Source organism: Variovorax saccharolyticus, from assembly GCF_030316765.1.
GTDB lineage: Bacteria > Pseudomonadota > Gammaproteobacteria > Burkholderiales > Burkholderiaceae_C > Variovorax > Variovorax saccharolyticus.
Window position 1 is genome coordinate 110,934 of sequence record NZ_JASZYT010000010.1, and the last position, 56,651, is coordinate 167,584.

At 67.5% G+C, this 56,651-nt stretch carries 52 protein-coding genes (1 of these 52 only partly in view); 15 read left to right on the top strand and 37 right to left on the bottom strand.

The window, feature by feature from the left end; all coding sequences use genetic code 11:
- Position 1: 1 nt before the first annotated feature.
- The 18 genes from cheY to fliE form a co-directional block, all read right to left on the bottom strand.
- Positions 2 to 391 carry a chemotaxis response regulator CheY gene (cheY, locus tag QTI45_RS27050; RefSeq protein WP_286371658.1) on the bottom strand — a complete coding sequence of 130 codons (390 nt, stop codon included), beginning with the start codon at positions 389 to 391 and terminating at the stop codon, positions 2 to 4.
- Positions 392 to 421: 30 nt separating this feature from the next.
- Complete coding sequence (locus QTI45_RS27055) at positions 422 to 1,507, bottom strand: protein-glutamate methylesterase/protein-glutamine glutaminase (RefSeq protein WP_444813170.1); 1,086 nt, start codon at positions 1,505 to 1,507, stop codon at positions 422 to 424.
- Positions 1,504 to 2,166 (bottom strand): chemoreceptor glutamine deamidase CheD, encoded by a 663-nt coding sequence (gene cheD, locus QTI45_RS27060; protein ID WP_286371448.1) that lies wholly within the window; start codon positions 2,164 to 2,166, stop codon positions 1,504 to 1,506. The genes QTI45_RS27055 and cheD overlap by 4 nt, the downstream gene beginning before the upstream one ends.
- A complete protein-coding gene (locus QTI45_RS27065; RefSeq protein WP_444813316.1) occupies positions 2,163 to 3,029 on the bottom strand; it encodes a CheR family methyltransferase in 867 nt (288 codons plus the stop codon). Before QTI45_RS27065 ends, cheD begins: the two co-directional genes overlap by 4 nt.
- Before the next feature lie 61 nt (positions 3,030 to 3,090).
- Complete coding sequence (locus QTI45_RS27070; protein WP_286656533.1) at positions 3,091 to 4,446, bottom strand: EAL and HDOD domain-containing protein; 1,356 nt, start codon at positions 4,444 to 4,446, stop codon at positions 3,091 to 3,093.
- A gap of 75 nt (positions 4,447 to 4,521) precedes the next feature.
- Positions 4,522 to 6,564: a chemotaxis protein CheA gene (gene cheA, locus QTI45_RS27075; RefSeq protein ID WP_286656534.1), complete on the bottom strand. Its 2,043-nt coding sequence runs from the start codon at positions 6,562 to 6,564 to the stop codon at positions 4,522 to 4,524.
- A 49-nt stretch (positions 6,565 to 6,613) separates the two neighbouring features.
- A complete protein-coding gene (gene motB / locus QTI45_RS27080) occupies positions 6,614 to 7,540 on the bottom strand; it encodes a flagellar motor protein MotB (protein ID WP_286371452.1) in 927 nt (308 codons plus the stop codon).
- Positions 7,541 to 7,559: 19 nt separating this feature from the next.
- On the bottom strand, positions 7,560 to 8,420 hold the full coding sequence (motA, locus tag QTI45_RS27085) for a flagellar motor stator protein MotA (RefSeq protein WP_286371453.1): 861 nt from the start codon (positions 8,418 to 8,420) through the stop codon (positions 7,560 to 7,562).
- Between the two features lie 65 nt (positions 8,421 to 8,485).
- Entirely contained in the window at positions 8,486 to 9,094 is a 609-nt protein-coding gene (flhC, locus tag QTI45_RS27090; protein ID WP_286371454.1) for a flagellar transcriptional regulator FlhC, read from the bottom strand.
- On the bottom strand, positions 9,091 to 9,444 hold the full coding sequence (gene flhD / locus QTI45_RS27095) for a flagellar transcriptional regulator FlhD (protein WP_286371455.1): 354 nt from the start codon (positions 9,442 to 9,444) through the stop codon (positions 9,091 to 9,093). The genes flhC and flhD overlap by 4 nt, the downstream gene beginning before the upstream one ends.
- 638 nt (positions 9,445 to 10,082) lie before the next feature.
- Positions 10,083 to 10,376 carry an EscU/YscU/HrcU family type III secretion system export apparatus switch protein gene (locus QTI45_RS27100; RefSeq protein ID WP_286371456.1) on the bottom strand — a complete coding sequence of 98 codons (294 nt, stop codon included), beginning with the start codon at positions 10,374 to 10,376 and terminating at the stop codon, positions 10,083 to 10,085.
- Positions 10,373 to 11,665 carry a flagellar hook-length control protein FliK gene (gene fliK / locus QTI45_RS27105; protein ID WP_286656535.1) on the bottom strand — a complete coding sequence of 431 codons (1,293 nt, stop codon included), beginning with the start codon at positions 11,663 to 11,665 and terminating at the stop codon, positions 10,373 to 10,375. Before fliK ends, QTI45_RS27100 begins: the two co-directional genes overlap by 4 nt.
- 16 nt (positions 11,666 to 11,681) lie before the next feature.
- Entirely contained in the window at positions 11,682 to 12,014 is a 333-nt protein-coding gene (locus QTI45_RS27110) for a flagellar protein FliT (RefSeq protein ID WP_286371458.1), read from the bottom strand.
- Positions 12,015 to 12,052: 38 nt separating this feature from the next.
- The gene (fliS, locus tag QTI45_RS27115) at positions 12,053 to 12,475 is read right to left on the bottom strand and encodes a flagellar export chaperone FliS (RefSeq protein WP_286371459.1); all 423 of its coding nucleotides are present in this window, start codon (positions 12,473 to 12,475) and stop codon (positions 12,053 to 12,055) included.
- 22 nt (positions 12,476 to 12,497) lie between these two features.
- Positions 12,498 to 13,946 carry a flagellar filament capping protein FliD gene (gene fliD, locus QTI45_RS27120; protein ID WP_286656536.1) on the bottom strand — a complete coding sequence of 483 codons (1,449 nt, stop codon included), beginning with the start codon at positions 13,944 to 13,946 and terminating at the stop codon, positions 12,498 to 12,500.
- Between the two features lie 44 nt (positions 13,947 to 13,990).
- The gene (locus QTI45_RS27125; RefSeq protein WP_286371461.1) at positions 13,991 to 14,335 is read right to left on the bottom strand and encodes a flagellar protein FlaG; all 345 of its coding nucleotides are present in this window, start codon (positions 14,333 to 14,335) and stop codon (positions 13,991 to 13,993) included.
- A gap of 161 nt (positions 14,336 to 14,496) precedes the next feature.
- Positions 14,497 to 16,224, bottom strand: coding sequence for a FliC/FljB family flagellin (locus QTI45_RS27130; RefSeq protein ID WP_286371462.1), 1,728 nt, complete (start codon positions 16,222 to 16,224; stop codon positions 14,497 to 14,499).
- Positions 16,225 to 16,415: 191 nt separating this feature from the next.
- On the bottom strand, positions 16,416 to 16,733 hold the full coding sequence (fliE, locus tag QTI45_RS27135) for a flagellar hook-basal body complex protein FliE (RefSeq protein WP_286371463.1): 318 nt from the start codon (positions 16,731 to 16,733) through the stop codon (positions 16,416 to 16,418).
- A 280-nt stretch (positions 16,734 to 17,013) separates the two neighbouring features.
- On the opposite strand from fliE, the gene fliF reads away from it, so the two are divergent.
- From fliF to fliR, 13 genes are all read left to right on the top strand, one after another.
- A complete protein-coding gene (fliF, locus tag QTI45_RS27140; protein WP_286656537.1) occupies positions 17,014 to 18,777 on the top strand; it encodes a flagellar basal-body MS-ring/collar protein FliF in 1,764 nt (587 codons plus the stop codon).
- The gene (gene fliG, locus QTI45_RS27145) at positions 18,774 to 19,772 is read left to right on the top strand and encodes a flagellar motor switch protein FliG (protein WP_286371465.1); all 999 of its coding nucleotides are present in this window, start codon (positions 18,774 to 18,776) and stop codon (positions 19,770 to 19,772) included. The genes fliF and fliG overlap by 4 nt, the downstream gene beginning before the upstream one ends.
- A 40-nt stretch (positions 19,773 to 19,812) precedes the next feature.
- Positions 19,813 to 20,568: a flagellar assembly protein FliH gene (gene fliH, locus QTI45_RS27150; protein WP_286656538.1), complete on the top strand. Its 756-nt coding sequence runs from the start codon at positions 19,813 to 19,815 to the stop codon at positions 20,566 to 20,568.
- 152 nt (positions 20,569 to 20,720) lie between these two features.
- On the top strand, positions 20,721 to 22,151 hold the full coding sequence (gene fliI, locus QTI45_RS27155; RefSeq protein ID WP_286656539.1) for a flagellar protein export ATPase FliI: 1,431 nt from the start codon (positions 20,721 to 20,723) through the stop codon (positions 22,149 to 22,151).
- Positions 22,152 to 22,168: 17 nt separating this feature from the next.
- A complete protein-coding gene (gene fliJ / locus QTI45_RS27160; protein WP_286371468.1) occupies positions 22,169 to 22,624 on the top strand; it encodes a flagellar export protein FliJ in 456 nt (151 codons plus the stop codon).
- Positions 22,625 to 22,644: 20 nt separating this feature from the next.
- Positions 22,645 to 24,000, top strand: a complete 1,356-nt coding sequence (locus QTI45_RS27165) for a flagellar hook-length control protein FliK (protein WP_286656540.1) — start codon at positions 22,645 to 22,647, stop codon at positions 23,998 to 24,000.
- A gap of 138 nt (positions 24,001 to 24,138) precedes the next feature.
- Complete coding sequence (locus QTI45_RS27170) at positions 24,139 to 24,612, top strand: flagellar basal body-associated FliL family protein (RefSeq protein WP_286371470.1); 474 nt, start codon at positions 24,139 to 24,141, stop codon at positions 24,610 to 24,612.
- A 21-nt stretch (positions 24,613 to 24,633) separates the two neighbouring features.
- Positions 24,634 to 25,635 (top strand): flagellar motor switch protein FliM, encoded by a 1,002-nt coding sequence (fliM, locus tag QTI45_RS27175; RefSeq protein WP_286371471.1) that lies wholly within the window; start codon positions 24,634 to 24,636, stop codon positions 25,633 to 25,635.
- Entirely contained in the window at positions 25,628 to 26,062 is a 435-nt protein-coding gene (fliN, locus tag QTI45_RS27180) for a flagellar motor switch protein FliN (protein WP_286371472.1), read from the top strand. The genes fliM and fliN overlap by 8 nt, the downstream gene beginning before the upstream one ends.
- Positions 26,059 to 26,475 carry a flagellar biosynthetic protein FliO gene (gene fliO, locus QTI45_RS27185; protein WP_286371473.1) on the top strand — a complete coding sequence of 139 codons (417 nt, stop codon included), beginning with the start codon at positions 26,059 to 26,061 and terminating at the stop codon, positions 26,473 to 26,475. The genes fliN and fliO overlap by 4 nt, the downstream gene beginning before the upstream one ends.
- Positions 26,469 to 27,227 (top strand): flagellar type III secretion system pore protein FliP, encoded by a 759-nt coding sequence (gene fliP / locus QTI45_RS27190; RefSeq protein ID WP_444813172.1) that lies wholly within the window; start codon positions 26,469 to 26,471, stop codon positions 27,225 to 27,227. Before fliO ends, fliP begins: the two co-directional genes overlap by 7 nt.
- A gap of 10 nt (positions 27,228 to 27,237) precedes the next feature.
- The gene (gene fliQ / locus QTI45_RS27195) at positions 27,238 to 27,507 is read left to right on the top strand and encodes a flagellar biosynthesis protein FliQ (RefSeq protein WP_286656541.1); all 270 of its coding nucleotides are present in this window, start codon (positions 27,238 to 27,240) and stop codon (positions 27,505 to 27,507) included.
- On the top strand, positions 27,507 to 28,301 hold the full coding sequence (gene fliR, locus QTI45_RS27200) for a flagellar biosynthetic protein FliR (RefSeq protein WP_286656542.1): 795 nt from the start codon (positions 27,507 to 27,509) through the stop codon (positions 28,299 to 28,301). Before fliQ ends, fliR begins: the two co-directional genes overlap by 1 nt.
- A gap of 25 nt (positions 28,302 to 28,326) precedes the next feature.
- Here fliR and QTI45_RS27205 read toward each other — a convergent pair whose 3' ends face one another.
- From QTI45_RS27205 to QTI45_RS27230, 6 genes are all read right to left on the bottom strand, one after another.
- On the bottom strand, positions 28,327 to 29,304 hold the full coding sequence (locus QTI45_RS27205) for a Bug family tripartite tricarboxylate transporter substrate binding protein (RefSeq protein ID WP_286656543.1): 978 nt from the start codon (positions 29,302 to 29,304) through the stop codon (positions 28,327 to 28,329).
- Between the two features lie 108 nt (positions 29,305 to 29,412).
- On the bottom strand, positions 29,413 to 30,699 hold the full coding sequence (gene eno / locus QTI45_RS27210; protein WP_286656544.1) for a phosphopyruvate hydratase: 1,287 nt from the start codon (positions 30,697 to 30,699) through the stop codon (positions 29,413 to 29,415).
- 14 nt (positions 30,700 to 30,713) lie between these two features.
- Entirely contained in the window at positions 30,714 to 32,129 is a 1,416-nt protein-coding gene (gene pyk, locus QTI45_RS27215) for a pyruvate kinase (RefSeq protein ID WP_286656545.1), read from the bottom strand.
- 1 nt (position 32,130) lies between these two features.
- On the bottom strand, positions 32,131 to 33,435 hold the full coding sequence (locus QTI45_RS27220) for a glycerate kinase type-2 family protein (RefSeq protein WP_286656546.1): 1,305 nt from the start codon (positions 33,433 to 33,435) through the stop codon (positions 32,131 to 32,133).
- Between the two features lie 17 nt (positions 33,436 to 33,452).
- Positions 33,453 to 34,811, bottom strand: a complete 1,359-nt coding sequence (locus QTI45_RS27225) for a dicarboxylate/amino acid:cation symporter (RefSeq protein ID WP_286656547.1) — start codon at positions 34,809 to 34,811, stop codon at positions 33,453 to 33,455.
- Positions 34,812 to 34,905: 94 nt separating this feature from the next.
- Positions 34,906 to 35,994: a tartrate dehydrogenase gene (locus QTI45_RS27230; protein ID WP_286656548.1), complete on the bottom strand. Its 1,089-nt coding sequence runs from the start codon at positions 35,992 to 35,994 to the stop codon at positions 34,906 to 34,908.
- Between the two features lie 116 nt (positions 35,995 to 36,110).
- On the opposite strand from QTI45_RS27230, the gene QTI45_RS27235 reads away from it, so the two are divergent.
- Positions 36,111 to 37,040, top strand: a complete 930-nt coding sequence (locus QTI45_RS27235) for a LysR family transcriptional regulator (protein WP_286656549.1) — start codon at positions 36,111 to 36,113, stop codon at positions 37,038 to 37,040.
- Positions 37,041 to 37,052: 12 nt separating this feature from the next.
- Here the strand turns inward: QTI45_RS27235 and QTI45_RS27240 are convergent, their stop codons facing one another.
- Positions 37,053 to 37,238, bottom strand: coding sequence for a hypothetical protein (locus QTI45_RS27240; RefSeq protein WP_286371483.1), 186 nt, complete (start codon positions 37,236 to 37,238; stop codon positions 37,053 to 37,055).
- Positions 37,239 to 37,344: 106 nt separating this feature from the next.
- On the bottom strand, positions 37,345 to 38,328 hold the full coding sequence (locus tag QTI45_RS27245) for an AraC family transcriptional regulator (protein WP_286656550.1): 984 nt from the start codon (positions 38,326 to 38,328) through the stop codon (positions 37,345 to 37,347).
- Positions 38,329 to 38,536: 208 nt separating this feature from the next.
- Here QTI45_RS27245 and QTI45_RS27250 point away from each other — a divergent pair, with 208 nt between their 5' ends.
- Positions 38,537 to 39,697: an FAD-dependent monooxygenase gene (locus tag QTI45_RS27250; RefSeq protein ID WP_286656551.1), complete on the top strand. Its 1,161-nt coding sequence runs from the start codon at positions 38,537 to 38,539 to the stop codon at positions 39,695 to 39,697.
- On the opposite strand, the gene flgL is transcribed toward QTI45_RS27250, so the two are convergent.
- From flgL to QTI45_RS27305, 11 genes are all read right to left on the bottom strand, one after another.
- Positions 39,688 to 40,899 (bottom strand): flagellar hook-associated protein FlgL, encoded by a 1,212-nt coding sequence (gene flgL / locus QTI45_RS27255; protein WP_286656552.1) that lies wholly within the window; start codon positions 40,897 to 40,899, stop codon positions 39,688 to 39,690. The genes QTI45_RS27250 and flgL overlap by 10 nt on opposite strands.
- Before the next feature lie 34 nt (positions 40,900 to 40,933).
- On the bottom strand, positions 40,934 to 42,898 hold the full coding sequence (gene flgK, locus QTI45_RS27260) for a flagellar hook-associated protein FlgK (RefSeq protein ID WP_286656553.1): 1,965 nt from the start codon (positions 42,896 to 42,898) through the stop codon (positions 40,934 to 40,936).
- Between the two features lie 81 nt (positions 42,899 to 42,979).
- Entirely contained in the window at positions 42,980 to 44,587 is a 1,608-nt protein-coding gene (locus QTI45_RS27265) for a methyl-accepting chemotaxis protein (RefSeq protein WP_286656554.1), read from the bottom strand.
- Between the two features lie 39 nt (positions 44,588 to 44,626).
- Positions 44,627 to 46,345 (bottom strand): methyl-accepting chemotaxis protein, encoded by a 1,719-nt coding sequence (locus tag QTI45_RS27270; RefSeq protein ID WP_286371489.1) that lies wholly within the window; start codon positions 46,343 to 46,345, stop codon positions 44,627 to 44,629.
- Between the two features lie 59 nt (positions 46,346 to 46,404).
- Positions 46,405 to 48,117 carry a methyl-accepting chemotaxis protein gene (locus tag QTI45_RS27275; RefSeq protein ID WP_286656555.1) on the bottom strand — a complete coding sequence of 571 codons (1,713 nt, stop codon included), beginning with the start codon at positions 48,115 to 48,117 and terminating at the stop codon, positions 46,405 to 46,407.
- 30 nt (positions 48,118 to 48,147) lie between these two features.
- Positions 48,148 to 48,666 carry a chemotaxis protein CheW gene (locus QTI45_RS27280; protein ID WP_286371491.1) on the bottom strand — a complete coding sequence of 173 codons (519 nt, stop codon included), beginning with the start codon at positions 48,664 to 48,666 and terminating at the stop codon, positions 48,148 to 48,150.
- Positions 48,663 to 50,321 (bottom strand): methyl-accepting chemotaxis protein, encoded by a 1,659-nt coding sequence (locus QTI45_RS27285; RefSeq protein WP_286656556.1) that lies wholly within the window; start codon positions 50,319 to 50,321, stop codon positions 48,663 to 48,665. Before QTI45_RS27285 ends, QTI45_RS27280 begins: the two co-directional genes overlap by 4 nt.
- Positions 50,322 to 50,326: 5 nt before the next feature.
- Positions 50,327 to 51,910 carry a methyl-accepting chemotaxis protein gene (locus tag QTI45_RS27290; protein WP_286656699.1) on the bottom strand — a complete coding sequence of 528 codons (1,584 nt, stop codon included), beginning with the start codon at positions 51,908 to 51,910 and terminating at the stop codon, positions 50,327 to 50,329.
- Positions 51,911 to 51,989: 79 nt separating this feature from the next.
- Positions 51,990 to 53,543 (bottom strand): methyl-accepting chemotaxis protein, encoded by a 1,554-nt coding sequence (locus QTI45_RS27295; protein ID WP_286656557.1) that lies wholly within the window; start codon positions 53,541 to 53,543, stop codon positions 51,990 to 51,992.
- 57 nt (positions 53,544 to 53,600) lie between these two features.
- On the bottom strand, positions 53,601 to 55,322 hold the full coding sequence (locus QTI45_RS27300) for a methyl-accepting chemotaxis protein (RefSeq protein WP_286656558.1): 1,722 nt from the start codon (positions 55,320 to 55,322) through the stop codon (positions 53,601 to 53,603).
- Positions 55,323 to 55,357: 35 nt separating this feature from the next.
- Positions 55,358 to 56,651, bottom strand: the 3' portion of a protein-coding gene (locus QTI45_RS27305) for a methyl-accepting chemotaxis protein (protein ID WP_286656559.1). Its footprint extends 281 nt past the window's final position; the window shows 1,294 of its 1,575 coding nt (coding positions 282–1,575); the start codon falls outside the window, past its right edge; the stop codon is at positions 55,358 to 55,360.

The window sequence follows — 56,651 nt, forward strand, 5'->3', positions numbered from 1 at the left end:
TTCACCCCTTCGCGAGTTTCTCGAAGATCTTGGTGATCTTCTCTTCGAGGGTGGCCGCCGTGAAAGGCTTGACCACATAGCCGTTCGCGCCGGCCTGGGCCGCCGCGACGATGTTCTCCTTCTTGGCCTCGGCCGTGACCATCAGCACCGGCAGCTTGCCGAGCTCGGGATCGGCGCGGATGTTCTGCAGCATGGTCAGGCCGTCCATGTTCGGCATGTTCCAGTCCGAGACCACGAAGCCGAAGCTGCCGCCTCGCAACTTCTCGAGGCCGGCCGCACCGTCTTCCGCCTCGTCGACGTTGAGGAACTCGAGCTCCTTCAACAGGTTGCGCACGATGCGGCGCATGGTCGGGAAGTCATCCACGACCAGGATCTTGATGCTCTTGTCAATCACGTTTCTCTCCACTCAAACAGTTCGTTGTCAAACCCGATTCGTGCGCGCACCGAAGGTGCGCAGGTGCGTCAGCACGCGGCGCGCCATCTCTCCGAGCGGCGCCACCTCGTCGGCCGCGCCGATCGCGATGGCTTCCTTCGGCATGCCGAAGACCACGCAGCTCGCCTCGTCCTGGGCCAGGGTGTGGGCGCCGGCGCGCTTCATGCGCAGCAGGCCCTCGGCGCCGTCCTTGCCCATGCCCGTGAGGATCATCCCGATCGCGTTCTTGCCGGCGTGCTTGGCCGCCGAATCGAACAGCACGTCGATCGAGGGGCGGTGCCGGTTCACCGGCGGCTCCTGGTCCAGGTGCGCCACGTAGTTGGCGCCGCTGCGCGCCAGCGACAGGTGGAAGCCGCCCGGCGCGATGTAGGCGTAGCCCGGCAGCACGCGCTCGCCGTGCTCGGCCTCCTTGACCGTGATCCGGCACAGGCCGTCCAGGCGCTGCGCGAAGGAGCGCGTGAAGCCGGCGGGCATGTGCTGCGCGATCATGATTCCCGGCGAGTCCGGCGGCAGCGGCTGCAGCACCTCGCGGATCGCCTCGGTGCCGCCGGTGGAGGCGCCGATGATGATCAGCTTCTCGGTGCTCAGCAGCGGACTGCGCAGCAGCGCCTCCGGTGCGTTCTCACCCGCCGGCCGCGCCGATGCGGCATGGCGCGAGGGCAGCAGCCGGGCGCTGGCGGCAGCGCGGATCTTGTTGGCGATCAGCTCGGTGTAGTTGAGCAGGCCGTCGCGCACGCCGAGCCGCGGTTTGGTCACGAAGTCGATCGCGCCGAGCTCCAGCGCGCGCAGCGCGATCTCCGAGCCGCGCTCGGTCAGCGACGACACCATGACCACCGGCATCGGGCGCAGGCGCATCAGCTTCTCGAGGAACTCGAGGCCGTCCATGCGCGGCATCTCGACATCGAGCGTCAGCACGTCGGGGTTGGTGACCTTGATGAGGTCGCGCCCCACCAGCGGGTCGGCGGCCGTGCCAACGACGGTCATGTCGGGCTGGCTGTTGATGATTTCGGTCATCACGCTGCGAATCAACGCCGAGTCGTCGACGCACAGCACCTTGATCTTGTTTGCGCTCACCAGCTTCCTTTGCTTCTTGCCAGCGGCAGGAGTTCGCCGGCTGGAGTGTTGGTCTTGCGCAGGTCGATCGCCGGTCGCTGGCCGGCCAGCTTGCGCAGCAGCTCGCCCTCTTCGCGCTGGATCGCCTGCACGTCGTTCTGTCCGCGCAGCTTGCGCACCACGGCCTTGCCGCTCGCCGGAATGAAGCAGACGCGGCGCGCGTGCTGGCCGCGCAGGTCCTGGGCGGCGATGCTGATGCGCTCGGCCTTCAGGTAGCGCAGCACGAAATCGGCATTCCGGTCGCCGATGTTGAGGGTGGTCATGTTGGCCAGCACCGCGGCGCCGCCGAACACCTTGGCCTGCAGCCGCTCGCGCCGTGCGCCCGAGCGGATCAGCTCGCGGATCAGCACTTCCATCGCGTAAGCGCCGTAGCGCATCGACTCGGCGGCGTCGCGGCTGACCGAATCGCCCTCCTCCGGCAGCATGAAGTGGTTCATGCCGGCGACGCCGTTGTCGGTGTCGAGGATGCAGGCCGACACGCACGAACCCAGCACCGTGGTCAGCACGGTGTCGGTGGTGGTGACGAAATACTCGGACGGCAGCAGCTTGACTGCCATGCTGCCGACGTCGCGGTCGAAATAGTGATGATTGGCCAGCGACCCCGGCACGACGGCGTTCATGGACTCGCCTTGCCTTTGGCTCGCGCCAGTTCGTACACCGTCTGCCCGAGCGGCTTGAAGGTCTGGTTGACCAGCGAGGCGTTCTCCGAATGGCCGGCGAACAGCAGTCCGTTGGTCTTCAGGAGCGGCGCGAAGCGGTCGAGCACCTTCTTTTGCGTCGGCTTGTCGAAATAGATCATGACGTTGCGGCAGAAGATCGCGTCCACCGGCTCCTTGACCGCCCACGACGGATCGAGCAGGTTCAGGCGCGAGAACTTCACGATCTGCGCGACCTCGGGCCGGATGCGCACCTTGCCGGCATTCGAGCCGGTGCCCTTGTTGAAGAAGCGGCGCAGCCGCTCGGGCGACAGCGCCTTGACCTGCTCGGCGGTGAAGACACCGGCCTGGGCCTTGGCGAGCACCGCGGTGTCGATGTCGGTGGAGATCACGCGGGCCGCGTTGGCCTTGTCGCCGATCGCCTCGAACAGCGTCATCGCGATCGAATAGGGCTCCTCGCCGGTCGAGGCCGCCGAGCACCAGATCGTGACCGGCTCGCGCGCCTTGCGCACATGCTCGGCCAGCACCGGGAAGTGATGGGCCTCGCGGAAGAAGGAGGTCAGGTTGGTGGTCAGCGAGTTGATGAACGACTGCCACTCGTCGCCGTCCTGGCGCGACTCCAGCAGCTCGAGATACGACGAGAACTCCGGCAGCCGCAGCTCGCGCAGGCGGCGCGACAGGCGGCTGTAGACCATCTGCCGTTTCTGCTCGCCCAGCGCGATGCCGGCGCGCCGATGGATCAGCGCGCGGACCTTCGAGAAATCGCTGTCGGTGAATAGGAACTCGGTGCTCACGGCCGGCTTCGGTGCATGCGTTTCAATGTACATAGCGAGCCTCTTTTCCAATGCTTCGATCAACGGGACAATTACCTTGCAGCTCGCGCTTCATTCAGACTCCGCCTTCATGGGCGTCGACTTCCTGCGACCAGGCCATCGCCGCGAGATGCGCCGCATTGACCTGACTCGAACTCACGAACAGCGCCTCCGACAGCCTGGCCGCCTGGGCGCCGTCGGTCTCGCAGGCCTCGGCCAGCGCCAGGAAGGGCGCATACACGCCCTCGCGCGCCAGGATCGCCTGCTGCACCGCGCCCGACAGCTGCACCTTGGCCAGCACCTCGGCCATCGGCACGCCCAGCAGCTGGTCGATCAGGGAGAACATGCCGACCACGAACAGGTTGTCCGCCTCGCCGGCCGGCAGCATCCCCTGGCCCATCAGCTCGACGAAGCGGCCGCGCGTGATCGCCTTCTTGGTCATGAAGGGCGCGCTGGCGCGGTTGCTCGTGGCGAGCAGCACCGACAGCCAGCGGAACAGGGGCGCATAGCCGAGCATCGCCACCGCGTGGCGCAGCGAATGGATCTCGACGCCGGCGCCGATCGCGGGCGAGTTGATGTGGCGCAGCAGCCTGTAGGTCAATGCGGCGTCGCGCTTGAGCGCCGATTCGATACTGCGCACGTTCTCGTTGCGCTGGATCATGTGCATCAGCCGAACGATCATCACCGACTCGGGCTGCAGTGCATCGGCACCCTCCTTCACCGGCGGATGCTTCAGGGCGCCCTCGACGAAGATGTCCACGCGAAGGTCGGCACAGGCCGCGGCCTGCTGCCAGCTCTCGACCCGCGTCGCGACCAGCTGCACCGGTGCGCCGCCGGGCGGCTGGTCCTCGCGCACCCGCGCCACGCGTTCGGCGTCGCCATCGCCGACGTCGAGGTGACTGATGACCTCGCGCAGCTCGGGATCGGCTGGCAGCGCGTCGGCGTCCCGCAGCATGAAGCCGAAACCCTGCTCGCGCAGGAACAGCAGCATCGAGCGCGTGTCGGCGTCGCTGAGATCGGCGATGCCCATGCACAGCACGATGTTCTCCGGCGGCAGCGATTGCAGCTCGGGCAGGAACAGCGCATCGACCGTGACGTCGAGGAACAGCACCAGGCGACCCAGGCGCCAGCCGGTGCGGGCCGGGTTCAGGTGGCGGCAGATGTTGTCGAGCAGTGCAATGAACTGGCTCGACGGATCGGGCATCGGCTCGCTGCCCGGCGTGGCCAGCCACGCCATGCGATAGCCCTTCACGCGTTGCTGGTGGTCGAGCTGCAGCGCGTAGCGCACGTAGCCGCTGGCTTCGTGCATGGCCAGCAGCTCGTCGTCGTGGTCGCCGCCGCCGAGGCCGCCGGCTTGCTTGCCGGCTGCGGGCGCATCGCCCTGGCCGTCTGCGGAACCGGCGCCGGGGAGTCGAAAGAAGTCAAAGCGCATTGCAGATGTCTCCGTCTTTGGCTTGGATCAAGCGTTCCTGGCTGCAGGATGTCCGGGGCATTGCATGGGCGCGGTTCAGGCGGCGATCGTCGCCGGGCGCGAGGCGCCGGCGAGCGCGGCGCTGCTGGCCGCCTGCGCGCGCTGGATCCGCGGCATGGCGGCGACGTCGATGATGAACGCCACGCTGCCGTCGCCGAGGATCGTCGCGGCCGAGATGCCCGGCACCTTGCGGTAGTTGGTCTCGAGGTTCTTCACCACCACCTGGTGCTGGCCCAGCAGCTCGTCGACCAGCAGCGCGAAGCGCGCGTCGTCGGCCTGCACGATCACCAGGATGCCCTGGGTCGGATTGACCTGCGCCCCGGCGACGTCGAACACGCGGTGCAGCTCGATCAGCGGCAGGTACTCGCCGCGCACCTTGATGACGTGGCCGTCGCTGGTGATCGAGTGCAGGTGCTCGCCGAGCGGCTGCAGCGACTCGATCACGTAGCTCAGCGGCAGGATGTAGGCCTCGCTGCCGACCTTGACCGACATGCCGTTGAGGATCGCGAGCGTCAGCGGCAGCACGATGCGGGTGGTGGTGCCGCGGCCGCCGCGCGAATGGATCTCGACATGGCCGCCCATCTCCTGGATGTTGCGCTTGACCACGTCCATGCCGACGCCGCGGCCCGAGATGTCGGTGACCTGGTCGGCGGTCGAGAAGCCGGGCGCGAAGATCAGCTGCCAGACCTCCTCGTCGGGCATGGTCTCGCTCACCGCCAGGCCCTGCTGCAGGGCCTTGGCGAGGATCTTCTCGCGGTTCAGGCCGGCGCCGTCGTCGCTGACCTCGATCACGATGTTGCCGCCGTGGTGCTGTGCCGACAGCAGCAGCTGGCCGGTGGCTTCCTTGCCCTTCGCGAGCCGGATGTCCGGCGTTTCGATGCCGTGGTCGAGGCTGTTGCGCACCAGGTGCGTGAGCGGGTCGATGATGCGTTCGATCAGGCCCTTGTCGAGTTCGGTCTCCTTGCCGAAGGTGTCGAGCCGGACCTGCTTGCCGAGCTTGGCGCTGACGTCGCGGATCACGCGCGGGAAGCGGCTGAACACGTAGTCCATCGGCATCATGCGGATCGACATCACGGACTCCTGCATGTCGCGCGCGTTGCGCTCCAGGTGGCCGAGGCCGCTGAGGAAGCGCTCGTAGATCACCGGGTCGAGCATGGTGGCGGCCTGCGTCAGCATCGATTGGGTGATCACCAGCTCGCCCACCAGGTTGATGAGCTGGTCGACCTTCTCGACGTCGACGCGGATCGAGCTCGATTCCTTGGCGGCGGCGGCGGCCGGCTGGGCGGCGGCCGCCGGTGCCGCGGCCTGCGGCTTGGCGGCGGCTTCGGCGACCGGCGCGGCTGCCGCGACCGGCGCCGGCGCGGCGACGGCCGGTGCCGGTTCCGGCGGCGTCTCGGCGGTCTCGCGCGAGATGTCGATCTGCGACTCGTCGATCACGAAGCAGCACACGGCAATGATGTCGTCCGGGTCGCAGGTGGTCTCCAGCATCACGGTGAACTGGTCGTTGCTGCGCGTGCGCGAGGCGATCTTGCCGAGGTTGCCGAGCTCGCCGGCGAGCAGTTCGCATTCGCTGTCCGACAGGCGGGCGAAGCGGATGCGAAGCGCGCTGGATGGCACGGGCACGGGTGCGGGTGCAGGCGCGGCGGCCGCGACCGGCGCCGGAGCGGGCGCAGGCGACGCGGCGCCCTCGCCTTCGCTCTCGCGCGCCAGTTGCTGCAGCACGGCGCAGATCTGCGCAACGCGTTCGGCTTCAGGCTCTTTGCCCGCCTGGTAGGCAGTGAGTTGTTCTTGCAAGGCGTCCTTCGTTTCCAAAAAGGCATCGATCATCGGACCGCTCAGGCGCAACTGGCCATGGCGTGCCCGGTCCAAAAGAGTCTCCAGCACATGCGTCGTCTCGGTCAGCGCAGTGAAGCCGAAGGTGGCGGCACCGCCCTTGATCGAGTGCGCCGCACGGAAGATCGCGTTGAGCTGCTCGCTGTCCGGCGACTCGACGTCGAGTTCGAGGAGCAGTTGCTCCATCTGAGCCAGAAGCTCGATCGCTTCGACAAAGAAGGCTTGGGAAAACTGGCTGAGGTCCATCTGTGTGTTCCGATACCGGCGCTGAACGCCGGCGCTGGGTCTGTCGTTGTTACTGCGTCGGGGCCGGAGGGGTTGATGAAATCGGCGTGGTCTCGCTGCCGGCGACATGCGCCGCGGTCTTCAGCACGCCCGCGCGCATGGCCGCGCCATCGCCGCTGTTCTCGCGTTCGATACGTTCCTGGGTCTGGCGGTTGAGCAGGATGATGCTGATGCGGCGGTTGATCGGGTTGCGCGGATCGGCGTTGTTCAGGTGCATGCTGTCGGAGAGGCCGACCACGCGCAGCACCTTCGATTCGGACATGCCGCCGATCACGAGCTCGCGCCGCGAGGCATTGGCCCGGTCGGCCGACAGTTCCCAGTTGCCGTAGGCCTTGTCGCCGTTGGTGTAGACGATGGCGTCGGTGTGGCCCGACAAGGTCATCTTGTTCGGCAGCTCGTTGAGCTTCGGTCCGAGCTCGCGCAGGATGGCCCGCATGTGCGGCACCACGCGTGCGCTGGCGAGGTCGAACATCGGCCGGTTCTCGCTGTCGACCAGCTGCAGCCGCAGGCCTTCGGTCGTGATGTCGATCAGGATCTGCGAGCGGAACTGCTTGAAGACCGGGCTGTTCTCGATCAGGGCGTCGAGCTTCTGCTTCATGTCGGCCAGCCGCTGCGCGTCGAGCTCTTCCTCGCTCGGATCGGCCTTCCTGACCTCGCCCTCGCTGGCCATGATGTCGGCGCCGCCGCCCGGGATCATGCTGCTGCTCAGGCTGGTCTTGTCGCCCCCCGAGAGCGCCACCTTGAGCGGCATCCGGAAGTGCTCGGCGATGCCGGCGCGCTGCTTCGGCGTCGAGATCGACAGCAGCCACATGACCAGGAAGAAGGCCATCATCGCGGTCATGAAGTCGGCATAGGCGATCTTCCAGGCGCCGCCATGATGGCCGCCGCCGTGGACGGCCACCTTCTTGATGATGACGCGGTGCTTCTCTGCGCTCATGGTCGCTGCCTCCCCGCCCTCAGCGGGCCTTCACTTCCCGAACGTGGTCATCCAGTTCGGTGAAGGAGGGACGTTCGGTCGAGAACAGCACCTTGCGGCCGAACTCGACCGCGAGCTGTGGCGCGTAGCCGTTCAGGCTGGCCAGCAGGGTCACCTTGGCGCACTGGTAGACCTTCATCGCTTCCTCGACCTTCTGGCCGATCAGCGAAGCCAGCGGTGCCACGAAGCCGTAGGCCAGCAGCACGCCGAGGAAGGTGCCGACCAGCGCGTGGGCGATCAGCGCGCCCATCTCGTCGGGCGGCAGGTTGGCCGAAGCCAGCGCATGGACCACGCCCATCACGGCGGCCACGATGCCCAGCGCCGGCAGCGCGTCGGCGACGCCGGCCAGGCTGTGCTGGGGCACTTCGGCCTCGTGGCGGATGGTCTCGATCTCGTGGTCCATCAGGGCCTCGATCTCGAACGGGTCCGTGTTGCCGCTGATCACCAGGCGCAGGTAGTCGCACAGGAATTCCATCAGCTCGGCGTCCGCCATGAGCGCCGGATAGCGCCCGAAAATCTCGCTCTGCGCCGGGTTCTCGACGTCGGACTCGAGCTTCATCATGCCCTCCTTGCGAGCCTTGGCGAGCAGCTCGTACAGCAGCGCCAGCAGGTCCATGTAGAGCTGGCGGTTGTGCTTGGAGGAGCGCAGCAGCAGCGGCAGCTCCTTCATCGTCGCCTTGATCGTCTTGCCGTTGTTGCCGGCGATGAAGGCGCCCAGCGCGGAGCCGCCGATCATCAGCAACTCGACGGGCTGGAACAGGACGCCGAAATGCCCGCCCATCAGGGCATAGCCGCCGAAAACGGCCCCTATCACTACCAGGTATCCAACCAGCACGAGCACGCGCGTCCCCTTTTGCCCGCAGGCATCAAATCAATAAATTGACGAATTGAGAAAAATTGCCGATTTCAATGCGCTCCATTGGCGCCCAGCGCGGAATGCACGGCCAGAACGGGTGGCTGCGGCAACGGTGCGGCCTTGACGGCCTCGTCGCCACGTTTTGCACCGCGCGCTTTTCCGGCCCGGGACGGCGGGCGGCACAGGACGCAAACGTAGTCATGCTTGTGGTCGTGCGCATGCGCGACAAAACGTCCACCGCAGCGGCCGCAGCTGCTCAACTGCAGCATGTCGCTGTCGAAAAAGCGCACCATCGTGTAGGCGCGCGTGAAATCCAGCACGATTTCGCCGCCGTGAGCCTCGATTTGCTCGGTGTAGAGCCGGTAGGCCTTGATCAGCGCCTGCAATCCGGTCTCGTTGGCCTCGTGCCGCATGAAACGGTACATGTTGTAGAACATCGACGAATGGATGTTCGCCATCCAGGTCATGTACCAATCGGTCGAAAACGGCAGCAGGCCCTTGGGCGGGGAAACGCCCTTCAATTCCTTGTAGAGCCGGATCAGCCGTTCACGGCTCAGGCCGACTTCCGCTTCCAGGAATTGCAGGCGGGCGCCGAGCTCGATCAATTCGACCGCCAGCTGAACCTGCCGGACTTCGCCGAGCACACTTTTCGCAGTCATGACACGGCATCCGTTTCACGGGTCTGGATCTGGCGCGCCGCCATCAGGATCGACATGTGCGCCTGCTGGAGCGAGGTGTCCTTGCCTTCGCCGAACACCGCGAACATGGGATGGTCCTCGAGTCGAAAGCTGCAGAGCAGGAAGTTGGACGTCGCCAGCTTGACGATCTGGGTCAGGGACATGTTCGCCAGCAGGTCGGCCAGCTCGCGGCCGACGCCGAGGCGGTACATCGCCGCCGCACGGTCCTGCTTGGCGAGCTTCTGGGCGAGCAGCATGTAGGCCAGATTGATGTCGCCGATCTCCTTGGAGATGTCGCCACCGCCTGCCGCACCGTCGTTATCGATTTCCACTCTGAACTCCAATCAATAAATGCGCGGTTCGCGCACAAATGAAACACTTGAAAAGTTATTTATGGATTTCATCAACTCTGAGCCCGAGGATTTCGCGCACCCATAAAAAACCAGATCCACTGATCGATGAAGGCAGGCCGGCATTTCACAAAGAACTGACCGGACATGATTCCAACTCTCGACGCAATAAAACAATTGACTCGCAACCACCGTTCTATCGAATTCGCCTTTTCGGCAATCTTGTTTTTTGGGCTCTGCGCGATCATGACAACCAGCGGGATGCGGGGTGTCGAAGAGGCAGATCCGGCAAACATTCTTCGATATCCGATTCAATCAAGACTGCAGTCTATACACATTTTTTAACAAGTTCGACAAGCCTCTTGGCACCGTTGCAGAAAGTGAGACTTATCTGACATCCCCTCGGAAACGGCTGACATTCAATGTGTCATTGCAATGAAAAGTAGTCCAAACTGTTTACCGTTCAAATGCCTGTCGCCGTACAATTTATTTAATATAAAGTACTAAAAACCGGTTGAATTAAAAAGTATTAATCGTTTAGGGCTGCTTGAATTCAATGAAGGTTCATTGAAAAAAGACAAACCAAATAGTTCATTCGTTGTCGGCGGCGGTGACATATGTCACGGCTGCCGCCCCGCGGCTTCGGCCTGGCCCTCCAGGCCGTGGATCCAGGCCATGACTTCGGCCACCGCGCGGTAGAGCTGCGGCGGGATCTGCTGGTCGAGGTCGACCTGCATCAACAGCTTCACCAGTCCGGCCGAGGCATGGACATAGAGCCCGTGCTGCCTGGCTTCGCGCATGATCGATTCGGCCACCACGCCGTAGCCCTTGGCCACCACCACGGGCGCCCGGTTCTTGTCGGCATGCGACAGCGCCACCGCGCTCTGCCGGTCGTCCATCGGCGTCGTGCTCATGGCGCATCCCCTGCTGGCTCGAGCGCGGCCACTTGCAGGTCCTGCAGGCGCAGGCCGGCGGCCTCCATCCGCTGCACCAGAGAACCGCTGTCGCTGCGCAAGGTCGCCGCGGTGCCCGCATCGCTCGCCGCCAGCCGGGCCTGCACGCCGCTGCCCGCGAGGCTCAAGCGCAGATTCACCTCGCCGAGCCGCGGCAGGCTCATCGAGACCGAGGTCGACCAGCGCTGCGGCCTGTCCTCGACCGATTCATCGGTCGACGGGTCGGCGGCTTCCTTCTCGACCGACCAGTTCATCGCCACGCCCGGCCAGGCCTCGCCGTTCCAGCGGAAGACCGCGGTGGCCAGCAGGTCCAGCTGCTGATGCACCAGGTTCACGGCATGGGGGTGGATCACTTCGGCCGGCGGCGTCGCAGCCTTGGCGGCGGCAGCGCTCGCGTGCTGGGCCGATGCGGCTTCTTCGATGCGGCTGGAAACCGGCGCATCCGGGGCCGTCGCCGGACGCACCGCGTCGGCGCTGCCGTAGGCCGCCTGCAGCCGGGCCGCTTCCGGCGCCGGAGGCACGGCGGCATCGGAAGCGGGCGGCGCCCGGCCATCCACCGGGACGGCAGCGGCGCTGCCAGCGGCGGCCGCCGGCAAGGCACTGCGGGCCAGGGAGGCGGGCGCGTCGCCGTCCGGCATCGGCTCGGCGACATCGAGAGTAGCGGCGAGAGTGGCGGCGACGGCTGTGTCCTCAGCCCCCGGTGCCGCCGGGATCGGCGCCGCCGCAGCCTGCGGCTCGGCCGCCCGCTGTGCAGCCAGCGGGGTCGCCCAGCGCGCCTGGGGCTCTTCCAGCAGCTGGGCCAGCGACCGGGTGCCGGCAGCGAACTCGACCAGGTGGGACTCGTAGAACAGGCCGCTGTGGGCCACGGTCTGCGACAGCGCGCTGGCCAGGGCCGGCGCCGAAGGCGGCTGGCGCGAGGGCCAGGCCGGCGCGGTGCCTCGCACCGGAGCGGCATCGGCCTCGAGGTTGGCCAGCACCGCGCTGATGACGCGCGCCGCCACCGAGAGTTCGGCCTCGGGCGCTTGCCGGCCCGCGGCGCCCGCTGCTGCCGGAAGGCCCGAAGGACCACCGGGCAGCACGCGCTCGAGCGCGGCCTTCGAGGGCAGGCGGACGTCGTTCTCGACCTTCAGCACCGGCACGGCCGCGCCGGGCGCGCCGATCTGGGCCTCGCCCTTGATCGCGAGCACGTCAAGCCGCGGCGAAGCCTTGACGGCCAGCAGCGCATCGATCAGTCCGGTGAGTCCGCTCATGTCAGGCTTTCGCGCTTCAGTGCGGGGGGCCGTAGGCCTTGCCCAGGCTGCGCTGCTGCTGCAGGAAGGTCATGCGGGCGATCAGCTGTTCGATCTGCGGCTTGACCAGCCCGCTGACCTCGTCCTGATCGGCGCGGATGCGCTCGATGAGCCGCAGCGCTTCCTCGAACTGGCTCGGGTCGAGCGCCTCCATCGGCGCGAGCACCTTGAGCCGGTCGACGATTGCCGCGCATTTTTCCTCGAGTGCGGGAAGCTGTCCCCACTCCTTGGAGCGGGCCAGTTCCGCCATGAGTGCAACGCCCGAGGCAAGCTGCCCGTAGCAATGCACGACTTCACTCCTGGTTGCCATGGTGATGGTGTCCCCTGTTGGTGTATTTGTCGGACGCGTCAGATATGCGCCGGTCCGGCGTCGATCTCGCGCCAGGCCGATGCGATGTTCTCGAGCAGGCCATCGGCCTCGTCGAGTGCCTGCGCGTCGTTGCGCAGGTTGGCTTGCAAGAGCCGCTGGATGATGTAGCCGTAGAGCGCCGACAGGTTGGCCACCAGGGCCTCCCCTTCGGGGCCCGCGGACTTCGCGTCGAGCGCGGCCTTGAGGCCGTTGTCGACGATGTCGATCGCCTTCGAGATGGCGTTGCCCTTGGGGCCGATGTCGCCGCTGGCCATGTGGTGACGGGCCATGCCGATGGTCGACCTGGCGCCATCGAACAGCATGCAGATCAGCTGGTGCGGCGAGGCGCTCATGGCGCCGGTTTCCACGCCGACGCGCGCATAGGCGCCGGCGCCGGTCCTGAAAGTGTGCGGGGTGTACATCGGCGTCCTTCGGTGCTTGGAACTACTTGCTGCTGGCGCTCATGGCCTCGAACTGCTGCGACAGGTAGGTCATGGTGTTGTTCATGCTGTTGATCAGCACGTCGAGCTGGTTGAACTGCTTGCGATAGCGATCCACCGTGGCCTCGACGCGGGTCTGCATCGCGTCGTACTGCTCGTCGAGCTGCTTGATGGTCGTGGTGATGCCGTCGGTCGCCACCTTGAGGGAACCGCCGGTCTTGGTGAGGTCTTCGACCAGCGCATCCAGCTGCTTGCCGTAGCCCGCCTTGCTTCCGGTCGCGCTGGCGAAGAGCTTCGAGACGCCTTCGAGGTTGGTGCTGAGCGCCTTCTCGAGCTTGGCCGAGTCGACCGCCAGGGTGCCGTCCTTCTGGAAGCCGACACCGATCTCGGTCAGCACCTTCATGTCGTCGGCTCCGCCGGCCTGTGGCGTGGTCAAGGCCTGGCGGATGCGGGTCTGGAGGTTGCGCAGGGTCGTATCGCCCATCAGCGCAGCGCCGGTCTTGGTGTCGGCGTCGTAGGAGGTCAGGCTGCTGGCCGTGCTCTGCAGGCTGTTGTAGGCCTTGACGAAGTCGTTGATCGCGCTCGTCACCGAGCTCGTGTTGGCCTTCATCGCCAGGGTCGTCGTGCCGGTGCCGACCAGCGTCAGCGTGCTGCCCTGGATCGCTTCCTTGACCGAGTTGCTCGCGCTCGTGATCGCGATGCCGTTGACGGTGAGCTTGGCGTTCTGCGCCGCGGCGGTCTGCTGCAGGTTCTGCGTGCCGGCCGGGTCGTTGTTGAGCAGGTTCTGCAGCGCCGCATCGCCGTCGACCGAGATCCGCATGCTCGAGGCCTCGCCGGTCTGGGTGGAGACCAGCACCAGGCGATTGGGCGTGCCGCTGCCGTCGTTGACGATGCTGGCCGTGACGCCGGCATCGGCCGCGTTGATCGCATCGCGGATGCCGCCCAGCGTGTTGTTGGTGGCGTCGATGGTGATCGGCTTGGCCACTCGGGTCGTGTCCTTGGAGAAGGCCGCGCCGCTGTACTTTCCGGTGGCGGCGTCCAGCGTGCCGCCCGTGATGGTGCCGAAATCGATCGTGATCTTGCCGCTGCCGATGGCGGTGGTCGTGTTCAGTTGCCCCGCCGTGATGGCCGACTGCGATTGCGCCAGCTGCGAGACGTTGATGCTGTAGTTTCCGGCCGAGCTCGGGTCGGTGGACGCTGCGGCGAGGATGCCGCTCACCGAGGGCGTGCCCGTGACGGTGGAGAACAGCGCCGGGTCGGAGAGCTTCTTGGCGGCGGTCTGAAGAACGCCGAGCGCACTCTGCAGCGTGCCGTAGGCCGACAGCTTGCTGGTATAGCTCTTCGCCTTGGCCTGCAGGGCCACCAGCGGCTGGCTCTCCGCCGTCTGCAGCTGCGTGAGCAGCGTGCCCAGTTCGAGGTTGGAGCCCACGCCCAGGCTGGTGATCGTTGCCATCTTCGAGTTTCCTAGATTTCGTGTGAAAGAGAGAGCCGCGTGCCTCAGGCCTGCTGGCTCATCAGCAGGCCGGGCGCCTTGCCCATGACCTTCGCGATGCGAACCACTTCCTCGGTCGGGATCTGCCGGATCACCACGCCGTTGGTCTGGTCGACCACCTTGACGATGACCTTGTCGGTCTCCTGGTCGATCTCGAACTGGAGGCTGATCGAACGGCTTTCGAGGCCTGCGTTGACTTCGCGCACCGCGGTCTCGATCTGCGCCGGCGTCGCCTCTTCGACCGCTGCCGCCGCCTCGCCGGCGCCGACACCCGCGGCCGCCGGCGCACCCGCGGCGCGGCCGACGAGCAGCTGCGTCCATGGGCTGTCCTTCGCGGGAATGGCTGGCATCGGGTTCGACATGATTTCCACCTTGGTTGCGGGATTCGCTGTGCTCTGCGGCCTTGTCTTTGCCATGGCCGCAGGGCATAGCGCAGGCCGCGAGGCCTGACGCCGCCAGGGCCTTCCCTTGCGGGAGGGACCTGGCATTCCTTTCGTTATCTGCTAGTTGATCAACGCAGGAGGGACAGCACGCCTTGCGTGGTCTGGTTGGCCTGCGACAGCACCGAGGTACCGGCTTGCTGCAGGATCTGGGCGCGCGTCATGTTCGACACTTCCACCGCGTAGTCCGCGTCTTCGATGCGCGAGCGCGACGACGACAGGTTGGTGATGGTGGTGCCGAGGTTGGCGATCGTCGAGTCGAAACGGTTCTGCACCGCACCCAGCGAGGAGCGCAGCTTGTCGACCTTCGACAGTGCTTCGTCGAGTGCCGCCAGCGGATCGGCGGTCGACGTGCTGCCGCTGCGAGCGTTCAGCGTGAATGCACCAGCCTTGGCCGAGTCGGCGTAGACCGTGTTGCCTGCGCCGTCCGTCACTGCGCCATTGCTTTGCTCGTAGTACGAGGTCGTGGTGGTCGTTGCCGTGGTCAAAGCGCCCGCTGCATCGACGAAGGCCGCTGCGCCACCGATCGTGACGGCGCCATTGGCAGCCACTGCGTAGGTGGTCGGACCGGCTGCAACGGTAGCGGAATAGCCGCCCGCATTGCCGAGGTTCGTGAGTGCTGCGGCCGAGATCGACGCACCGGTCACATCGAAGACATCGCCAGCAACCGCGTCGGCAGTCAGAGTCGTGCCGCCCACCTTGATCGCGCCACCCACACCGTCGGTACCGTTGGACATGGCAGCCAACAGGTCACCAGCAGCAGCTGCGGTGGCCAAGTCGGCACTGCCCGCGCCGTTGACGTTGGCTTGCGTCAGGGTACCGCCGCCGTTCTTGGTCAGGTTGCCGGTCGTGTCCAGGTACAGAATCGAGCCGTCGTCAGCTGCGGTGAGCTTGCCGGCGCTGTCGATCAGGACATCCTGCGCCGAGCCACCGATCGTGATCGTGGCAGCCTTGCTTCCGCCCGCGGCAGGCGTCAGGAAGCTGGTGCTGCTGGCCGTGGTGACATTGGCCACGTCGAAGGAGAACGAGGAGGTGGCCGAGTTGTAGGTGTAGGTGTTGCCGGTGGCAGCGAGACCGAAACCCGAATCCGTACCCGTGTAGGTGACGGTGTCGGCCGTGGCCAGCTTGGACATCACGTTGGCCGAGGTGGCGGCGACATTGGCGGCCGTCACGTCCCATTGCTGAGTGCCGTTGACGAGAGCACCCTTGGCAGCGCCAGCCAGCACCAGGTCGTCCTTGGTGGCGGCCTTGTTGACCGTGCCCGTGCCGTTGATGTTGAAGCTCTCCAGACCCAGGGTCTTGGCGCTGATTTCTTCCAGGTCGATGTCGATGGTTTCACCGTCGTTGGCGCCGACTTGCACCGTCAGCTTGCCCGCGTCGGCCGAGAGGACCTTCACGCCGTTGAACTGGGTCTGTTCCGAGACGCGGTTGATTTCGTCGAGGCGTTGCTTGATTTCGCCCTGGATCGAGTCCAGGTCGCTCTGCGAGTTCGTGCCCGTGGCGGCTTGCACCGACAGTTCGCGAACGCGTTGCAGGTTGTTGTTGACTTCGGTCAGCGCGCCTTCGGTCGTTTGAGCGATCGAGATGCCGTCGTTGGCGTTGCGCGATGCTTGCGTCAGGCCCTTGATGTTGGCCGTGAAGCGGTTCGCGATGGCCTGACCGGCAGCGTCATCCTTGGCGCTGTTGATGCGCATGCCGGACGACAGACGCTCGATCGCGGTGTTCAACGCCGATTGCGACTTGTTGAGGTTGTTCTGCGTGAGCAGCGAGAGACTGTTGGTATTGATGACTTGCGCCATGCTCGACTCCTGTTTACAAAGGTTGTGGACTACTTCCGGCCTCTGGCCGTAACGTTGGACCTTCTCTCACCGTGAGACTCAGGCCACCGTTGGATCAGTTATCGGCACAGCCTTTGAAACCTTTAGGGCTGGACTTGAAAAACCCCCAGGTTGGCTCACTGCGTGTAGCCGAACCTGGGGGCGAGCCACAGTCACGCCGGCAGGCTCATCACTTCCTGGTATGCGCTCACCAGCCGGTTGCGCACCTGCAGCCCGGTCTGGAACGCCACGTTGGCCTTCTGCAGGTCGACCATGACGTCGTTCAGCGCGATGCCGGGCTTGCCGAGTTCGAAGGATTCGGCCTGGCCGTAGGCCTTGGTCTGGGCGCCGCTGATGTTGTCCAGCGAGCGCTTGAGCTCGGCGGCGAAGCCACCACCCTCGGCGGGCGCGGCGGCGGCGGGCGAGAAGCCGGCCTGCACGGCGGTGGCCCGCATCTGTTGCAGGACGGATTCGATGGCGGTGATCGACATGGTTTTCCTTTGTTTACTTTGGTGTTGCTATAGAAGCGCCCAGGCGCTCCGTCGTCCTTTCAGCGTAGCAAGGGAAGACCCCGATACAAGCGCTCAACAGACGGCTAAACCCACCGTTGTTCGGTCCATCGAATTTGTTACGGCTGCTCACAATCAACCGCGAAACGACAAGCCCGCTGACGACTTCAACGGCCTACGGCATGACCTCTGAACAACAAAACCTCTCCCTCTGCATGACCACGCACCGTCCCGGCGCACCGGCCATGGCGGGGATCCGACCATGAGTGCGACCGCCCCCGCGATCGCTGCGCCCGCAGCGTCCTCGCTGCCCCCGATGCTCGAGCGCCTGCGGGCCCAGCCCAAGCTGCCGATCGTCATCGGCGCCGCCGTGCTGGTGACCGCCGCGGCCGCGTTCACGCTGATGAACCGCGGCCCCGACTACAAGGTGCTCTACACCAACGTCTCGGACCGCGACGGCGGCGCGATCATCGCGTCGCTGCAGCAGATGAACGTGCCCTACAAGTTCGCCGAAGGCGGCGGCGCGATCCTGATCGCCGGCGACAAGGTGCCCGAGGTGCGGCTCAAGCTCGCGGCCCAGGGCCTGCCCAAGGCCGGCGGCGTCGGCTTCGAACTGATGGACAACCAGAAGTTCGGCACCAGCCAGTTCGCCGAGCAGGTCAACTACCAGCGCGCCCTCGAAGGCGAGCTGGCGCGTTCGATCGAGTCGGTCGGCACGGTGGAGTCGGCCCGGGTCCACCTGGCGCTGCCCAAGCCATCGCTGTTCGTGCGCGAGCAGAAGAAGCCTTCGGCTTCTGTCGTGCTGACCTTGCAGCGCGGCCGCAGCATCGACGAAGGCCAGGTCAGCGCGATCGTCCACATGATCTCCAGCAGCGTGCCGGAGCTCGATCCCAAGAGCGTCACGGTGGTCGACCAGCGCGGCAACCTGCTGTCGGCGGCCAACAGCGGCGCCCGCGGCCTCGACGTGAGCCAGCTCAAGTACGTGCAGGAGATCGAGCAGGGCTACATCCGCCGCATCGAGGCCATCCTGCAGCCGATCGTGGGCGCCAGCAACGTGCGCGCCCAGGTCGCGGCCGACATCGACTTCTCGGTGATGGAGCACACCGACGAGAAGTACAAGCCCAACCAGGAGCCCGGCAAGGCCGCGATGCGCAGCCAGCAGTCGAGCGAGTCGAACCAGCTGGGCGGCACGCCGCCCGGCGGCGTTCCGGGTGCGCTGTCGAACCAGCCGCCGGGCACCCCGAGCGCGCCGATCACCACGGCGCCAAGGCCGGGCACGCCCGGAGCGCCAGCAGGCGCCCCTGGAGCTCCAGGAGCTGCCGGAGCCGCTGGCGCCGCCGGCACCGCCTCGGTGGCGACCAGCTCGGCGTCGACCGGCCCCAGCAGCACGCGCCGCGACGTCACGACCAACTACGAGCTCGACCGCTCGATCCGCCACGTGCAGCAAGGCGCCGGCGGCATCAAGCGGCTCTCGGTGGCGGTGGTGGTGAACTACAAGGACGCGACCGACAGCGCCGGCAAGAGCAGCCCGCGCGCACTGACCGCGGTCGAGATCGAACAGATCCGCAACCTGGCGCGCGAGGCGATGGGCTTCAGCCAGGACCGCGGCGATTCGCTCAATGTGGTGAACAGCGCCTTCGCCGACGACAACAAGGAAGCGGCCGCGGCCGAAGTTCCGTTCTGGCGCGACCGCGCCAACCTCGAGCTCGGCAAGACCCTCGGCCAGTACCTGCTGATCGCCCTGCTCGCCCTGTTCGCCTGGTTCGCGGTGCTGCGGCCGCTGCTGCGCAAGCACCTCGCACCGCCGCCGGCCCCGGCGCCGACCGTGGCCGAGCCCGGCATGGCGGGTGATGCCGACGGCGACTCGCCGCCAGCGCCCGAGGAGCCCGCGATCTCGGCCGAGGAAGCCCTGCGCCAGCGCGAGGCCCTGCGCCACAAGGTCGACATGGACTACGCCCATCAACTCGCCGACCAGGATCCCAAGCTGGTCGCCACGCTGATCCAGCACTGGATGAACACACCATGATCAGTGAACTCGGAACCCGCAAGAGCGCCATCCTGTTGATGGCGCTCGGTGAAGACCGCGCCGCCGCGGCGCTGGCACACCTCGCCACCAGCGAGGTGCAGACCCTGGGCCTCGCGATGGCCAAGCTGTCCTCGGTCTCGAAGGACGAGCTGAACTCGGTGCTGTCCGAGTTCCGCCACGAGACCGAGCAGCTCTCGGCGCTGCACCTGGGCTCGAGCAGCTACATCCGCGCCGTGCTCAAGAAGGCGCTGGGCGACGACCGCGCCAGCAACCTGCTCGAGGACATCCTGCAGAACGACGAGCCGCACAGCGGCATCGAGCGCCTGAACCAGCTCGAGGCCAGCGAAGTGGCCGAGCTGATCCGCGACGAGCATCCGCAGATCCTGGCGACCGTGCTGATCCACCTGGACCGCATGAAGGCCTCGGAGGTGCTCGAGAAGCTGCCGGCCCGCCTGCGCCACGACGTCATCATGCGCGTGGCCACCTTCGGCGGCGTGCAGCCCTCGGCGCTCATGGAGCTGACCGACGTGCTGACCGAGATGCTCTCTGGCCAGGGCTTGAAGCGCAGCCGCCTGGGCGGCGTGCGCACAGCGGCGGAGATCGTCAACCTGATGAACAGCACCCAGGAAGACGAAGCCATCGCCCACGTGCGGGAGCACGACGAGGCGCTGGCCCAGCGGATCATCGACGAGATGTTCGTGTTCGAGAACCTGCTGAGCCTGGAAGACCGCAGCATCCAGCGCCTGCTCAAGGACATCGAGTCCGACTCGCTCATCACCGCGCTCAAGGGCGCGCCGCAGGAGCTGCGCGACAAGTTCCTCGCCAACATGTCCCAGCGCGCCGCCGAGACGCTGCGCGAGGACATCGAGCTGCGCGGCCCGGTGCGGGTCTCGCAGGTCGAGGCCGAACAGAAGGCGATCCTGCAGGTCGCACGCCGCCTCGCCGAAGCGGGCGAAATCGTGATTGCTGCGCCGGGCACCGATGACTTCGTCTAACTACCCCGCCCCCCCTTCGCCCTTCGGGGCGCGGGCACGCATGGCCACCGCCTACGCGCCGCCGGTGCGCAGCACCGCGAGCGCGACGCCGGGCAAGCCGGTGCTGTCCGCCTGGCAGCGCTGGGAGATGGACACGCTGGATGCCCCCGTCAACCGGGCCCCGGCCAGCGCCGGCCGCGGCATGCCGCCGCCGGCCGCCGAAGCCCCGCCCTCGGTCGCGCTGCTGCATGCGGCCGAACTGGTGAGCCTGCGGCGCGAGGCCCGCACCGCCGGCGAGGCCGAGGGCCGGCGCGAAGGCAAGGCCAAGGGCCATGCCGAAGGCTACGCGCAGGGTCGCACCGAAGGACTCGCGGCCGGCCTGGCCGCCGCCAGCGTGCATGCCGAGCAGTTGCGCGCGCTGGCCGCCAGCCTGCCCGCGGCGCTGCGCCGCGCCGACAGCGAACTGGCGGACGCGGTGCTGACGCTGGCGCTCGATGTCGCGCGCCAGGTGGTTCACCGCACGCTGCGCGCCGAGCCCGAATGGGTGCTGCCGCTGGTGCAGGACCTGCTGCATGCCGAGCCGGCCCTGCAGGGCGAGCCGCGCCTGCTGCTGCATCCGGACGATGTCGCGCTGGTGAAGAACAGCCTGGGCAACGAACTGGAAGCTGCCGGCTGGCAGCTGCGCCCCGACGAGACGCTGGGCCGCGGCAGCTGCCGCGTGCAGTCGGCCACGGGCGAGATGGATGCCAGCCTGGAGACGCGCTGGAAAAGCGTCACCGCGGCCTTGCACCGCGACGCCGATGCGCAGGAAGTCTGAAATGAAACACCCCCCGAAGCGCCTGCGGCGCCTCCCCCCTCGAGGGGGGCGATACCAGCGGCCCGGCGAAGCCGGTTCCGCGGTATCCCTGGCATTGGGTTGCGTCGGTTTCATGCGTGGTGGGTCACGCGACAACGTGGAGACAAACTGAGATGTCCGCCCTTCTGCAAGACGACGCGCACGCGACCGCCAATCCTCACCTGAAGTCCTGGCTGTCCACGCTGGCGCAAGCCCGCAGCGACGTGAGCCGCTGCGCGATGACGGCCCACTCGGGCCGCCTGACCCGCGCCGTCGGCCTGGTGCTGGAGGCCGTCGGCCTGCAGCTGCCGGTGGGCAGCGACTGCCTGATCGAGCTGCCGGCAGGCCATCCGCAGCGCCATGCCGAAGCCGAGGTGGTCGGCTTCGCCGGCGACCGCCTGTTCCTGATGCCGCAGACCGAAGTAGCCGGGCTGGTGCCGGGCGCGCGCGTCTTCCCGCGTTCGGGCGCACCCGGATCGGGCCTGGCCGGCGAGGCGCACACCAAGCGGCTGCCGGTCGGCGAAGGCATGCTCGGCCGGGTGGTCGACGCCGTGGGCCGGCCGCTCGACGGGCTGGGCCCGCTCGACATCAGCCGCAAGGTGCCGCTGTCGTCGCCGCCGATCAACCCGCTCACGCGGGCGCCGATCGATTCGGTGCTCGACGTCGGCGTGCGCGCGATCAACGCCATGCTCACCGTGGGCCGCGGCCAGCGCATGGGCCTGTTCGCCGGCTCCGGCGTCGGCAAGAGCGTGCTGCTCGGCATGATGGCCCGCTACACCAGCGCCGAGGTGATCGTGGTCGGCCTGATCGGCGAACGCGGCCGCGAGGTCAAGGACTTCATCGAGAACACGCTCGGCGAGGAGGGCCTGGCCCGCTCGGTCGTGGTCGCGGCACCGGCCGACAACTCGCCCCTTCTGCGGCTGCAGGGCGCCGCCTACGCGACCTGCCTGGCCGAGTACTTCCGCGACCTCGGCAAGGACGTGCTGCTGATCATGGACTCGCTGACCCGCTACGCGATGGCGCAGCGCGAGATCGCGCTCGCGGTCGGCGAGCCGCCGGCCACCAAGGGCTATCCGCCCTCGGTGTTCGCGAAGCTGCCGGCACTGGTGGAACGCGCCGGCAACGGCGCCCGCGATGCCGAAGGGCGCGGCGGCTCGATCACGGCCTTCTACACGGTGCTGTCTGAAGGCGACGACCAGCAGGACCCGATCGCCGACTCGGCGCGCGCCATCCTCGACGGCCACGTGGTGCTGTCGCGCACGCTGGCCGAGGCCGGCCACTATCCGGCGATCGACATCGAGGCCTCGATCAGCCGCGCGATGACCGCGCTGATTCCCTCGACCCAGTTCGACACGGTGCGCCGCTTCAAGCAGATGCTGTCGCGCTACCAGCGCAACCGCGACCTGATCAGCGTCGGCGCCTATGCGCCGGGGCACGACCTGCAGCTCGACCAGGCGATCGCGATGTACCCGCGCATCGAGGCCTTCCTGCAGCAGTCGATGGACGAGCGCACCGACTACGCGGCCTCGATCGCGCGCATGGGCAAGCTGTTCGAAGCCGCCTGACGAAGGAAGGAATCACGATGGCCGGCAAACTCCCGCTCGACACCCTGACCGACCTGGCGCGCACCAAGACCGACGACGCCGCGCGGCGACTCGGCGCGCTGCAGACCGCCCAGATCGGCGCCAACCAGAAGCTGGACCTGCTGCTGCAGTACCGCCAGGACTACTACGACCAGCTGCACGCGCTGATGAACAAGGGCCTGCCGACCGCGCAATGGCGCAACTTCCAGGCCTTTCTCGGCACCCTCGACGGCGCCATCGACCAGCAGCGCGCGATCGTGGCCCAGGCCGCCAGCCGGCTCGACCATGGCCGCATCGACTGGCAGCAGAACAAGCGCCGCCTCAATTCCTTCGACACCCTGGCCGAGCGCGTGCGCCGCCAGGAAATGCTGGCGCAGGCCAAGCGCGAACAGCGCGACAGCGACGAACGCTCGGCCCGGAAATTCTTCGACCGCGCCGCCCATCCGACTCTCTGAAGTCCTCACAGGATTGCCTCATGTCCACACTCATCACGCCTTCCCTCCAAAGCTCCGGCCCGCAGGCCGCGCAATCCGGCCCGCGCGGCCGCAACGCCGAACAGCCCGAGGGCCGCAGCTTCGGCGCGGCGCTCGAGCGCTCGCGCGCCGCCAAGGCGTCGGCGTCAGCGGATGCCGCACCGGACACCGCGGCGGCACGCCGGCCGGCGCGCGAGAACGAGCGCAAGAGCGAACTCAGCGCCGCCGACGTGCTGGCCCTGCTGGCACCGCTCGCCGCACCGATCGCGGCCGCCGTGGTCGCCCGGCCGGACGCTGCGCGCCAGGGCGTGGAAGATGCCGCTTCCGCCGCCAGGGGCGCGGCGATCGCCGGTGTGCTGCCGGACGGCGCCGCAGCGGCCGCGAGCGCGTTGCCGGCAGCCGATGCGGCGGCCGCAGAGGCGGCAGCAGGCGAGGAGGCGTCCGGGGCCGTGGCGCAGGATGCGACCGCAACCGAAGACGGCACCGACGCGGTGCCCGCTGCGCACGCGGCGCACGCGGCCAAGGCGAGCGGCGCCATCGACCCCGCGGGGACGAACCCGCCCCGGCCCGCGGCCGAGGCCGCCGCCGCTCCCGTGGCGGCCAGCGTGCAGGCGGCGGCGCCCGCGCCCGCTGCGGGCACGCCGGTGCCGGCCGCCAAGGACGCGGCCAGGTCCGCCGGCAATGCCGGCGCCGCTGCGCCGGCCGCAGCCACCGACACGCCGAAGACTGCCGCGGTCCAGGTCGCCGCGGTCGCTGCGGGCAGCAGCGCCGCGCCCGATGCCAAGAGCACCGAAACCATCGATTCGGACAGCGCATCGGCGCCGCAGACCGTGCCGCCACTGGCTTCGTCGCTGCCGGCCGCGGCCGAGCGCGCCGCCGCCGGCCGCAACGCCACGCCCGTGCTGACGGTCGCGCCCCAGGTGGGCAGCCCGGAATGGGGCCCCGCGATCGGCCAGCAGATGATCCGCATGAGCGCCAGCGGCCACCAGGTGGCCGAGCTGAACCTCAACCCGGCCGGACTCGGTCCGCTCAAGGTGACGCTGACGATGGGCGACAACCAGGCCCAGGCGATGTTCGTCTCGGCCCACGAAGGCGTACGCAAGGCGGTCGAGGCCGCGCTGCCGCAGTTGCGCACCACCCTCGCCGACCAGGGCATCAGCCTGGGCCATACCTCGGTCGGCGCCGAAACCCGCCAGCCTTCGCAGCAGGGCTTCGCCGAACAGAACCCGGGGCGCTCGTCCGGCCAGCCGGACTATCCGGGAGCCGGCCGCGGCACCGGCAGCGCCGCTGCGGCGCAGCCCGTACCCGCAGCCAGAACCGCGCGGGCCGCGAATGCCGGCCTGGACACCTTCGCCTGATCAACTGACGACCTCGCTCCGTCCTCAACTGATCAGAAGGCAATGAACGGATCTGAGGCGCTTTTCCGTCCCTGATCAACCGTTCGCCAAGCCTTCAGTTCGCAAAGAATAGACCGAACAAGTCAATCGAACTTCACCATGGCCACCACACCTACCGCCTCCCCCGCCGCGCCTCGTTCCTCCAAGCTGCTGATCGGCCTCCTGATCGGAGTCAGCCTGCTGGCCGCCGGCGCCGTCGCCTATGTGTTCGTCGGCCCCAAGGCCGCGCAGACCGAGGCCGCCAAGCCGGTGCCCGAGAAGCCGATCTTCGTGACCCTGGAGCCCTTCACGGTCAACCTGCAGGGCGAAGGCCGCGCCAAGTTCCTGCATGTGGGCATGGCGCTCAAGGTGAGCGGCGAGCCCTCCAAGGCGCAGATCACCGAGTTCATGCCCGAGCTGCGCAGCCGGACCCTGATGCTGCTGTCGAACCGGAGCGCCGATTCGCTCGTGTCGCCCGATGACAAGGCCAAGCTGTCCGAGGAGATCCGCACCGAGCTCAACCGGCCGCTCAACAAGGACCTGCCCGAACAGGGCATCACCAGCGTCGCCTTCAACACCTTCGTGGTGCAGTGACCCTCACCAGGCGAGCCACCCATGGCCTATGAACAAGTCCTCTCGCAGGACGAGGTCGATGCCCTCCTGCAAGGCGTCACCGGCGGCAGCGTCGACCAGACGCCCACGCCGCGCGCGCCCGCCGACGGCCTGCCGGCCTACGACCTCGGCGCGCCCGACCGGGTGGTGCGCAGCCGAATGCACACGCTGGAGGTCATCAACGACCGCTTCGCGCGCGGCCTGCGCAGCGCGCTGCTGAACTTCATGCGCCGCAGCCCCGACATCTCGGTCGGGCCGGTGCAGATCCAGCAGTACGGCGAGTTCGTGCGCCACCTGCCGGTACCGGCCAACATCAACATGATGCACATGAAGCCGCTGCGCGGCACGGCGCTCTTCGTGTTCGATCCGAAGCTGGTCTTCCTGGTGGTCGACAACCTCTTCGGCAGCGACGGCCGCTACCACGTGCGGGTCGAGGGGCGCGATTTCACGCGCACCGAGCAGCGCATCATCAAGCGCCTGCTCGACCTCTCGCTGCAGTGCTACGGCGAGGCCTGGCAGCCGGTCTACCCGCTCGACTTCGACTACGTGCGCGCCGAGATGCACGGCAAGCTGGCCAACATCGTGGCGCCCAACGAGGTGGTGATCAACACCACGCTGCAGATCGAGTTCGGTCCCATCGGCGGCTTCCTGCACGTGTGCATCCCCTACTCGATGATCGAGCCGATCCGCGACCTGCTGTCGAACCCGATCCAGGACGAGGTCGAGATCGACAAGCGCTGGGTCAAGCAGATGTCCAGGCAGATGCAGAGCGCCGACGTCGAGCTCACGGCCGACTTCGTGAAGATGTCCTCGACCATCGGCGAAGTGCTCAAGCTCCAGGTCGGCGACGTGCTGCCGATCGAGCTGCCCTCCACCGTCATCGCCCGCGTCGACGGCGTGCCGGTGATGGAGTGCGGCTTCGGCACCTCGAACGAACGCTACGCCCTGCGCGTGCAAAACATGATCTCCCACCAAGACAGCGATGTGAAGAACGACCATGACTGACAACATTTCCTCCGCCAGCGACGCGGACGACTGGGCCAGCGCGCTGGCCGAGCAGACTGCCTCCACGCCGGCCGCCCCCGCTGCCGAGCCGGTGCCGGCGCCCGCCACCGCCCAGGTGTTCCAGCAGATCCAGGAACCGGCCTCGACCGCCCAGGTGTCGGCCGTGGACATCGCCCGGGTGATGGACGTGCCGGTGCAGCTCACGGCCGAGATCGGCCGCACCCGCATCACCATCAAGAGCCTGCTGCAGCTGTCGCAGGGCTCGGTGGTCGAGCTCGACGGCCTGGCCGGCCAGCCGCTCGACGTGCTGATCAACGGCTATCTGATCGCCCAGGGCGAAGTGGTGGTGGTGAACGACAAGTACGGCATCCGGCTGACCGACATCATCACGCCGTCGGAGCGGATGCAGAAGCTGGCGCGCTCATGAGCCTTCCTACCGTGCCGTCCCAGGCGGTCGAGGTGGCAGCACCGGTGGTCGGCGCCTCGGGCCTGCTGCAGGCCGGCTTCGGCATGCTGATGGTGCTGGGCCTGATCTTCGCGTGCGCCTGGCTGGCGCGCCGCTTCGGTCTGCAGCGCTTCGGCAGCGGCGGCCAGGTGGTGAAGGTCGTGTCCAGCTCGAGCGTCGGCCAGCGCGAGCGCGTGGTGGTGGTCGAGGTGGCCGGCACCTGGCTGGTGCTGGGCGTGACCTCGAACCAGATCAACACCCTGCATTCCCTGCCCGCGCAAAGCGTTCCCGGCGCCACGGCCGCGCCCGCGCTGGCGGCTCGCGGCCCGGTCGACCTGTTCGCGCAGAAGCTGCGCGAATCGCTGACCGGCAAGGCACGCCCCGCATCATGGTGAGCCGGCCGATTCGCCGCGGCCTGCGGGCCGGCCTGCTGCTGCTCGCGGCCACGCTGCCGATGGCCGCCTGGACCCAGGGCCTGCCGGGCCTGATCAGCACGCCCGGCCCCGGCGGCAGCCAGACCTGGTCGCTCAGCGTCCAGACGCTGGTGCTGCTGACCTCGCTGTCCTTCCTGCCGGCGCTGCTGCTGTGCATGACCAGCTTCACGCGCATCCTGATCGTGCTGGGCCTGCTGCGCACCGCGATCGGCACGCAGTCGTCGCCGCCGAACCAGATCCTGGTCGGGCTGTCGCTGTTCCTGACCTTCTTCGTCATGTCGCCGGTCTTCGACAAGGTCTACAACGAGGCCTACAAGCCCTTCTCCGAAAACAAGATCAGCACCGACAAGGCCCTGGAACGCGGCATCGAGCCCTTCAAGACCTTCATGCTGCGGCAGACCCGCGAGAACGACCTGGCGCTGTTCGCCAAGCTCGCCAAGGTGCCCGACATGCAAGGACCCGAAGAAGTGCCGCTGCGCATCCTGCTGCCGGCCTTCGTGATCAGCGAACTGAAGACCGCCTTCCAGATCGGCTTCACGATCTTCATCCCCTTCCTGATCATCGACCTGGTGGTGGCCAGCGTGCTGATGTCGATGGGCATGATGATGGTGCCGCCGGCCAGCATCGCCCTGCCCTTCAAGCTGATGCTGTTCGTGCTGGCCGACGGCTGGCAGCTGCTGATCGGTGCCCTGGCGCAGAGCTTCTACACCTAGCGAGACCGGAATGACTCCAGAAACCATCATGTCGATGGGCAACCAGGCGATCCAGGTGTCGCTGGTGCTCGCCGCGCCGCTGCTGCTGGTGGCGCTGGTCGTCGGCCTCGTCATCAGCATCTTCCAGGCCGCCACACAGATCAACGAGGCGACGCTGTCCTTCATCCCGAAACTGCTGGCGGTGTTCGCGACCATGGTCATCGCCGGGCCCTGGATGCTCAACCAGATGCTGGACTACATCCGCACGCTGTTCATGAGCATCCCCCAGCTGATCGGCTGATGCCACCCGTCTTCGAGGTCAGCTCGGCCCAGCTCACCGCCTGGATGGTGAGCTTCCTGTGGCCCTTCGTGCGGATGCTGGCGCTGGTGAGCACCGCGCCCATCTTCGGCGAATCATGGGTGTCGCGGCGCATCAAGGTGGCGATCGCGGCCATGCTCGCCCTGGTGCTGGCGCCCACGCTGGGCCCGATGCCGGACGTGCCGGTGGTCTCCGCCGGCGGCGTCTGGATCATCATCCAGCAGGTGCTGGTCGGGGCCGCGATGGGCTTCACGATGCGCATGGTCTTCACCGCGGTACTGGCGGCAGGCGAGTACATCGGCCTGCAGATGGGCCTGTCGTTCGCGTCCTTCTTCGACCCGATGAACGGCGGCGCCACGATGGTGGTGGCGCGCCTGCTGAACATGCTGGCGATGCTGATCTTCGTCGCGGTCGACGGCCACCTGCTGATGATCGCCGCGCTGGCGCGCAGCTTCGAGGCGCTGCCGATCGCCGATGCACCGCTGGCTGCGCAGGGCTGGATGTTCCTGGTCTCGGGTGCGAGCCAGATCTTCGCCAGCGGCATGATGCTCTCGCTGCCGCTGGTCGCCGCGCTGCTGATCCTCAACCTCGCGATGGGCATCCTGAATCGCGCATCGCCGCAGTTCAGCATCTTCGCGGTCGGCTTTCCGCTCACGCTGCTGGCCGGCATCGGGATGCTGCAACTGCTGATGCCGCACCTGGCGGCGTTTCTCGAGCCGCGCTTCGCCGCCGGCATCGACGCCATGCTGCGCTTCGCCGGGGCCTTGCGGGGCTGAGCCGGTCGGCCGCCGCGGGCATCGCTCAGTCGATGGCGACCTTGGCTTCCTTCACCAGCCTGGCGTACTTGGTGGTGTCGTCCCTGATCTGCGCGGCCATCTGGGCGGAGGTGTCGCCCACGGGCTCCGCGCCGATCTCCTCCATGCGCTTCTTGAACTCCGGCGACTGGATGATCCTGACCATCTCGGCATTCAGCTTGGCGACGATGTCCTTGGGCGTTCCGGCCGGTGCCAGGATGCCGAACCAGGTCCCCTGGTTGAAGTCCTTGATGCCGGCCTCGGCCAAGGTCGGCACCTCGGGCAGCGTGCTCGACCGCTTTGCCGTGGTGACGGCCAGCGCGCGCAGCTTGCCGCCCTTGATGTGCTGGACCAGCGGCGTGAGGGTGTCGAACGACATGTCGACCTGGCCGCCGAGCAGGTCGGTGGTGAGCGGCGCGCTGCCCTTGTAGGGCACGTGCAGCAGCTCGACGCCGGCGATGCTCGAGAACTGCGTGCCGATCAGGTGCTGGACCGTGCCGTTGCCGTTCGAGCCATACGACAGCTTGCCCGGCGATGCCTTGGCCAGCGCGACCAGGCTCTTGACGTCGGTCGCCGGCGACTTGGCATTGACCACCAGGACATTGGGCACCATGGCGACCGTGGTGATCGGCGCGAAGCTCTTCTCGAAGTCGTAAGGCAGCTTCTTGTAGACGCTGGTGGCGATCGTGTGGTGCACCGCGCCCATCAGCAGCGTGTAGCCGTCCGGCTTGGCCTTGGCGACATAGTCGGCGCCGACCGTCGCGCCGGCGCCCGGCTTGCTCTCGACGATCACCGGCTGGCCGAGGCTCTGCGACAGCGGCGTGGTGATGGCGCGCGCCAGCGCGTCCGAGCTGCCGCCGGGCGGGAAGGGCACGACCAGGGTGACCGGTTTGGTGGGGTAGGCCTGGGCCGCGGCCAGCGAGGCCGCGAGGCCGAGGGCCAGCGCCGTGAGCGCGGTACGGGGGCGGATCGTCGGGTTCGTCATGCTTGTCTCCTTATGGGTGTGTGTGCTGTGACTCTAGGGAATGGCGGGTTTCGGATCCGCCCCGAAAGTCAATCCATCGTTAACCTGAATTCAATAGCGAGAAGGCGTTCAGGCGCGGCCCGCGCGGATCGCGCTGCGGCCTGCGAAGCTCGCGTCGGCCCCCAGTTCGGCCTCGATCAGAAGCAGCCGGTTGTACTTGGCCATGCGGTCCGATCGGCACAGCGAGCCGGTCTTGATCTGGGTCGCGGCGGTGCACACGCTCAGGTCGGCGATGGTGGTGTCTTCGGTCTCGCCCGAGCGGTGCGACACCACCGCGGAGTAGCCGGCCTTGTCGGCCATGGCGATCGCGGCGAGCGTCTCGCTGAGGGTGCCGATCTGGTTCGGCTTGATCAGGATCGAGTTGGCCGCGCCGCGCGCGATGCCGTGCTGCAGGATCTCGGTGTTGGTGACGAACAGGTCGTCGCCGACGAGCTGGACGCGGCGGCCCAGCTTCGCGGTCAGCAGCTCCCAGCCGTCCCAGTCGTCCTCGGCCATGCCATCCTCGATGGTCACGATCGGATAGGCGTCCACCCAGCGCGCCAGGCAGTCGACGAACTGCGCCGAGTCGAAGCGCCTGCCCTCGGACGCCAGTTCGTAGTGGCCTCCCTTGTGGAACTCGGAGCTTGCGACGTCCAGGCCCAGTGCGATGTCGGCGCCGGCCTTGAACCCTGCGGTCTCGATCGCGGCCAGGATGACCTCGATGGCCGATTCGTTCGACGGCAGGTCGGGCGCGAAGCCGCCCTCGTCGCCCACCGCTGTCGACAGTCCGCGGGCCTTCAGCAGGCTCTTCAGCGCGTGGAACACCTCGACGCCCCAGCGCATGGCCTCGCAGAAGCGGGGTGCGCCCACCGGCACGATCATGAACTCCTGCATGTCGACGTTGTTGTCGGCATGCGCGCCGCCGTTGATGATGTTCATCATCGGCAGCGGAAGCACCGGCCGGCGCTCGCCGCCGATCGCCCGGTACAACGGCTCGCCGCGCGAGGCCGCCGCGGCCTTGGCTGCCGCCAGCGATACCGCGAGGATCGCGTTCGCGCCCAGCCGCGACTTGGTCGGTGTCCCGTCGAGCTCGATCATCAGGCGGTCGATGTCCGCCTGGTCATCGGCGGCCCGTCCGGCCAGTGCCCGTCCCAGCTCGCCATTCACATGACCGACCGCCTTGAGCACGCCCCGGCCCAGGTAGCGGCCGGGATCCGCGTCGCGCAGCTCGATGGCTTCGCGGGCGCCGGTGGAGGCGCCGGAGGGCGATGCCGCGAAGCCCCTCGCCCCGTCCGACAGCAGCACCTCGGCGGCCACGGTGGGGTTGCCGCGCGAATCGAGGATTTCGAAGCCGCGGACTTCCTTGATGTTTGCCATTTGCTCGTTTCCGTTCAGATCTGCGCGATGCGCAGCAGGTTGGTGGTGCCGGACGTGCCGAAGGGCATGCCGGCGGAGATCACGATGGTTTGCCCCGCGGCGCCGAAACCCTCCTTGAGGGCGGTGCGGCAGGCGAGCTCGCTCATCTCGGGCACGTCCACCACTTCGTGGCACAGCACGGCGTGCACGCCCCAGGCGAGCGCCAGCCGGCGCGCCGTGGCGAGCCGGGGGGTCATGCCGATGATCGGAGCGCGCGGCCGCTCGCGCGCCATGCGCAGCGCCGAGTAGCCCGAGCTGGTGTAGGCGACGGTGGCCGCGGCGTTGAGCAGGCCCGTGATGTCGCGCATCGCCGAGCCGATGGCGTCGGCCGTGCGCGCGAGCGGTTCGGGGCGCGAGGAGTCGATCGCGGTGCGGTAGTTCGGATCGCTCTCGGTGTGGGCGATGATGCTGCTCATCATCTTCACCGCCTCGACCGGATAGCGGCCGCTCGCGGACTCGGCCGAGAGCATCACCGCATCGGCGCCTTCGTAGATCGCAGTCGCCACGTCCGAGGCTTCGGCGCGCGTGGGCACCGGCGCGGCGACCATCGACTCGAGCATCTGCGTGGCCACGATGACCGGCTTGCCGGCCCGCCTGCAGGCACGGATGATCCGCTTCTGGATCGACGGCACCTGCTCGGCGGGCATCTCGACGCCGAGATCGCCACGCGCCACCATCACCGCATCGCTCTCGGCGACGATGGCGTCGAGCGACGCGATCGCCGCCGGCTTCTCGAGCTTGGCGACGATCCCGGCGCGGCCGTCGACGATGTTCCTGACCTCGATCACGTCCTCCGGGCGCTGGACGAACGACAGCGCCACCCAGTCGACGCCGAGCTTCAGCCCGCAGGCCAGGTCGATGCGATCCTTCTCGGTCAGCGCCGACAGCGGCAGCACCACGCCGGGGACGTTGACGCCCTTGCGGTCCGACAGCTTGCCGCCGTTCACCACGCGCGTCTCGGCGAAGTCCCGCCCGAACTTCTCGACCCGCAGTCTCAGGCGGCCGTCGTCCAGCAGCAGGTCGGTGCCGGTCTCGAGCGCGGCGAAGATCTCGGGATGCGGCAGCGCCACGCGCGCCGCGCTGCCGGGCGTCCTGGTGTCCAGGTCGAGCCGGAAAGCCTTGCCCTCGGCGAGATGGACCGGGCCATCGGGAAAGGTGCCGATGCGCAGCTTCGGGCCCTGCAGGTCGAGCAGCACGCCGATCGGCCGGCCGCTCTCGCGCTCGACGTCGCGGATCAGGTCGAGGCGCCGCTTGTGGTCCTCGTGCGTGCCGTGGCTGAAGTTGAGCCGGAACACATCGGCCCCGGCGTCGAACAGCGCCTGGATGGTCTGCCGCTCGTCGCTCGCCGGGCCCAGTGTCGCGACGATCTTCGCGTGCTTGTTTCTTCGCATCTCAGTTTCTCCTGTGGGCGCGCCCGCTGCTGCCGGGGCCGGCAGCGATCACGATCGCGCGAAAGTCGTTCACGTTGGTGAGCGTCGGCCCGGTCAGTACCGAGTCGCCCAGCGCCTCGAAGAAGGCGTGGCCGTCGTTGTCGTCGAGGCGCTCGCGCGCCTTCAGCCCCAGCGCCCGTGCGCGGGCCAGGGTGTCGGGCGCCAGCACCGCGCCGGCGATCTCTTCCTGGCCATCGACTCCGTCGGTATCGCCGGCCAGCGCGTGGATGCCGGGCTCGCCGTTCAACGCGATGCCCAGCGCCAGCAGGAACTCGACGTTGCGGCCGCCCCGGCCGCTGCCGCGCAGGGTCACGGTGGTCTCGCCGCCGGACAGCAGCACGCAGGGCGCCGCCGCCGGCTGGCCGTGGCGCGCGACCTGGAGCGCGATGCCGGCCAAGGTCCGCGCGACTTCGCGCGCCTCGCCCTCGATCGCGTCGCCCAGGATGCAGGCCGCGAGGCCGGCATCGCGCGCGACCGCCGCCGCGGCCTCCAGGGCCATCTGCGGCGTCGCGATGAAGCGGGTCTCGATGGCGGGCAGCCGCGGGTCGTCCGCCTTCAGCGTCTCGCCCTCGCCGGACTCGAGCAGCGCCATCGCCCGCGGCGGCACCTCGATGGCGTAGCGGCGGAGAATCTCCAGCGCGTCGGCGCAGGTGCTGCGGTCGGCCACGGTCGGCCCGGAGGCGATGTCGACAGGGTCGTCGCCCGGCACGTCGGACAAGAGCAGGTTCAGCACGCGTGCCGGGTAGCAGGCCGCGGCCAGCCGTCCGCCCTTGATGGCCGACAGATGCCGGCGCACGCAGTTCATTTCGCGGATGCTCGCGCCGCTCGCCAGCAGTGCACGGTTCAACGCCTGCTTGTCTTCGAGCCTGAGCCCTGGCATCGCCAGCGGCAGCAGCGAGGAGCCGCCGCCGGAAACGAGGCACAGCACCAGGTCGTCGCTCGTGAGGCCGCGCACCGTCTCCAGCATGCGGGCGGCGGCGGCCTCGCCGGCCGCGTCGGGCACCGGGTGCGCCGCTTCGACGATCTCGATGCGCTCGCAAGGCACGGCGTAGCCGTAGCGCGTGACGACCAGGCCGCTCAGCGGGCCGGGCCAATGGTCTTCCACGGCCCGGGCCATCGCGGCCGAAGCCTTGCCGGCGCCGATCACCACCAGCCGGCCCTTGGACGGCGGCGGCAGGTGGCGCGGCACGCACAGCGCCGGCTGGGCGGCGGCGATCGCGGCGTCGAACATCGCGCGCAGCAGGCTGCGGGGGTCTGCGGGCTTCATGGCGGCGCTCATGCGGGTCAGGCCGCGATCCGCACGCCGCCACCGAGCTCGGCGCGAATCGGCTGGACCTTGCCCGCTGCCTCGTCATCGCCCTCGTACAGCTCGTCCAGGTCCTCCGGATCGCTGCGGCCGTCGAGCACCTGCGTCAGGCGGTCGCGGTCCACCGCGCCCACCCAGCGGGCGATCGCGATGGTGCCCACCGCGTTGCCGATGGTGTTGGTGATGGCCCGTGCCTCCGACATGAAGCGGTCGACGCCGAGCAGCAGCACCATGCCGGCGACCGGGATCTTGCCCATCGAGGCGAGGGTGGCGGCGAGCGTGATGAAGCCGGAGCCCGTGACCCCCGCGGAGCCCTTGGAAGTCAGCAGCAGCACGCCCAGCACCACGAGCTGGTCGGTCATCGTCAGCGGCGTGTTGGTGGCCTGGGCGATGAAGATCGCGGCCATCGTGTAGTAGATGCACTGGCCGTCGGGGTTGAAGGTCAGGCCGGCCGGAACCACGAGGCCGACCACCGGCTTCGAGACCCCGGCATGCTCGAGCTTGCGCATCAGCTGCGGCACCACGGATTCGGACGAGCTCGTGCCCAGCACCGTGAAGAGCTCGTCCTTGATGTACTTGAGGAACTTCCACAGGCTGAAGCCGGACAGGCGCGCGATGACCCCCAGCACGATGGCGACGAACAGGAAGCAGGTGATGTACATCGTGCCCATCAGCTTGCCCAGCGAGACCACCGAGCCCAGGCCGTACTTGCCGACCGTGAAGGCCATCGCGCCGAAGGCCGCCAGGGGCGCCAGCCGCATGATCATTCCGACCACCGAGAACACGCCATGGGTGAAGGAGTCGAGGAAGTCGACCACCGGCCTGGCACGCGGCCCGATGTGGGACAGCGCGACGCCGAACATCGTGGCGAACACCAGGATCTGCAGGATGTCGTTGCGGGCCAACGCATCGACGATGCTGGTCGGCACCAGGTGCATCAGGAAGTCGACGAAGCCTTCGGACTTGGCGCCGGCGGCGGTGTAGCTCGCGATCGCCTTGGTGTCGAGCTGCGCCGGGTCGATGTTCATGCCCTGGCCCGGCCCGACGACATTGACCACCACCAGACCGAGCGCCAGCGCGAAGGTCGACAGGATCTCGAAATAGATCAGGGCCCGGACGCCGACACGCCCCAGCTCCTTCATGTTTTCCATCCGGGCGATGCCGAGCACCACGGTGGCGAAGATGATCGGTGCGAACACCATCTTGATCAGCTTGATGAAGATGTCGCCCAACGGCTTGAAGTCGCTGCCGATGTGGGGGACGAAGAAGCCGAGGGCCGCGCCGGCGAATACGCCGACGAGCACTTGGACGTACAGCTTGCCGAAGAAGCGGCGCATGACTTGTCTCCTGGTGGATGTGTGGGCACGAGTTCGCCCCCGCGGCGCTTGGCGGCCGCTTCGGGGGTGGGGGGCGGCGGGGCGCCGCGGGGCCTCAGGCCGCCTTGCGCTGCGCGCCGGCGCCCACCAGCTCGCACACGGCCTGGGTGACCTGAGCGGTGGTCGCCGTGCCGCCCAGGTCACGCGTGTGCAGCGACTTGTCGGCCGTGACCGTCTCGATCGCCTGCATGACGCGCTTGGCCGCTTCGGTCTCGCCCAGGTGCTCCAGCAGCATCACGACCGACCAGAAGGTGCCGACCGGATTCGCCAGGCCCTTGCCCATGATGTCGAAGGCCGAGCCGTGGATCGGCTCGAACATCGACGGATAGCGGCGCTCGGGGTCGATGTTGCCGGTCGGCGCGATGCCCAGGCTGCCGGCCAGCGCAGCCGCCAGGTCGCTCAGGATATCGGCGTGCAGGTTGGTCGCGACGATGGTGTCGAGCGAGGCCGGGTTGTTGATCATCCGGGCCGTCGATGCGTCGACCAGTTCCTTGTCCCACTTGACGTCCGGGAACTCCTTGGAGATCTGCAGCGCGATCTCGTCCCACATGACCATCGCGTGGCGCTGGGCATTGCTCTTGGTGATGACCGTGAGCAGCTTGCGGGGCCGCGACTGGGCCAGCTTGAAGGCGAAGCGCATGATGCGCTCGACACCGGCACGGGTCATCATCGAGACATCGGTGGCGGCTTCGATCGGATGGCCCTGGTGCACGCGGCCGCCCACGCCCGAGTACTCGCCTTCGGAGTTCTCGCGCACGATGACCCAGTTCAGGTCGTCCGGGCCGCAGCGCTTGAGCGGGCCGTCGATGCCGGGCAGGATGCGCGTCGGCCGCACGTTGGCGTACTGGTCGAAGCCCTGGCAGATCTTCAGGCGCAGGCCCCAGAGCGTGATGTGGTCGGGGATGTGCGGGTCGCCGGCCGAGCCGAACAGGATCGCGTCCTTGTCGCGCAGGGCGTCGAGACCGTCGTCCGGCATCATCACGCCATGCGCGCGGAAGTAGTCGCCGCCCCAGTCGAAGTCCTCGAACTCGAACTCGAAGCTGCTGCTGGCCGAGGCCAGGGCTTGCAGCACCTGCTGGCCGGCGGGCACGACTTCCTTGCCGATGCCGTCGCCGGGAATGGTTGCGATCTTGTACGTCTTCATGGCTGTGTCTCCGAGGGTGGTGGTGATGGGGTAGAGCGACTGTAAGAACTCGACACCCCTTCGGCTCGGCGCTAAAGTCAACCCATCGTTAACCTGAATTCAACAATGGAGCCGCCATGACCAGTTCCATACAACCGGGCGACCTCGGCTTCTTTTCCACGCTCGCCAGTGCCGGAAGCCTCAGCGCGGCGGCCCGGGAGCTCGGCGTCACGACGCCCGCGGTGAGCAAGCACCTGGCGCTGATGGAGTCGCGCATCGGCGTGCTGCTGGTCAACCGATCGACCCGCCGCATGAGCCTCACGCCCGAAGGCGAGGTGTACCTCGAGCACGCGCGGCGCATCCTCGGCGACATCGACGGCATGGAAGAACTGCTCGGGGTTGCGAAGGCCACGCCCAAGGGCCTTCTGCGGGTGAACGCCACGCTGGGCTTCGGGCGCAGCCACGTGGCGCCGCTGATCTCGAGGTTCGTGCGCAAGTACCCGGAAGTCGAGGTTCAGCTGCAACTGTCGGTCAACCCTCCGGCCCCGACCGAGGACCTGTTCGATGTCTGCGTGCGCTTCGGCGCCCCGCCCGACAGCCGGGTGATCGCGCGGCACATCGCACCCAACCGGCGCCTGCTCTGCGCCGCTCCCGCCTACCTGGCGAAGCACGGCATCCCGAAGGTTCCGAACGACCTGTCCAAGCACAACTGCATCGGGATCCGCCAAGGCGAGGAAGCCTATGGCGTCTGGCGGCTGGCGAGCGGCAAGGGCCGCAGCGCCACCACGGCGGCGGTGAAGACGCGGGGCAACCTCACCACCAACGACGGCGAGATCGCCGTCAACTGGGCGCTCGACGGCCACGGCATCCTGATGCGGGCAGAGTGGGACATCGAGCGTTTCCTGCGCAACGGCCGCCTGGTGCAGGTCCTGCCGCAATACTTCACGCCCGACGCCGACATCCACGCGGTGTATCCGCAGCGGCACCAGCTGGCCGCGCGGGTGCGGGCGTTCGTGGACTTCCTGGCGCTGTCCTTCACGCAGCAGGCCGCGGTCGCGAAGACATAGCGCCGGAACGCACTACTGGGCCGACGCCAGCGAGGTCGCGTCCCCGGTCAGCCAGGCGATGGCCCCGGTACTGGCGCTGATCGATGCGGCGGCCTCGGCCAGCCGCAACTCGCCCTTAGCGGCTTCGCCGCCGATGATTCCCGCCGCGGACCCCAGGGTCACCGCGCCGGCCAGGATGAAGTTCCATGTCGTGTTCATTTTCTGCCTCTGTGTGAAGCGAGTTTGAAGCCAAACGCAGCGACCGGAACGGGGCAAAAGGAACTGCAGTGTTCGCAGCGGAGAAACAATGGCGCGCTTTCAGGCCCTAGGCCTCGCCGGCCTCGCGCGCCTGGATCTCCAGGACCTGCTTGCGCCGTTCCCGCTCGCGGCGCAGGTAGGCGCTCGGCGTCAGGCCCGACCAGCGCCTGAAGCTGCGCGCAAACACCTTCTCGGATTCGTAGCCGGCCTGCTCCGCGATGCGCGCCGGCGCCAGCAGTCCGGCTTCGAGCTGCTCGGCGGCCAGCGCCATGCGGTGGGCGGTCAGATAGCCGATGGGCGTGTCGCCGACCAGCGTCTTGAAGCGGGCGCAGAAGCGCGAGCGCGACATCGCCGCCTCGGCGGCCAGCTGCTCCACGCTCCAGGCCTGCTGCGGCGCCCGGTGGATGCCCATGATCGCGCGCGCGATCGAGGGGTCGGTGAGTCCGCGCAGCCAGCCCGGATCCTGCGACGCCTGGCGGCCGAGCCGCTCGCGCAGGATGTTCACCAGCAGCAGCTCGCCCATGCGGCCGGCCGACAGGCGCCAGCCCGGACGACGGTCCAGCGTCTCCATGATCAGCGACTGCATGGTCGTGGCCAGGCAGCCGGCCATCGGCAGCTCGCTCTCGCGGATGTGGACCAGCGCGGGAAGCATGCGCAGGACCGAGTGTCGGCAGTAGGCGGAGAACCACAGCAGGGCCGAGAACATCTCGGTGGTCTCGCCGCCGCCGCCATGGCTGAAGACCAGCGGATTCTCGTCCTTCGGGCCGTCGGCATGCTGGGCGATGAGCTTCGAAAAGGGCACGGCCGAGACGTCGGGGGCGGAGGCGATGGTGTGCGCCGCGCCCAGCGGCAGCATGACGAGGTCTCCGCTCTCGACGCGCACGGGCGCGCCGCCCTCCAGCCGGATCCAGTAGGGCGCGCCGCGAGACAGCCGGATCATGGCGCCCGGCACGCCGTCCGAGCGCAGCGCCCAGGGTGCGCCGAGCGAGAAGCGGGCGGTCACGGCGCGTTCCGAGCGGCAGATTGCGAGCACTTCGCTCAAGACGTCCACGGTTCACTTGCTCCTGATGCGCGCACGAAGGCCTGGGATGAATCGTGCCTCTTTACGGACGCCCGGCGGTTGAGGGCCGGCGCCGCCTTCTGAAGAATCAGGCCATCCCGTTTCGGGGGGCGATCTTGACACACCGATCGCTTCCCGCAGGCCGCCGCCGCAGGCGGGCCGGCCCCTCGAACAGCTCTTGCACACGAAAGGAAATCCCATGGGTCCATTGAGAGTCGGCATCGTCGGCGCCGGCATCGGCGGCCTGGCCGCAGCGAACGCCCTTCACCAGACGGGTCACGACGTCACCGTCTTCGAACAGGCCAGGCAGTTCTTCCGCGTCGGTGCGGACATCAACCTGACGCCCAACGCGGTGCGCGCGCTCGATGGCCTCGGGCCGTCCATCGCGCAGGCGGCGCGCGCCTCGGGCGCCCGGCCCACCCACCGGATCAGCCGCATGTGGGACACCGGCGCCGAGACCTCGCGCCTGCCGATGGGCGACGAGGCCGAGCGCAAGTACGGCGCACCGCAGCTGACCATCCATCGGGCCGACCTGCTGGCCGTACTGGCCGAGGCGTTCCCGCTCGAACGGGTCCGCTTCGACAAGCGCGCCGAAGCCATCACGGCGTCCGACGAAGGAGTGAGCATACGCTTCAGGGACCAGGACGAGGCCACCGAACTCGACTTGCTGATCGGTGCCGACGGCATCCACTCGGTGGTGCGCAACGCGATGTTCGGCGCCGAGAGCCCGCGCTTCACGGGCGTGGTGGCATTCCGCGCGGTGGTGCCGACCGAGCGCGTCAAGGACCTGCCCGACATCGCCGCCTTCACCAAATGGTGGGGCCCCTCGCCCGAGAGCCAGATCGTGACCTTCCCGCTGAACCAGGGGCGCGACACCTTCATCTTCGCCACCACGGCGCAGGATTCGTGGCACGAGGAGTCGTGGACCACCGCCGGCAGCGTCGACGAGCTGCGCGGGTTCTACGCCCGCTTCCATCCCGACGCGCGCGCGCTGCTCGACGCCTGCGACACCGTGCTCAAGACAGCGCTGTACGAGCGCGACCCGCTGCCGCACTGGTCGAAGGGGCCGATGACGCTGCTGGGCGACGCCTGCCATCCGATGATGCCCTTCATGGCACAGGGCGCCGGCATGGCGATCGAGGACGCCGTGGTGCTGGCGCGCAACCTCGCCGGCGCCGACAGCCGCTCCCGGGTGCAGTCGGCGCTGGAGCGCTACGAGGCGATGCGCATCGAGCGCGCCAGCCGCATCCAGATCGGTTCCCGGGGCAACCAGTGGCTCAAGACCGGCGGCGATGCCGACTGGGTCTACGGCTACGACGCCTGGAAGGCCGCCCTGCCGGCGGCGATTCCTCAGAGGTAGTTGAACAGGGAGATCGAAGCCAGCTTCGCGAAGGTCATCTGGGTCGCCTGCAGCGAGGTCTGGCGCTGGTAGAACTCGGAGATCGCGCTGGCTGGATCCAGGTCCTGGATCGCCGACAGGTAGCTCTTGTCCATCAGGTCGCGCGCCGCGCCGCCGGTGTCCAGGGAATCGATCTCGTTCATGCGCGACCCCACCGACGACAGCACGGTCAGCACGTTGTCGTGCGCGTTCGTGACCTTGACGTTGGCCGTGCTCAACGCGTTCAGCAGTTGGGCTTTCGCCGCATCGCCGCCGCCGGAGAGCGGCGTGCGCAGCGCCGTGACCAGCTCGCCGATGGTCGCGAAGATGTCGGTGCCGGCGTTCTTGGCAGTGCTGACGTCGAAGCTGTCGCCGTCCGCCGGCGTGCCGCTGAAGCTGAGCTGCAGGCCGCCGAAGACGATCGGCGATCCGGCCGTGAAGGCACCGGATGCGGCCACCACCGGCGGCGTGTCCTGGGTCTGGACGGTGTAGTTGCCACCCGTGAAACTGATCGTGAAGTCCTTGCCGTAGTCGGCCGAGGTCGCATCGACCACGCTGACCGCGCTGAAGACACCCGTGCCCGAATTGCCGGCCAAGCCCGAAGTGACGTAGCCCGCACCGCCCTGCACCGTCTGGAACACGCTGCGGCCGTCGTCCGAGGTCGACAGCTGGCGCGCCGCGTCGACCTGCATCAGGCGCTGGCCCTGGTCGCCCACGTACTGCACGCCGCCGCCGGCCAGCGCGGCGAAGGGCGGGCTGGCGCTCTTGAAGCCGGCGAACAGGAACTGGCCGTTGCCGTCGTCGGAGTTCGCGATGCCGACCAGCTGGTCCAGGTTGCTCTGGATGGTGGTCGCCAGCGCGGCGCGGTCGGCGTCCGACAGCGTGCCGTTGCCGGCCTGCACGGTCAGGGTCTTGATGTTCTGCAGCAGCACGGTGGTGCTGTCGAGCGCGGTCTCCTCGCGCTTGAGCGCCAGCGTCGCGCGTTCGCGGCTGGCCGCGTACTGCGAGGATTCGGCCAGCGTCTCGGTGACGCCGAGCGCACGTGCCGCACCCACCGGGTCGTCGCCGGCGGTGAGGAATTTCGTGCCGGCGGACAGGCGCTGCTGCACGTTGAAAAGGTTCTGCTGCTGCAGGCCCATCGCGAGGGTGTTCAGCTCGAAGAATGAACTGGTGCTGATGCGCATGACGGCTCCTTGGATTCGTTTGAGGTCGGTGCGATCAGCTGCGGATGCCGAGGATCGCGTCGAAGATGGTCGAGGCGGTCTGGATCACCTTCGCGTTCGCCTGGTACATCTGCTGGTACATCAGCAGGTTGGCGGTTTCCTCGTCCTGGTTGACGCCCGAGATCGACTGCTGGCTGGCCTTGATCTGGCTGGTCACGCTCTCCTGGGTCTTGGTCGCGACCTTGATCTCCATCGCCTTGTTGCCGACCTCGCTGACCAGCTGCGCATAGGCGCCGTTGAAGGTGGTCGTGCCGTTGCCCACCGTGGACTTGCGCTGCAGCGCGCCGAGCAGCAGGGCATTGCTGCCGTCCGACACGCCGCCGCTGTTCTTGCCGATCGTGAAGGTGTCGCCGTTCGCCGGGGTGCCGGTCATCGTCATGGCGATGCCGTCGAAGCTGATCTTGGCGCCGGCCGTGTAGGGCACGGCGCTGCCGGCCGGGTAGGCGGTCGACGTGCCGTTGGGCAGCGTCACCGTGACCGCGGAAGTGGCCGGGAAGCCCGACAGAGAGCCGGTCGCCGCGTCATAGCTCAGCGTCACGTTGGCCGCCAGCGGCGTGGCGGGATAGCCGGCGTCGACGGTCGCCGCGCCGAGCTTGCCGCTGCCCTGGTTGCCGGCGCTGTTGCCGGTGATGATCGGCGAGGCTGCCGCCACCTTGGCCGGGTCCAGCACCAGCACGTCCATGTCGCGCGCACCGGTACGAGTGGGCTGGACCAGGAAGCTGTCGCCGGCCTGGGCAGTGCCGCTGGCCTGCGACAGGCTGACGCCGTCGAAGCTGATCGGGAAGGTGGTGAAGCTGCCCATCGACTGCTTGTCGGACAGGCGGGTCACGGAATAGTTGAGCACGCCCGCGACATCGGTGACCTGCACCGAGTAGTCGCTGGTGCTGAGCTTGCTGGTGTCGGTCACGCTGCCCGACAGCACCAGGTTGCCGTTGTTCTTGGCGTTGGTGAAGATGCCGGGGGTGGCGCTGTTGAAGAAGTCGGCACCGAGCACGCCGTTGAGGTCGACACCCAGGTTGTGCTGGTCGTTGAACTCCGAGGAAACCGCCATCGCGAGGCGGCCGATGGCGTTCTGCGTCGGGATCAGGGTCTGGGCACGGAAAGACATCAGGCCGCCCAGCGAGCCGCCGGTGATGACGTCCTCGCCGAGTTCCGACACGTTGCCCGCCAGGCCGACCAGCGCCACCGTGGTGCGGGTCGGATCTGCGGCCGACTGCACCGCCTTCACGGTCGCGGCCTGGTCGCCGGTCACCAGCGACTGGCCATTGCCCATGAAGACGTTGTACTTGCCGTTGTCCTGCTCGAGCACCTTGACGTCGACGATCTGGCTCAGCTCGCTCACCAGCTGGTCGCGCTGGTCCAGCAGGTCGTTCGGCGGCTGGCCGCTGGCGACCGCGGTCATCATGCTGATCTGCTTGTTGAGGCTGGCGATCTTGGTCGAGTAGGTGTTGATCTGGGCGACGCTGCCCGTGATCTGCTCGTTCACCGAGGCATTGAGGTCGCTCAGGTACTGGTCGGTGGAGCGGAACTTGTTGGACAGCGACTGCGCCGAGCTGATGAGCTGCTGACGCGCGGCCGAGTCGGCCGGCGTGTTGGCGACGCCCTGCACCGCGGTGAAGAAGCTCTGCATGAGCACGCTGATGCCGGCGGTCTTGTCGGCCAGCAGGGAGTCGACGCGGTTGATCTCGGTGCCGTAGGCGTTGAGCGCGGCGGACGACGACTGGGCCGACGCGAGCTGCGCCGTGAGGTAGCGGTCGTAGCTGCGGCTGATCGTGGTGACGCCGGCACCCGTGCCCACGTAGCCCGATCCGGTGCCGATCGCCGGGTTGGTGGCGACTTCGGCGACCTGCCGGCTGTAGCCTGCGGTGTAGACGTTGGCGGTGTTGTGAGCCGTGGTCATCAGCGCGGTGCGCGCGACGTTAAGACCGCTCAGGCCCGTAAAGAACAAGCTTCCTGACATTGGGGATTACCTGGTTGGCTGTTGTTGGTTTGGTGTTCTCGCGGCATCGCAGCGATGCCCTCAGGGTCTATATCGGCAGCGCTAGGCGAAACTTGAAGGCCGCGCCGCGTCCGTATCCCCGAGCCTGAAGACACCCACCACCTGCGACAGGTCGCCGGCCTGGCCTTGCAGCGACTGCGCGGCGGCGGCGGCCTGTTCGACCAGCGCCGCGTTCTGCTGCGTCACCTGGTCCATCTGCGTGATCGCCTGGTTGATCTGCTCGATGCCCGAGGTCTGCTCCTGGCTGGCCGCCGTGATCTCGCCCATGATGTCGGTCACCCGCCTCACGCTACCGACGATCTCTTCCATCGTCGCGCCCGCTTCGGCCACCAGCGCACTGCCCGCGCCCACCTTGCCCACCGAGTCGTCGATCAGCCCCTTGATCTCCTTGGCCGCCGCTGCCGAGCGCTGCGCCAGGCTGCGAACCTCGGAGGCCACCACCGCGAAGCCGCGGCCCTGTTCGCCGGCGCGCGCGGCTTCCACCGCCGCGTTCAAGGCCAGGATGTTGGTCTGGAAGGCGATGCCGTCGATCACCCCGATGATGTCCACGATCTTCTTCGAAGATGCATTGATCGAGGCCATGGTGTCCACCACCTGGCTGACCACCGCGCCGCCCTTGACCGCCACTTCGGAGGCCGATGCGGCGAGCTGGTTGGCCTGGCGCGCGTTGTCCGCGTTCTGCTTGACCGTGCTGGTGAGTTCTTCCATCGAGGCGGCCGTCTCTTCGAGCGAACTGGCCTGCTCCTCGGTGCGTGAAGAAAGGTCCTGATTGCCCGCGGCGATCTGGTTGGACGCCGTGGCGATGGTGTCGCTCGACGCCTTGATCTTCCCGACCACCTCGGTCAGCTCGATCTGCATCAGCCGGATCGAGTGCAGCAGGCTGCCGCTCCGGGCAGAGCCGGTGGCGATCGGTACCGCCAGGTCGCCGCTGGCGATGCGGCCGACGACTTCGGCTGCATAGGCGGGCTCGCCGCCCAGTTGGCGACCGAGCGAGCGGGCGACCATCAGGCCCATGCCGACGCTGGCCAGCAGGCCCAGCGCGGCAATCAGGAGCATCACCCAGCGCGAACCCTGATAGGTCTCGGCGGCGCTCTCCGCACTGGTCCTGGCCAGCAGCTTGCTGTGCGCCACCATGCTTTCGAGCACTTCCTCGAGCGCACGGGAATCCTTCAGCAGCTGCGCGCTGTCGTCCCCGACACGGCCGTCGAACTGGGAGCTGTCGAGCGACTGCTTGCCCACCAGCGCGACGAAGTCGGCCATCCGCTGCTTCAGCGGCGCCATCAGCGCTTCGTATTGCTTGTAGAGCTTGGCGCCCGCCTCGCTCTCCTGGAACAGCGGCTTGACCTCGGCGGCGCGTGCCTCCAGGTCTTCGAGCGACTTCTTGATCGCGTTGGATCCAGCGTTGCGCTCGCCGCGCGTGGAGGCCGACAGCAGCGTCATCTGGGACCGGCTGGCGTAGAGCAGGGCGATATTGGCCTGCTGCACGGACTGCAGGGCGCTCAACTCATGGCTGTAGAGCCTCTCGGTCGAGGCGCTGATGCGCGACATGTGAAAGATGCCGAGCGCGCTGACCACGGTGCCCAGGACCGCGACCACCAGAAAGCTCAAGACCAGCTTGACGGTCACGCGTAGACGTTGAAACCACTGCATTCCTTCTCCTTCTGTGGCGGCCCTTGGCACGCCTTTGTTTTAGAACTCGGTCCAGTCGCCCGACGAGGCGAGCTTCGGCTCGGTGCGCGCCGGCTCCGCCGTCCGCTTCGGTGCCGCAGCGGCAGGCGATGCGCCCGCTGGTTGACGCGGTGCGCGCGGGGCCTGCGCCTTCGACTTCGCCTGTGCGATGACGCGCGCGGCCTCGCCGTCGCTGGCCATCTTGAACACGCTGACCGCCTGCACCAGGCTGGTCGCCTGCTCCTGCAGCGATCCGGCGGCGGCCGCAGCCTCTTCCACCAGCGCCGCGTTCTGCTGCGTCACCTGGTCCATCTGCGTGATCGCCTGGTTGATCTGCTCGATGCCCGAGGTCTGCTCCTGGCTGGCCGCCGTGATCTCGCCCATGATGTCGGTCACCCGCTTCACGCTGTCGACGATCTCCTCCATCGTCTTGCCGGCTTCGGCCACCTGCTTGCTGCCTTCCTCGACCTTCTCCACCGAGTCGCCGATCAAGGTCTTGATCTCCTTGGCCGCCGCTGCCGAGCGCTGCGCCAGGCTGCGAACCTCGGAGGCCACCACCGCGAAGCCGCGGCCCTGTTCGCCGGCACGTGCGGCTTCCACTGCGGCATTGAGCGCCAGGATGTTGGTCTGGAAGGCGATGCCGTCGATCACGCCGATGATGTCGACGATCTTCTTCGACGAGGTGTTGATCGCGGTCATCGTGCCCACCACCTGGCTCACGACGCTGCCGCCCTTGACTGCGACTTCGGAGGCCGAAACCGCCAGCTGGTTGGCTTGGCGCGCGTTGTCCGCGTTCTGCTTGACCGTGCTGGTGAGTTCTTCCATCGAGGCCGCGGTCTCTTCGAGCGAGCTGGCCTGCTCTTCGGTGCGCGACGACAAGTCCTGATTGCCGCTGGCGATCTGGCTCGAGGCTGTCGCGATCGTGTCGGTGCCGGTGCGGACTTCGCCCACGATCTTCACCAGGCTGCTGTTCATCTCCTTGAGCGCCAGCATCAGCTGGCCGGTCTCGTCGGTCGTGCGGGCTTCGACGCGGCTGGTCAGGTCGCCCGAGGCCACCGACTGCGCGACCTTCACGGCCTCGGCCAGTGGCTTCGCGACGATGCGGGCAATCCAGAGCGCCAGCGCCAGGCCCAGGGCCACGCTGCCGAGCAGGATGCCGATGATCCAGAGACGGGCGTCCTTGAAGACCCGGTCACCCTCCTCGTCGGCCTTGGTCGCGCCCGCCTCGTTCACGGCCGCCAGCTTGTCGAGCATCTTGCTCAGTTCGAGGTTCAGCCGCAGCGACTCGCCGCGGACCTGGGCAATCGCTTCCTCGTTCTTCTGGGCACGCGACAGGGCGATGACCTTGTCGTGCTCCACCGCATACTGGCCCAGCGCCTTCACGAAGTCGGGGAAGACCGCCTTTTCTTCCGGCTCCGAGATCAGCTTCTCGTAGTCGGCCCGGTTCTTCTGCAGGCCGGTCCAAGCCTCCGCCATCGACTTCTCGTAGCCGGCCATGTCGGCCTCGGTGCTCGACAGGATGTGTTGCAGCTCCATCGAACGGTAGCGCGCCATCAGGCCCTTCATGTCCAGCAGCGAGCGGGTGGCGGGCATCCAGTTGGTCGTGATGTCGGTCGACATCTGGTTGACCTTGGACAGCTGCATCACCGAGAAGATGCCGACGAGCGCAGTCAGTGCAAGCACGACCACGAATGAGATCAGGAGCTTGGTCGCGATCCTGAGGTTGTAGAACGTATTCATGAAGTTACTCCCTTGATTGATTCAGGCCTTTGGCCCTGTGATTTGTTGCCGAGCCTCGATCAGAACTCGGTCCAGTCGCCCGCCGCACTGACGGCGGGTACAGATTGCGGCGCGCTGGCGGCCTTCTTCCCGAGCGGTCGGGTGGGCACCTTGGGGCTTGCCTTCGATGCGGCGGTCTGGACCGCCACGGGCCTGAAGGCCGGTTCGCTGCGTCCCGCCGAGGCCGCGCCCAGCTTGAACACGCTGACCGCCTGCACCAGGCTGCCGGCCTGTTCCTGCAGCGACCCCGCGGCCGCAGCAGCCTCTTCCACCAGTGCCGCGTTCTGCTGCGTCACCTGGTCCATCTGCGTGATCGCCTGGTTGATCTGCTCGATGCCCGAGGTCTGTTCCTGGCTGGCCGCCGTGATCTCGCCCATGATGTCGGTCACCCGCTTCACGCTGTCGACGATCTCTTCCATCGTCTTGCCGGCTTCGGCCACCTGCTTGCTGCCTTCCTCGACCTTCTCCACCGAGTCGCCGATCAGGGTCTTGATCTCCTTGGCCGCGGCTGCCGAGCGCTGCGCCAGGCTGCGCACCTCGGAGGCCACCACCGCGAAGCCGCGGCCCTGTTCGCCGGCGCGTGCAGCTTCCACTGCTGCATTGAGTGCCAGGATGTTGGTCTGGAAGGCGATGCCGTCGATCACGCCGATGATGTCCACGATCTTGCGCGAGGACGCGTTGATCGATCCCATGGTGTCGACCACCTGGCTCACGACGCTGCCGCCCTTGACTGCGACTTCGGAGGCCGAGACCGCCAACTGGTTGGCCTGGCGCGCGTTGTCCGCGTTCTGCTTGACCGTGCTGGTGAGTTCTTCCATCGAGGCCGCGGTCTCTTCGAGCGAACTGGCCTGCTCTTCGGTGCGCGAGGACAGATCCTGGTTGCCGCTGGCGATCTGGCCCGAGGCCGTGGCGATCGTGTCGGTGCCGGTGCGGACTTCGCCGACCACCTTCGCGAGGCTGTCGTTCATGTGCTTGAGCGCCTGCATCAGCTGGCCGGTCTCGTCGCGCCCCCCGATCTCGATGCGCATGCTCAGGTCACCCGCCGCCACCGTCTCGGCCACCTTGACCGCCTTGTCCAGGGGCCGCGTGATGCTGCGCGAGATGAGCCATGCAAAGAGGCTGCCCGCCAGCACCGTCAGGATGCCGAGGAAGAGCGTCAACGAAAAACTGCGCGCATTGGCCGCATCGATGGCGCGGCTCATGTCGTCGATCGCCTGCCGTTCCATCGACAGCAGGTCGAGCACGCGGGCCTCGTAGGCCTTGGCGGCGGGCTGGAACGAGTCCTTGAATGCGCGCTCCGTCTCCGCGGCATTGCCGCTGGCCTTCGCCTTGCCCACCACGTCCTTGCCCGCCTGGTACTTGGCGCGAAGTTCGACGATCGACTTGAACATCGCCTTCTCGGCGTCGGTCACCAGCAGCGCCTCGACCTTCGCCATGGTCTCGCTGCCCTTCTTGACGCTGTCGGAGATGACATCGGCAAAGGTGACGGGCAGCGTTTCGTCGGTGGTCTTGGCGATCATCGAGGTGCGCGCGATGGCCGAATAGGTCAGCACGTACCAGTCGGAAATGAGCCGCTCCTTGGCCAGCGGACTCTGCATCATGTGGCGCGTAGCCTCCGCGTTGTTCCGCGCGCTGACCAGCGCAGCGGCGGTCGAGACGATCGTGAGGCCCAGCACGATGGCGAAAGCGATGGCGAGGCGGGTGCCGATGCGGACGTTGGACAGGAGATTCATGATCAGGCTCGTGAATGGGAAGAGTGGGGTTCAGGCCGCGGCGGCTTCGATCAGGCCCATTTCGTCGCTGGACATCAGCCGGTCGATGTCCACCAGGATCAGCATCCGCTCATCCAGCGTGCCCAGCCCGATCAGGTAGTCCGTGTCCAGCACCGAACCCATCGCTGGCGCCGGCTTGATCTGCTCCGCCGTCAGCGTGATCACGTCCGACACGCTGTCCACCACCATCCCCACCACCCGGCCTCCGATGTTCAGCACGATCACCACCGTGAACTGGTCGTAGCTCGGCGTGCCCAGCGCGAACTTGATCCGCATGTCGATGATCGGAACGATGATCCCTCGCAGGTTCACCACCCCCTTGATGTACTCCGGCGCGTTCGCGATCCGCGTCACCGCGTCGTAGCCACGCAGCTCCTGCACCTTCTGGATGTCGATGCCGTACTCCTCTTCACCCAGGGTGAACGAGAGGAACTCGAGCGGCTTGCCGGCACGCGCCGAGGGTGCGGCCGCCTCGGAGGCGACCTGGTGGGCTTGATCTGTGGTCTTCACTTCGTTGACTCCATGACTTGAAAATTTCTGCTGCTGCTGCTTTTGCCGCCGCGGTTGTCGCCGCGGGCGTCCGGCCGGAAGACGCTGACCGCGTCGACCAGGCTGCCGGCCTGGTTCTCGAGCGCCTGGGCCGCTGCCGAGGCTTCCTCGACCAGTGCCGCGTTCTGCTGCGTCACCTGGTCCATCTGCGTGATCGCCTGGTTGATCTGTTCGATGCCCGCGGTCTGCTCGCGGCTGGCGGTGGTGATCTCGCCCATGATGTCGGTCACCCGCTTCACGCTGCCGACGATCTCTTCCATCGTCTGGCCGGCTTCGGCCACCAGCGCACTGCCGGCGCCCACCTTGCTCACCGAGTCGTCGATCAGGCCCTTGATCTCCTTGGCCGCGGCCGCAGAGCGCTGCGCCAGTCCGCGCACCTCCGCCGCCACCACCGCGAAGCCGCGGCCCTGCTCGCCGGCTCGCGCGGCCTCCACGGCTGCATTGAGCGCCAGGATGTTCGTTTGAAAGGCGATGCCGTCGATCACGCCGATGATGTCGACGATCTTGCGCGAGGACGCGTTGATCGAGGCCATGGTGTCGACCACCTGGCTCACCACCTCGCCGCCCTTGACCGCCACTTCGGAGGCCGATGCGGCGAGCAGGTCGGCCTGGCGCGCGTTGTCCGCGTTCTGCTTGACCGTGCTGGTGAGTTCTTCCATCGAGGCGGCGGTCTCTTCGAGCGAACTGGCCTGCGCCTCGGTGCGCGAGGACAGGTTCTGGTTGCCCGCGGCGATCTGGCCCGAAGCCGTCATGACGCCAGTCACGTTGGTTCCCACATCCGCGACGATCGCGAACAGGTTCGCGCTCATCTGGTTGAGCGCCCGCAGCAGCCGCTTGGTTTCGTCCTCGGGCCGGATCTGGAACTTCAACAGCGTGCCGCCCGCGATGGACTGCGCCACCCTGACCGCCTGGTCCAGCGGACGAAAGACCGTGCGCGAAAGAAACTGTCCGAGTCCGATCCAGGCCGCGGCCGAGCCCAGCGATGCCAGCGCGATCGACGTCGGCAGCCAGCCGGGCATCTGCGCGGCGGCGGCGAGCGGCGACATCGCCGCCCAGGCCGCGGCACCGAAGCCCAAAGAAAGCACAGCGGCGCCGGCGGTAACGGCGAAGACGCGATGCCGCACCGGAATGCGGCGCAGGCTGCCGAGCGGGTCCGAGAGACCGCGCCGCACCACTTCGCCCTGGCGCAGGCGCAGGCCCGTCGCCCGGCCATCGAGGATGCGGCGATAGATCTCGGCGACCGCCTCCACGTCCGCAGGTTCGGGACGGCTGCGCACGGACATGTAGCCCTCGGTCGCGCCGTTTCGATGGATCGGCGTCACGTTGGCCTGCACCCAGTAGAAGTCGCCGTTCTTGCGGCGGTTCTTGACCAGGCCGGTCCATGGCAGGCCACGGCCCAGGGTCTCCCACATGTCGGCGAAGGCTTCCGGCGGCATGTCGGGGTGGCGCACGATGTTGTGCGCCTTGCCGATCAGCTCGTCGAGCTCGTAGCCGCTGACCTCGACGAAGATCGGATTGACATAGGTGATGCGCCCCTTCAGATCGGTGCGCGACACCAGCGCCGCGTCGGGCGGCAGCAGGAATTCCTTGTCGCTGATGGGTAGATTGACACGCATGTTCTTCAGTGCTTTCCGGTTTCAAAATCAAGCCTGAACATGCTCACGACTTGCGACAGGCTTCCGGCCTGTTCCTGCAGCGACCCGGCGGCGGCCGCAGCCTCTTCCACCAGCGCCGCGTTCTGCTGCGTCACCTGGTCCATCTGCGTGATCGCCTGGTTGATCTGCTCGATGCCCGAGGTCTGCTCCTGGCTGGCCGCCGTGATCTCGCCCATGATGTCGGTCACCCGCTTCACGCTGTCGACGATCTCTTCCATCGTCTTGCCGGCTTCGGCCACCTGCTTGCTGCCCTCCTCGACCTTCTCCACCGAGTCGCCGATCAGGGTCTTGATCTCCTTGGCCGCTGCTGCCGAGCGCTGCGCCAGGCTGCGCACTTCGGAGGCCACCACCGCGAAGCCGCGGCCCTGTTCGCCTGCACGCGCAGCTTCCACCGCTGCGTTCAAGGCCAGGATATTGGTCTGGAAGGCAATGCCGTCGATCACCCCGATGATGTCCACGATCTTGCGCGAGGACGCGTTGATCGAGCCCATGGTGTCGACCACCTGGCTCACGACGCTGCCGCCCTTGACTGCGACTTCGGAGGCCGAGACCGCCAACTGGTTGGCTTGGCGCGCGTTGTCCGCGTTTTGCTTGACGGTGCTGGTGAGTTCTTCCATCGAGGCCGCCGTCTCTTCGAGCGAGCTGGCCTGCTCTTCGGTGCGCGACGACAGATCCTGGTTGCCGCTGGCGATCTGGCTCGAAGCCGTCGCGATCGTGTCGGTGCCGGTGCGGACTTCGCCGACCACCTTCGAGAGACTGCCGCGCATGTGCTCGATCGCATGCATCAGGCTGGACGCGTCGCCGGCCTTCAGCTCGATGCTTGCCGCGAGGTCGCCGTCCGCGATCCGCCGGGCGATGGCCGACGCGGCAGCCGGCTCGCCGCCCAGCTGCTTCAACAGGCCGCGCGATATGCTCCATCCCAGCGCAAACAGAACGGCGGCCAGGGCCACCGCCCAAGCCGACAAGGCGATCAGCCGCTGGATGATCTTCGCACTCACCGTGTCGACATACACACCCGAGCCGACGATCCACCCCCAGGGCTTGAAGCCCTTGACATAGGACACCTTGGGCACCGGCGTCTCGCTGCCCGGCTTCGCCCACTCGTAGGACACGAAACCGGCGTCGCTGGCTTTGACCGTCTTCACGAACTCGATGAAGATGGCCTTGCCGGTGCTGTCCTTGTTGCCCGACAGGTCCTTGTTCTCGAGCGCCGGACTGATCGGATGCATCAGCATCCGCGGCTCCATGTCGTTGAGCCAGAAATATTCGTTGCCGCTGTAGCGCAAGCCGCGCAGGGTCTGCATCGCCTGCTCCTTGGCTTGCGCCTCGCTGAGCACGCCCTTCTCCGCCAGCCCGTGGTAGTAGGTGAGCACCCCGTAGGCCGTCTCGACGGCCTGGCGGACGCTGGCCTGGCGCTCCTCCATGATGAGCTTCTGCTCGGAGTACAGGAACAGCCCGGTCAATGCGAAGACCCCGAGGACTGCGGCGCTCACGAGGATGCCAAGCCTCCTCGCGATGCTGACGGAGCGGAAATTCAGGATCTGGGACATGCTGGCCTGGGTGATTGGATGGTCCACACTGCTATCGGCAGCGCGCCGCCCGTCTTGAAGGGCTGGCGCGAAATTCCGCTCAGCGGCCCCCGTCCAGCTTGAACACGCTGACCGCCTGCACCAGGCTTCCGGCCTGTTCCTGCAGCGACCCGGCGGCCGCAGCAGCCTCTTCCACCAGCGCCGCGTTCTGCTGCGTCACCTGGTCCATCTGCGTGATCGCCTGGTTGATCTGCTCGATCCCCGAGGTCTGCTCCTGGCTGGCCGCCGTGATCTCGCCCATGATGTCGGTCACCCGCTTCACGCTGTCGACGATCTCCTCCATCGTCTTGCCGGCTTCGGCCACCTGCTTGCTGCCTTCCTCGACCTTCTCCACCGAGTCGCCGATCAGGGTCTTGATCTCCTTGGCCGCCGCTGCCGAGCGCTGCGCCAGGCTGCGCACTTCGGAAGCCACCACTGCGAAGCCGCGGCCCTGTTCGCCGGCACGTGCGGCTTCCACTGCGGCATTGAGCGCCAGGATGTTCGTTTGAAAGGCGATGCCATCGATCACGCCGATGATGTCGACGATCTTGCGCGAGGACGCGTTGATCGAGCCCATGGTGTCGACCACCTGGCTCACGACGCTGCCGCCCTTGACTGCGACTTCGGAGGCCGAGACGGCCAGCTGATTCGCCTGGCGGGCGTTGTCCGCGTTTTGCTTGACCGTGCTGGTGAGTTCTTCCATCGACGCTGCGGTCTCTTCGAGCGAACTGGCCTGCTCTTCGGTGCGCGACGACAAGTCCTGGTTGCCGCTGGCGATCTGGCCCGAGGCCGTGGCGATCGTGTCGGTGCCGGTGCGGACCTCGCCGACCACCTTCGCGAGGCTGTCGTTCATGTGCTTGAGCGCCTGCATCAGCTGGCCGGTCTCGTCGCGGCTTTCGACCGCGATCCGGCTGCCCAGGTTGCCGTCGGCCACGCTCTCGGCCACCTGGACCGCCTGACTCAGCGGACGAACGATCCCGACCGTCAAACGCCATGCGAACAGTGCACCCGCCGCCAGCGCGATGATCGACAGCACGATCAGCGCCCTGCGCCCCGTGTCGTGCTCGTTCGCGATCGCCCGGGCCGAAGCGTCGATCTGCGCGCGCTCGTGCACGGTGAGAGCGCCCACGGCTTTCTGGTAGTTCGCGAGCGCCGCGGCGAACTCGTTGTCGGCCAGCTTGCCGGCGCCCTCGGCATCGTTCGCGGCCTTGAGCTTGTTGAGCGCCGCGAGCAGTTCGAGCACCACCCGGCGCGCTTCGGCCACGTCGCCGTAGAGCTTCTTCTCTTCGGGAGAGCTCAGCAATTCTTCAAGCTTCTTCTGCAGCGGATTGATCAGCGCCTGCCCGGCGCCCAGTTCCTTCTTGAAATAGGCCTCGGTGGCGCTGTCGGAGGCCTTGACGATCGCGAAGGTGCGCACGATGTTGGCCGCCAACAGGGTCGACCATTCGCCGACCATGCGTTCCTTGACCAAGGTCTGTTCGACCATCTGCTGCGTGGCGTTCCCCACATTGGCCAGGCGCAGCATGCCGGTGGCCGAAAGCAAGGCCATCAGCACCAGCATGGCTGCAAAGCCGATGCCCAGGCGCGTGCCGATCTTCAGATTCTTCAAGCTCATCGCAAATCCCTCTTTTCCATCAAACGGGTGGCGTGGCGCCGGGCGCCACAAGACTTTCTAGAACTCGGTCCAGTCGCCAGCGGCGGACGCCGTCGTCACCGGCCGGGACGGCGCGGCGGCCTGCGGCGCGCGTGGCGCCGTGGCCTGAGGTGCCTGCTTCTTCGGCGCCGGTCTCGCGGGCGGAGCGACAGTTGCCGCGGCGTGCGCGAAGGCGTGCGCCGGGCGACCCGCCGCATCGAGCTTGAAGACGCTCACCACCTGCGACAGGTTGCCCGCCTGCTCCTGCAGCGACTGCGCAGCCGCCGAGGCTTCCTCCACCAGTGCCGCGTTCTGCTGCGTCACCTGGTCCATCTGCGTGATCGCCTGGTTGATCTGCTCGATGCCCGAGGTCTGCTCCTGGCTGGCTGCCGTGATCTCGCCCATGATGTCCGTCACCCGCTTCACGCTGTCGACGATCTCCTCCATCGTCTTGCCGGCTTCGGCCACCTGTTTGCTGCCTTCCTCGACCTTCTCCACCGAGTCGCCGATCAGGGTCTTGATCTCCTTGGCGGCTGCTGCCGAGCGCTGCGCCAGGCTGCGCACCTCGGAGGCCACGACCGCGAAGCCGCGGCCCTGCTCGCCGGCACGCGCAGCTTCCACTGCGGCATTGAGCGCCAGGATGTTGGTCTGGAAGGCAATGCCGTCGATCACGCCGATGATGTCCACGATCTTGCGCGAGGACGCGTTGATCGATCCCATGGTGTCGACCACCTGGCTCACGACGCTGCCGCCCTTGACTGCGACTTCGGAGGCCGAAACCGCCAGCTGGTTGGCTTGGCGGGCGTTGTCCGCGTTCTGCTTGACGGTCGAGGTGAGTTCTTCCATCGAGGCTGCGGTCTCTTCGAGCGAGCTGGCCTGCTCTTCGGTGCGCGAGGACAGGTCCTGGTTGCCGCTGGCGATCTGGCCCGAGGCCGTCGCGATCGTGTCGGTTCCGCTGCGGACTTCGCCCACGATCTTCACCAGGCTGCTGTTCATCTCCTTGAGCGCCTGCATCAGCCGTCCGGTCTCGTCCTTCGAATGGACTTCGATGCGCGAGCTGATGTCGCCCGCGGCCACGGTCTCTGCGATCTTTACCGCCTCGCCGATCGGCCGGGTGATCGAACGCGTGATGAACCACGCGATGGCCGCGCCCATCAGGATCGCGAAGCCGCCCAGCCCGAGCATGAGCTTGCGCGCCTGGCGGTACTCGGCCGCCGCTTCGTCCATGGCTTTCTCGGACAACCGGTTCTCGTGCGCCGCCATCTCGTCCAAAGCCGCCAGCGTGGCGCGCACGGCGGGATCGAACTTCTTCATCACCAGCTCGGTCGCCTCTTCGTTCTTGTTCTGGAGTGCGAGTTCGAGCAGCTTCTCGTTCAGCGGCGCCGCCACCGCCAACGCCTGCTCGACCTTGGCGATCCGGCTCTTGCCCTCGTCCGAGACGACCAGCTTGCCGAGCGTGGTCCTGGCCACGGTGTAGCGCTCGCGCGCCGCCGCGACTTTCTTCATCTGCTCGCGCATCGCGGCTTCGTCGGACAGCAGCACGAGTTGCGTGCCGTAGCCCGCGATGTCGCGGATCGAATCCAGCATCGTGTTGACCGTCGCGACCTTCACGTTGTTGAGCGTGACGATGCCGTCGAGCCGCTGCTGGATGGCCGCCAGCGAATTCAGGCCAAGGCCCATCAGCAGCGCCAGCAGAAGCAGCACGGCAGCGAATCCGGCAGCGAGGCGGGTTCCGATCTTGAGGTTTGAAAGCGTGTTCATGGGGTAGGAAGGAATGAGAGGGACCAGAGCGGATATCAGTGCATGGCGGCGCCGGCGAGCGGACGTGATTCGTCCTCGAGCTTGAAGGTGCTCACGATCTGGGAGAGGCTTCCCGCCTGTTCCTGGAGCGACTGCGCAGCCGCCGCAGCCTCTTCCACCAGTGCCGCGTTCTGCTGCGTCACCTGGTCCATCTGCGTGATCGCCTGATTGATCTGCTCGATGCCCGAGGTCTGCTCCTGGCTGGCCGCCGTGATCTCGCCCATGATGTCGGTCACCCGCCTCACGCTGCCGACGATCTCTTCCATCGTCGCGCCCGCTTCGGCCACCAGCGCACTGCCCGCGCCCACCTTGCCCACCGAGTCGTCGATCAGCCCCTTGATCTCCTTGGCCGCCGCTGCCGAGCGCTGCGCCAGGCTGCGAACCTCGGAGGCCACCACCGCGAAGCCGCGACCCTGCTCGCCGGCGCGCGCGGCCTCCACGGCTGCATTGAGCGCCAGGATGTTGGTCTGGAAGGCGATGCCGTCGATCACCCCGATGATGTCCACGATCTTCTTCGAAGATGCATTGATCGAGGCCATGGTGTCCACCACCTGGCTGACCACGGCGCCGCCCTTGACCGCCACTTCGGAGGCCGATGCGGCGAGCTGGTTGGCCTGGCGCGCGTTGTCCGCGTTCTGCTTGACCGTGCTGGTGAGTTCTTCCATCGAGGCCGCCGTCTCTTCGAGCGAACTGGCCTGCTCCTCGGTGCGCGAGGACAGGTCCTGGTTGCCGGCAGCGATCTGCCCCGAGGCGGTCACGATCGAATCGGTCGATGTCTTGATGCGGCCCACCAGGTCGGTCAAGGTGTCTTCCATCTCGCCCATGCCGCGCAGCAGCCGGCCGAAGTCGCCGCCGCGCCGGGTCTCGAACTCCTGGCTCAGGTCGCCAGCCGCCACGGTGTCGGCGATCAGCAGCGCCTCGTCGATCGGCTGCACGATGCTGCGCGTCAGCATCCAGGCCAGCGCCGAGCCCAGCGCCAGCGCGATCGCGGCCAGCACCATGAGGTTCATGCGGCCGGCACGGTAGGACGCATCGATCTCCATGGCCAGCTTGTCGATCTGCTCCTGTTCATGGGTCAGGATGCGGCGGATGCTGGCGTCGTAGCTGTCGAGCGTGGGCACCAGCTTGTCCTTGGCGATACGCATCGCCTCTTCCTGCTTGCCATCGGCCTTCAGCTTGAGGAGCATGGTGCGCAGCTCGATGTAGTCGGCGCGCTTGGTCTTGATGTCGGCCGCCAGCGCCATCTCCTGCGGCGAGCTCAGCAGCTCTTCGAGCTTCTTCTGGGTCTCG

Bases quoted from the DNA above. Each gene is read 5' to 3' on its own strand.
- QTI45_RS27235 (WP_286656549.1), top strand. From the start codon at position 36,111: ATGACCAGTTCCATACAACCGGGCGACCTCGGCTTCTTTTCCACGCTC.
- pyk (WP_286656545.1), bottom strand. From the start codon at position 32,129: ATGCGAAGAAACAAGCACGCGAAGATCGTCGCGACACTGGGCCCGGCG.
- QTI45_RS27270 (WP_286371489.1), bottom strand. From the start codon at position 46,345: ATGAATACGTTCTACAACCTCAGGATCGCGACCAAGCTCCTGATCTCA.
- fliO (WP_286371473.1), top strand. From the start codon at position 26,059: ATGAGCCTTCCTACCGTGCCGTCCCAGGCGGTCGAGGTGGCAGCACCG.
- fliG (WP_286371465.1), top strand. From the start codon at position 18,774: ATGATCAGTGAACTCGGAACCCGCAAGAGCGCCATCCTGTTGATGGCG.
- cheA (WP_286656534.1), bottom strand. From the start codon at position 6,564: ATGGACCTCAGCCAGTTTTCCCAAGCCTTCTTTGTCGAAGCGATCGAG.
- QTI45_RS27205 (WP_286656543.1), bottom strand. From the start codon at position 29,304: ATGACGAACCCGACGATCCGCCCCCGTACCGCGCTCACGGCGCTGGCC.
- QTI45_RS27110 (WP_286371458.1), bottom strand. From the start codon at position 12,014: ATGGCAACCAGGAGTGAAGTCGTGCATTGCTACGGGCAGCTTGCCTCG.
- QTI45_RS27165 (WP_286656540.1), top strand. From the start codon at position 22,645: ATGTCCACACTCATCACGCCTTCCCTCCAAAGCTCCGGCCCGCAGGCC.
- fliM (WP_286371471.1), top strand. From the start codon at position 24,634: ATGGCCTATGAACAAGTCCTCTCGCAGGACGAGGTCGATGCCCTCCTG.
- eno (WP_286656544.1), bottom strand. From the start codon at position 30,699: ATGGCAAACATCAAGGAAGTCCGCGGCTTCGAAATCCTCGATTCGCGC.
- fliF (WP_286656537.1), top strand. From the start codon at position 17,014: ATGAGTGCGACCGCCCCCGCGATCGCTGCGCCCGCAGCGTCCTCGCTG.
- fliP (WP_444813172.1), top strand. From the start codon at position 26,469: ATGGTGAGCCGGCCGATTCGCCGCGGCCTGCGGGCCGGCCTGCTGCTG.
- QTI45_RS27170 (WP_286371470.1), top strand. From the start codon at position 24,139: ATGGCCACCACACCTACCGCCTCCCCCGCCGCGCCTCGTTCCTCCAAG.
- fliR (WP_286656542.1), top strand. From the start codon at position 27,507: ATGCCACCCGTCTTCGAGGTCAGCTCGGCCCAGCTCACCGCCTGGATG.
- fliH (WP_286656538.1), top strand. From the start codon at position 19,813: ATGGCCACCGCCTACGCGCCGCCGGTGCGCAGCACCGCGAGCGCGACG.
- QTI45_RS27295 (WP_286656557.1), bottom strand. From the start codon at position 53,543: ATGAGCTTGAAGAATCTGAAGATCGGCACGCGCCTGGGCATCGGCTTT.
- QTI45_RS27225 (WP_286656547.1), bottom strand. From the start codon at position 34,811: ATGCGCCGCTTCTTCGGCAAGCTGTACGTCCAAGTGCTCGTCGGCGTA.
- QTI45_RS27285 (WP_286656556.1), bottom strand. From the start codon at position 50,321: ATGCGTGTCAATCTACCCATCAGCGACAAGGAATTCCTGCTGCCGCCC.
- fliE (WP_286371463.1), bottom strand. From the start codon at position 16,733: ATGTCGATCACCGCCATCGAATCCGTCCTGCAACAGATGCGGGCCACC.
- QTI45_RS27230 (WP_286656548.1), bottom strand. From the start codon at position 35,994: ATGAAGACGTACAAGATCGCAACCATTCCCGGCGACGGCATCGGCAAG.
- QTI45_RS27220 (WP_286656546.1), bottom strand. From the start codon at position 33,435: ATGAAGCCCGCAGACCCCCGCAGCCTGCTGCGCGCGATGTTCGACGCC.
- motB (WP_286371452.1), bottom strand. From the start codon at position 7,540: ATGAGCGCAGAGAAGCACCGCGTCATCATCAAGAAGGTGGCCGTCCAC.
- QTI45_RS27275 (WP_286656555.1), bottom strand. From the start codon at position 48,117: ATGAATCTCCTGTCCAACGTCCGCATCGGCACCCGCCTCGCCATCGCT.
- QTI45_RS27100 (WP_286371456.1), bottom strand. From the start codon at position 10,376: ATGAGCACGACGCCGATGGACGACCGGCAGAGCGCGGTGGCGCTGTCG.
- QTI45_RS27250 (WP_286656551.1), top strand. From the start codon at position 38,537: ATGGGTCCATTGAGAGTCGGCATCGTCGGCGCCGGCATCGGCGGCCTG.
- QTI45_RS27130 (WP_286371462.1), bottom strand. From the start codon at position 16,224: ATGGCGCAAGTCATCAATACCAACAGTCTCTCGCTGCTCACGCAGAAC.
- fliI (WP_286656539.1), top strand. From the start codon at position 20,721: ATGTCCGCCCTTCTGCAAGACGACGCGCACGCGACCGCCAATCCTCAC.
- QTI45_RS27125 (WP_286371461.1), bottom strand. From the start codon at position 14,335: ATGCCAGCCATTCCCGCGAAGGACAGCCCATGGACGCAGCTGCTCGTC.
- QTI45_RS27070 (WP_286656533.1), bottom strand. From the start codon at position 4,446: ATGCGCTTTGACTTCTTTCGACTCCCCGGCGCCGGTTCCGCAGACGGC.
- fliJ (WP_286371468.1), top strand. From the start codon at position 22,169: ATGGCCGGCAAACTCCCGCTCGACACCCTGACCGACCTGGCGCGCACC.
- flgL (WP_286656552.1), bottom strand. From the start codon at position 40,899: ATGCGCATCAGCACCAGTTCATTCTTCGAGCTGAACACCCTCGCGATG.
- flgK (WP_286656553.1), bottom strand. From the start codon at position 42,898: ATGTCAGGAAGCTTGTTCTTTACGGGCCTGAGCGGTCTTAACGTCGCG.
- QTI45_RS27300 (WP_286656558.1), bottom strand. From the start codon at position 55,322: ATGAACACGCTTTCAAACCTCAAGATCGGAACCCGCCTCGCTGCCGGA.
- flhC (WP_286371454.1), bottom strand. From the start codon at position 9,094: ATGACTGCGAAAAGTGTGCTCGGCGAAGTCCGGCAGGTTCAGCTGGCG.
- QTI45_RS27265 (WP_286656554.1), bottom strand. From the start codon at position 44,587: ATGCAGTGGTTTCAACGTCTACGCGTGACCGTCAAGCTGGTCTTGAGC.
- fliS (WP_286371459.1), bottom strand. From the start codon at position 12,475: ATGTACACCCCGCACACTTTCAGGACCGGCGCCGGCGCCTATGCGCGC.
- fliN (WP_286371472.1), top strand. From the start codon at position 25,628: ATGACTGACAACATTTCCTCCGCCAGCGACGCGGACGACTGGGCCAGC.
- fliD (WP_286656536.1), bottom strand. From the start codon at position 13,946: ATGGCAACGATCACCAGCCTGGGCGTGGGCTCCAACCTCGAACTGGGC.
- QTI45_RS27290 (WP_286656699.1), bottom strand. From the start codon at position 51,910: ATGTCCCAGATCCTGAATTTCCGCTCCGTCAGCATCGCGAGGAGGCTT.
- fliQ (WP_286656541.1), top strand. From the start codon at position 27,238: ATGACTCCAGAAACCATCATGTCGATGGGCAACCAGGCGATCCAGGTG.
- cheD (WP_286371448.1), bottom strand. From the start codon at position 2,166: ATGAACGCCGTCGTGCCGGGGTCGCTGGCCAATCATCACTATTTCGAC.
- fliK (WP_286656535.1), bottom strand. From the start codon at position 11,665: ATGAGCGGACTCACCGGACTGATCGATGCGCTGCTGGCCGTCAAGGCT.
- QTI45_RS27240 (WP_286371483.1), bottom strand. From the start codon at position 37,238: ATGAACACGACATGGAACTTCATCCTGGCCGGCGCGGTGACCCTGGGG.
- QTI45_RS27065 (WP_444813316.1), bottom strand. From the start codon at position 3,029: ATGTACATTGAAACGCATGCACCGAAGCCGGCCGTGAGCACCGAGTTC.